The sequence below is a fragment of the Burkholderia sp. KBS0801 genome (genome assembly GCF_005937855.2).
Taxonomy (GTDB): domain Bacteria; phylum Pseudomonadota; class Gammaproteobacteria; order Burkholderiales; family Burkholderiaceae; genus Burkholderia; species Burkholderia ambifaria.
Window position 1 is genome coordinate 345,865 of the sequence record NZ_CP042179.1, and the last position, 57,671, is coordinate 403,535.

Consider the following 57,671-nt stretch of genomic DNA (forward strand, 5'->3'; position numbering starts at 1 on the left):
ATGCAGTTGCAGGGCCGTCGATGCGGCCACTTCCGCGGAATTCGCGGATTCGCCCGATGCGGTGCGCGCGCTGATCGCGTAGTACCAGACGCCCGCGGCCGGGTGGTCGGTATACGTCAACGGATCGACGATGCCGGTCGCGATGGTCGTATACGGACCGCCCGCGGTGGCGGCACGCTTCACGTCGTAGCTGGCCGCGTTCGCGATGCCCCACCACGACAGCACGACGTGCCCGGCGGCCGGCCACGCGGTCAGCCCGCTCGGTGCGGTTGCGGGCGCAACGGGATCGCGCGTGCAGGTCAGCGTGCCGTAGCCGAGCTGGTCGTAGCCGCCGCTCGTTTCGCCGTAGTTGCCGCCGCCGCCTTCGGGCTGGATCGCGCGCGCGAACTTCCCGGACCACGGTGCGGCGAGCCCCCTGCGGTTCACGTAATGGTTGTAGACGAGCGCCCAGCACGGACGAATCGCGCCCTGGCTGCCGGTCGAGAATTGCGCTTGCGTGACGTCGACGTTGGCGTAGCGCGCATACGGCACCGTCGGAAACGTGCCGTCCGGCTGCACGAGATTCGCTTTTGCAACGTATTCGGCGCCCGCGAGGAAGCGGTTGTTGTCGTGGCCGTACAGGTCGATGCCCTGGTTCCACGCCATTTCGCAGATCGCGCCGGCGAGCGCGATGCCGAGCGTGTTGTGCCCCTGGTCGCGGCCCGATTCCTGCCATTGGCCCAGGTGGCCGGGATGCAGGTAATAGACGGCCTGCGCGATCGCGCCGTTGCCCGCGCCGTCGATGAAATAGTTGACGGCTTCGTCGAACTTCGCGTGGTCGTCGCACAGCACGCCGATCGCCATGATCGACGCGATATTGCACAGATCCCAGTTCGCCCAGTAGTGCGTGATGTCGGTGTTGTTGTGGCGATTCAGGAAGTCGGCGTTGATCGGGTAGAACTTGTCGGCCATCATCGCGCGGAACGCGGCGAAGTCGGCCGCGGCCCAGCCGGAATACGTGCGCATGATTTCGCCGGCGTTCGCGAATTCGTACCCGTAGAGGCCGGCGGCCAGGTCGACGTTCGAATCGCCCGCGAGGTTCTGCAGCGTCGACGACCATTCGTTCATGATCTGCACGGCCTTGTCTGCATACGCTTTGTTGCCCGACACCTTCCAGCGCAGTGCGCACGCATAGGCGGCCGCGATGTCCTTGTACAGCACCGGATAGTTTTGCGCGCCGGTGCCGCCGCGCGTGACGACGGCCTGCGGGCGCGGCGACCACGACAACTGCGCATGGCTGTTTGCAATCAGCGTGTTCCAGCCGTCGCGCCACGGCGATGCGGCCGCCGCGACCTTCTGCGCGATCCGGTCGAAATCGCCTTGCGTGTGCAGCAACCCCGGATGGACGAACGCGGTGCGGGTCGTGACGGCGGCCGTGCCCGTCGCCACGCGTGCGAGCGCACGGTTGCCGCCCGCCGCTGCCGCGGTCGTGACGCCGCGCACGTTCTCGCTTGCGCCGGAGCCGTTGCATGCCGACAGCGCGAGCGCTCCGACGCTGTAAAGGAAGGTGCGCCGGGAAACGCGCGCGTTCGATTCAAGCAGGAGAGGGGTGTCGTGCATGTCGCGTGGGTTCCTTGACGAGTCTCACGGGAGGCAAGCGATGTCGTGCGGCGAAATCAGTCATCGCATGACGACGCGGATTGTAACGGAACGGCGGGTGCCGAGGACCACGAATTTGCGGCGTCGTGCCAAATTTTCAGATAGCAGATTGTCGCGCGGCAGTTGATTAACATGCTAAGAAAGCGGAAAAAAATGGCGATTGATACGTTTGCGAGATATGATCGTCGCCGGCATGCAGGTGGCAGACTTTTCAGGTGTGCAGAGCGATATATTCCCACTATTTCATACGGTCGTCGTACGACGGATGACCGGGCTTATATCGCACTCCGGTCCGCACGCCGCGGCAAGCCCAATACCGGTGAAGCCACGAACGACAAGAATCGGAGATCGACACGATGACGAGCAGCGCCCCAGGTTTGAACGAACGGTCTGCGCTACACGCGACGTGGGGCGCGTCGCGCTCGACGCTGGCTTGCGCGGGTGTGACGGCAATGCGGGCATGCGGTGAACGATCTCGCGCTCGCAGGCGTTTTTTCTAAAGACCGCGCAACGTCGCGCCGATATCATTCAGGCGCTCAAAAACGACGCAATCGAACGACGCGCACCGACTCGTGCGCGACAGGCCCGCACCGCCGGCCAGCCCCGCAACGAAACACGACCGGGTGGGCGGCACCCGGGCAGCACGACGGAGACACTAGCTAAACGATGGGAACGGCAACAGGTTCGGTGCGACGCGCAATCGCGATCGCGGCCGGGGGAACGTTGTGCGTGGCGGCCGCGGGCGGCGCGCACGCGCAGGCATCGAACGCGGCGGTAATGCCGCCGGCCGATGCGGCGGCGCTGCTGCCGAAGATCGACGTGACGGGCGAGGCCGGCCGCGCGTCGCTCGGGCTCGTCGGGTTGCGTACCGCCACCGCGACGAGGACCGACACGCCGGTCGCCGAAATCCCGCAGACGACCAACGTCGTGACCGCGCAGCAGATCGAGATGACCGGCGCGACCGACCTGAACCAGGCGCTGCGCTACGTGCCGGGCTTCGCGACGTTCGGCTCCGATACGCGAACCGACTGGTATGCGGCGCTGCGCGGCTTCACGCCGACGCTGTATGTCGACGGCGTGGCGGCGCCGAACACGGCGGTCATCGCGAACTGGCGCGTCGATCCTTACACGATCGACTCGATCGCCGTGCTGCGCGGGCCGACGTCGGTACTGTACGGCGCGGGCGAGCCGGGCGCGATTGTCGACGCACATACGAAGCTGGCCGACGGCGAGCGCGTGCGCGAAGCCGGCGTGCAGATCGGCAACGATGCGCGCAAGCAGACGATGCTCGACATCGGCGACAAACTGGATCCGGGCGGCCGATATGCGTACCGCTTCGTCGGCATCGCGCGCGACGGCAATGCGGAGACCGGCCCGAACGCCGACCGGCGCGTCGCGGTGGCGCCGTCGTTCCGCTGGCGGCCGACCGCCGACACGTCGCTGACGGTGTCCGCTTCGTTCCTGCAGGATCACGGCGACATTTCGTCGAACTTCCTCCCGGCGTCGGGCACGGTCTTGCCGAATCGGAACGGGCGCCTGTCGCAGGACATCTACATGGGCGACCCGACGTTCAACGACTACCGGAAGAAACAATGGTCGCTCGGCTATGCGCTCGAGCATCGCGTGAACCCGATCTGGACGCTGCAACAGGACGTGCGCTGGTCGCGCCTGTCGCTCGACGACGCGACGGTGTTCGGCAACGGCTTCATGCCCGGCAGCACGACGAACATGATGCGGTTCGCCGGCCTGTTCCAGTTGAACTACAGCCGGCTCGACATCGACAATCGCGCGCAGGCGCGCTTCGCCACCGGCCCGCTCGAGCACACGCTGCTGCTCGGCCTGCAGTTCGACCGGCAGACGACGACCAACAGCGTATGGCTCGCGCTCGCGCCGTCGCTCAACCTGTACCACCCCGTCTATCGTCCGGTGACGGCCGCGATCTTTTCCGGCCGCACGTCGCTCGGGCACGTCGATCAGTACACGGCGATGAATTCGCTCGGCGCGTATGCGCAGGACCAGATCCGCTGGAACCGCTGGACGCTGACGCTCGGCGGCCGTGAAGATCGCGTGAACGCACGCTTCGACGACCGGGCGGCCGGCATCGGCACGCAGCAGGACGTCAGTGCGTTTTCGGGCCGCGTCGGGCTCACCTATCAGGGCGATGCGGGATGGTCGCCTTACGTGAGCTATTCGACGTCGTTCGATCCGGTGATCGGCGTGCGGATGTATGGCGGCGGCCTGCCGAAACCGACGCGCGGCAAGCAGACCGAAGCCGGGCTGCGCTGGCAGCCGGCTGGCCGGAACCTGATGCTCACCGCGGCCGTTTATCGGATCGACCAGACCAACGTCGTGACGCCGACGCCGACGAATCTCGACCCCACCGGCACGTCGTCCGTGCAGACCGGCAAGGTGCGTTCGCGCGGGATCGAACTGAGCGCGGTCGGGAACGTGACGCGCGAGCTGTCGATCGTCGCGTCGTACGTCTATCAGGACGTCAAGAACGTGCAGGCGAACGATGCATCGCTGAACAACTGGCCGGTGTCCGTGCCGCTGCCGCGGCAGATGGCGTCGCTGTGGACGGACTGGACCTGGCACACCGGCGCGCTGTCGGGCCTCGGAGTCGGCGCCGGCGTGCGCTACCAGAGTGCGTCGGCCGGCGCGCCTGACAATTCGCTGACGGTGCCGAGCGCCACGCTGTACGATCTCGCGATGCACTACGAGGTGCGTCACTGGCGGTTCGCGCTGAATGTCGCGAATGTGTTCGACCGCCGCTACGTGAGCGGCTGCCAGTCTTACGCGGTGTGCGTGTTCGGCAACGAGCGCACGGTGCTGGCCAGCGCGAAATACAACTGGTAGCCGTACCCGTCATGCCGGGCGCGACTATGCGTCGCGCTGCGGTTCCCGCGCGGCATCACGCCCGGCCGCATCGCGCTGACGCCGCCATTCGGTCGGCGTGATGCCGAACCGTTCGCGAAACGCGGTGGCGAAATTCGCCGGCGTCGAAAAGCCGATCTCCTTCGCGATGCTCGCAATGCTGAGCGACGTCGTATCGAGCAGGTCCTGCGCGATGCGCAGGCGCTCGTGCCGCAGATATTCGAACACCGTCTGGCCCAGGTTGTCGCGAAACGCGCGCGACAACCGCTTCTCGTGCGTGCCGACCGCGCGCGCGAGCTGCTCGACCGTCGGCGGATCGTTCAGCGTGCGCGACAGATGTCGAATGGCCGCGCGCACGATGATGTCGTCGTCCTTGCCCGTCGCGAACGGATCGTGCACGGCCGGCGCATCCATCGGCAATGGCCGTTTCGTCCGTGCGAGCTGCACGCGGATTCGCGCGACGACTTCGGCCGGTTCGAACGGCTTCACCACATAATCGACGCCGCCGATTTCGAGCCCTTCGACGCGCTCGTGCAAGTCGCCGGCCACCGTCAGGAAAATGACAGGGATCGCGCTCGTCAGCGGATCGGCCGCCAGCCGCCGGCACGCGGTGAAACCGTCCATGCGCGGCATCCGGACATCCATCAGGACCAGGTCGGGCGTGAGTGCCTGCGCGCGCTCGCACGCCTGCACGCCGTCGAATGCAATGCTGATCCGGCATCCGGTGCTGCGCAGGATATCGATCAGCAAACGGAGCTGGTCGGGCTGATCGTCGACGATCAGGATATGGGCATTATTCAATGCGGCGGTCGATGGCGACATCGTGTACCTGTTCAGGAAAGGCTGCGGGCAGCGTTCCTGCGCGCGGTCGATTCCGGTTCGGGAAAATCGTCGGAAGCCGCGACATGGCTTCGCGAACACGCACGGTACGCTCGCATCGAAAAACGGACTTCGCCGGACTGCACGGCAGGCAGTAGGTCGGCGCATTACTCGGCGTTGGTTCTTTTGATCGCTGAGCCGATAAAGGGGCGGAAGATTGCCGCTGCCGGAATCGATGCGAGCGGAATTGTAGGGCGATATCTCGATTCTCGCTAGAGTGCCTATCTCTATTATCGGGATGCGCGTCGGGACTAACATTGAATCCCTTGTCGATATTTTGCAGTTTTTTGCGAGATTGCTTTTAATGGCACGGCGCTCCAGCAAAGTATCCATCCTTTCGGGAAAACATTTTTATTAAGCGCAGCAATACGAAATCGTTTGCGAGTTTGGTGTTTTTAACATAAGCCATTGAAAACATTGAATTTTGCAATCTATAAAGAATGCCGCCTTCTCTAATGCCGGGGCCTGTCTCATAATTCGTCCGAACTTTGGATGACGGATGGATTAGACGGTTTGGGCCTCCGGCATACCGTGGCAGGCATTGACGTGAACGAAAAGCCGTTCGCGTGCAGAAGATGAAATAAAAGAAACGGGGTTGGTCGCGCCACGCGCGGCATTCAACTCGGAATGTCAATGACAGCAGGTTGACTCGCGAGAGTCGGCAGGGGCGAGCTCGTCCATGACGGTCATTTTGTATTCCTGATGTTTTTCATCGAATGAACGGAACGGGCCGTCGACCGAGCGACGCGCCCGGGCAGCGTATCGCGCATTGAGTTCGAAGTTGAAGTCGAAGCTGTGAATAAAAGTAAGTAGTCCAAATCCAAACGAAAGAAACGAAACGGAGCAAAAAATGCAGAGGAACCAGATTTCGGCGCTCGTCGCCGCCATGTTCGCAAGCGCAGGTGTGCTGGTCGCGGGGGCCGCACACGCGGACAACTTCGTCGATCGCGGCAACCCGGACAACGCGCTGAACGGGCAGTGCATCGACGGTACGAACCCGTTGTGCGTCGCGACGAAGAGTGGGACGTTCGTCGCGACGAGCAGCACGAACTTCACGTCTGGAACGAATGCGAAGGCCGGCTCCAGCGGTATCGCGATCGGCGACCAGTCGAACGCGGGTAGCCAGGGCGGCTCCGGCAGCGGCGGCGGCATTGCGATCGGCGTCGGCGCGCAGGCACTGGCGAACTCGGCCACGGCGATCGGCACGGTGGCCGTCGCGCAGGGCAATACGGCACTCGCGGTCGGCCGCCAGTCCGCCGCGATCGGCGATTACTCGATGGCGCTCGGCAACGTCGCCGATGCGCATGGGACCAGTTCGATCGCACTCGGTCACTCGGCGCTGGCGAGCGGCGATCGCTCGATTGCAATCGGCGGCGCGAATCCGACCACGAGCGACGGCGTGTCGAACGGTGCATCCTACGATGCGGCGACGCAGACCCGTGCGGGCGGCACGCAATCCGTCGCGATCGGCGCCGGCGCGCAGACGAACGACAACAACCAGGTCGCGATCGGCTCGGGCAGCGTCGGTGCGAACAACGGCGGCACGCCGGTATTCGGCGGCACGGCTGCACCGGTCGGCGGGGCCGTCTCGTTCGGTTCGCTCGGCCACGAACGCCAGATCAAGAACGTCGCGGCGGGCGCGGCCGACACGGACGCCGTAAACGTCCAGCAGCTGAAGAACGTGAACAGCACGCTCAGCACCGGCATCGCCAATGTCGACGCCCGCGTGACCGCCGTCGGCAACACGCTGTCGACGTCGATCGCGAACGTCGACCAGCGCGTGACCAACGTCGGCAACAGCCTCAGCACGAGCATCGTGACGGCGACGCAGAACGTCGTCAAATACACCGACGATTCGCACGCCGCGATCGCGCTCGACGGCAGCAACGGCACGACGATCGGCGGTGTCGCGGCCGGGGTCGCCGATACGGACGCGGTCAACGTCGGCCAGCTGAAGGGCAGCGTTGCACCGCTGCAGACCTCGCTGTCGACGGCCGCCGCGAACATCACGAACCTGCAGAACAACGTGACGGGCCTCAACGCATCGCTGAGCACGGCCGCGTCGAACATCGGCGGCCTGCAGGCAGCCGATGCGCGCAACGTGAAATACGACGGCGCGAGCGGCTTCGACTCGGTCACGTTCGCCGGCCCGAACGGCACGACGCTGCACAACGTCGCGGACGGCGTGAGCGCGAACGACGCGGTGAACGTCGGTCAGCTCGGCAAGGCGACCGATACGCTGAACCAGTCGATCGCCAACGTCGGCAACAGCGTGACGAAGCTCGGCGACCAGGTGACGACGAACACCGGCAACATCGCCGCGCTGCAGCAGGATGCGCTGCAATGGAACCCGAGCCTCGGCACGTACGATGCGAGCCACGGCGGAAACAGCCCGCAACGCATTGGCAACCTCGCGGCCGGCCAGAACGGCACCGACGCGGTCAACGTGGACCAGCTGAACGCGGCGATTCACGACGGCACGAGCCAGCTCGACGCGCTCGCCGTGAAGTATGACGATCCGAGCAAGCGTCAGGTTTCGCTCGGCACGGGCAACGGCGGGGTTCCGGTGCGCGTGACCAACGTCGCCGAAGGCAACGTGTCGACCGGCAGCACGGACGCCGTGAACGGCGCGCAGCTACGCCGCGCGATCGACGGCACGGCAGCCGCGCTCGGCGGTGGCGCGACGGCGAACACGGATGGCTCGATCACGGCGCCCGCGTACAAGATCGGCGGCGATTCGTTCAACAACGTTGGCGACGCGCTGACGAACCTCGATGGCCGTGTCGGCAGCAACACGACGACGCTCGGGAATCACGAGACGCGAATCGGCAACGCCGAAACGAACATCGCCGTCAATACGAACGCGATTGCCGGCCTGCAGAAGGATGCGCTGCAGTTCGACCCGACGCTCGGCGCATACAACGCCGCCCGCGGCGGCGCGCCGACCAAGCTGACCAGCATCGCCGACGGCAATGTCGCGGCCGGCAGCACGGATGCGGTGAACGGCGGCCAGTTGTACGGCGTGAAGTCCGATCTCGAGCAGCAGATCACGCAGGTGTCGAACCAGACGGGCGAGGCCGTGAAGAACGTCGTCAAGTACGACGTCGACGGCAACGGCAACCGGCTGAACTCGGTATCGCTGATCGGCGGAAACCCGAATGCGGCGGTCGTGCTGAAGAACGTCGCGGCCGGCACCGACGATACGGACGCGGTGAACGTGAAGCAGCTGAAGTCGGTGCAGTCGAACCTCGACCAGCTCGGCGCGCTCGCGGTGCAGTACGACGACAGCTCGAAGGGCTCGATCACGCTTGGCGGGGCCGGTGGCACGCGCATCACCAACGTGAAGGCCGGCACGCTCAGCGCGACCAGTACCGACGCGGTGAACGGCTCGCAGCTCTACGCGACGAACCAGCAGGTGTCGAAGAACACGACCGATATCGCGAACCTGCAGGACAACGTGACCAACATCGCGAACGGCAAGGCCGGGCTCGTTCAGCAGCAGGACCCGAAAGGCGCGATCACGGTCGGCAAGGACTCGGGCGGCACGAGCGTGAACTTCACCGGCACGGCGGGCGACCGCGTGCTGACCGGTGTCGCGGCCGGCGTGAACGCCAACGACGCGGTCAACATGGCGCAGTTCAACGACGCGCTGAAGACGGCGGCGGTCAACGACCAGATCCGTGCGGCGGCAACCGATGCGAACACGACGTGGATCGCGCGTGCCGATGCCGGTTCGATCGGCTCGACGGCGACGGCAACCGGCAAGAACGCGGTGGCGATCGGCCAGGGCTCCGTTGCGGATCGGGACAATTCGTTCTCGGTCGGCGCGAAGGGCAACGAACGGCAGGTCACCAACGTGGCGGCCGGCACGGCGTCGACCGACGCGGTGAACGTGCAGCAGCTGAACGACAACCTCAATGCCGCGTCGACGCAGGCGAAGGGCTACACCGACCAGCGGATCGGGCAGGTGTACAACTCGTTCAACGACCTGAAGAAGGACATGTACGGCGGCGTGGCGTCGGCGATGGCGGTGGCCGGTTTGCCGCAGCCGACGGGGGCGGGGCGCTCGATGGTGTCGGCGGCGACGTCGAACTATCACGGGCAGCAAGGCTTCGCGGCCGGGTATTCGTACGTGACGGAAAGCAATCGCTGGGTCGTCAAGGCGTCGGTGACGGGCAATGCGCGTTCCGACTTCGGCGCGGTGGTCGGTGCAGGCTATCAGTTCTGATACGACGCGAAGGACGTTGAACGTCGGTAGTTTGGCATGCTGACGATGCCAGACGTTGCAGGCAACGTCGACGACTGAAGGGCCCCGGGTGAGCGATCGCGACCCCGGGGCCTCGTCATTTGCCGGGATCGAATGCGCGCCGGTCGAAGGCCACCGCCGGCTGCATGCCGCCGGCGCCCCACGCCTGCGCCGGCCGCGCGACGTGAAGCGTGTCGAGCAGTTGCCCCATCCCGGCGAACACGCGGTACGCGCTCGCCACTTCCGCGTACTGGCCGCTGATGTAGTCGATGCGCGCGCTGTAATACTCGTTCTCCGCGTTGAGCAGGTCGAGCAGCGAACGTTGACCGATGCCGAACTGCAACAGGTACGCTTCGCGCGTCGACGCGCTGGAATCGACGTACTGCTTGAGCACGACCAACCGGTCGCGTGCGGTGACGTACGCGTTGTAGGCGTGCGATTCGCCTTCCGCGATCTCCAGGCGCGTGCGGTTGCGGTCTTCCTCGGCCTCCCGGATCTGCGCATGCGCTTCGCCGATATGCGCCTTGTCGGCGCCGCCCTGAAACAGGTTGTAGCGCAACCGCAGCATCACGCGGCGGTCGTTCGTCGGACCGAGCACGCCGTCGCGGTCATGGCTCGCGCTCAGCTCCAGATCGATGCGCGGCCAGAGTGCGGCCTTCGCCGCGTCATAGTGCGCATTGGCCTGCACGACGTCCGCCTCGGCGGCCGCGAGGGACGGGTGGTTCGCCAGCGCCGTATCCAGTGCGAACCGTTCCGTCGGCGGCAGCGCGGCTTCCGGCGCGACCGGCTTGACGAGCACGTTCGGCGGCGCGCCCACCAGCCGCGCGTAGGCCACTTCGGCGTCTTTCAGGTTGCTTTGCTCGGAGCGCAGGTTGTCCTGCGCGAGCGCCAGCCGACTTTCCGCCTGGTAAAGATCGGCGCGCCGGCCGACGCCGCGATCGCTGCGCAGCTTGATCTGATCGTGGATCCGACGATGCGACTCGAGGTTGTCGGTGGCGGCGGCGACCGTTTCCTGGCGACGCAGGACTTCCAGATACGCGCCCACCACGCGCAGCGCCACGTCCTCCGAGGTTGACGCGACGCGATTCGCGGACGAGTCGATGCGCGCCCGTTGCCGCGCCACTTCGCTCCTGACCGCGAAACCGTCGAACAGCATTTGCGACAACGTCACGCTGGCCGTCCGGTGCGTGAACGTCGTGCGGTTCAGGCCGAGCAGACGCGTTTCGACATCGTCGCGCTGCTCCTTGCCGATCGCCGCGTCGACGTCCACGCGGGGCAAGTAGCCGGCTCGCGCCTGCTTCAGGCCTTGATCGGCCGCTTCCCTGTTGTATGTCGTGGCAAGGACTTCGGGGTTGGTCCGGATCGCCTGCTCGACTGCTTCCTGCAGGCTTTGCGCGGTGGCGGGCGCGGCGGTGCCCGCGAGCGCTGACGCGAATGCGAGCACGGCAAGCAGAGGGCAGTTCCTGTTCATCGACTGTTTCCTGTCGCCCGACGGTTGTTTGCAGCCAGCCTTGGGCACGATCAAACGTTGCGCGATGCCGGCGATCATGCGGCCGGCCATCGCGACAGATGCATCCAACACACTGCCGTGAGCGACGATCCGGAGGAGAGTTCGCCAGTCGGACGTCGGTCACGGGGTATTCCGAGCGCCTCAAACCTCTTGAATGTGCGGCAGCGGGGGCGGCACGTAAGTGACCACGGTGCCGCTGCCCTGATCGTGCGAGAGCTGGAAGCTGCCGCCCGCCAGATTGCCTTGAAGCGCGACCTGTGCGGTGTGGGCGCCGTCGCTCACCGTGAGCGTGCCGCCCGTTCCCGTGTCGTTGGCCGTGAAGCTCAGCGTCGTGTGATCGCCGAACAGCACGTCGGTCAGATCGAGCGCGTCGCCGGCGGCGAAGCCGCTGACCGTGCCGGTGAAACCGGCCGAGTGGTCCAGCTTGAGCGTGCCCGCGGCGCCATCGGCGAACGTCGTGTTTTCCGCGGACGCGCCGCCGAACTCGAGCGTTGCGCCGCCGCTGATCGTCGCGCTGCCGGCGCCCGTCACGTCGCCGTGGATCGTCAGGTTGCCGTTGTTGGCCCACAGGTTGCCCGTGTTGTTCACCGCGCTTTCGATCACGAGGCCGCCGCTGCCCGTTGCCTCCAGCGTGCCGGCGTTGGCGACCGCGTGCGTGCCCGTGTCGATCACGAGCGCGTTGACGCCGTCGGCGACGATCGTTCCTTCGTTGACGAGCGTCAGCTGGCCGGCGCCGAGCTGGCCGGCACCCGTGATCGTGTTGTCGACGTTCACGAGCGTGGCATCCGGCGTGCTGCCGAACACGACGTTGTGGGCGTCGTCGGACAGCGTCACGTGGCCGCCGCCTTCCAGCGTCGCGCTCTTCGGGAGGATTTCGAAACGGGTGATGTCACCGGTCGAGCCGAGTGCGATCGTGCCCGTGTTCTCCACGATCCCGCCGATCGGCAGCATCGCGCCGTCGCTCACCGTCATGGTGCCGGCGTTCTGCACGACCGGTTCCTGGTCGAACACGAAGTTATCGCCGGTGAGGTCGGCCGAATGCACGCCCGTTACCGTGATGGTGGCGCCGTCGCCCAGCATGATTACCGCATTGCCGTTCGCGTCGTCTGCCAGATGCGCCTGGACGTCGCTGAAGCTTGCGATGCCCGTGAAGCCCACGAGATCGATCTTGTCGGCGGCGAGGTCGAACGTGTGCAGCGTGTCGTTGCCGATCGGCTGCGAGAACACGAACAGGTCGTTGCCGGCCGATCCGGTCAGTTGATCGTCGCCCGACCAGGCGAAGATCGGCGCGTTGGCCGCGTACGCTTCGACGTTGTCCGCGATCGTGGCGGCGGCGTGGGTGCCGTCCGCGGCCGTCCATGTTTCGGTCACCGTGAGCACGGTGGCGCCGGTGAAGGAAGCGGCCGGCGTGATGGTGAGCGCACCGAGGTCGTTCGTCGGCACGAGCCATGAACCGTTACCGAGGTCGGTGCCGGCGTTCAGCGTCCAGCCGGACGGGATGCCGGCGATCGTCACCGCGAGGTCGGGCGCGTGGCCGGACGGATCGGCGAGCGCCAGGTTGATCTCGGAGCCGGCGACGCCGGCGGGTGCAACATGGGTGGACGACTGTGAGTTGCCCGCCGTGTCCCACTCGGTCACGGTGACGGAGTCCTTGTTGAGATTGAGGCTCTGTTGCGAGTAGGTCCAGGTTCCGGCGGTTTGCTGCGTCGCGGTGTAATCGGCGTTGGTCGTGTTGTCGTGGATCAGGACTTTCCAGACATCGGACGTGTCGGTGTTGGCCGTCAGCGTGTGGCCAGAGAATTGCCAAGACAGCGTCGACGGGGCGGCGGTGTCGAGCGTGAAGCTGAAGCTCGTGGCATTCGAGATGTTGCCAGCGACGTCGATCTGACGGACTTGAAGGTTGTTTACGCCTTCGGTCGCGCTGAAGCTCGTGTTCCAATGCGCGCCGTTGTCGATGCTGTATTGCACGGTTGCGCCGGTTTCGATGCCGGAGAGGTTCAGCGTGCCGATGTTGGTGATGTGGTCGGTGGTGCTGCTGCCGGAGTCGGTCGTGAGCGCGACGCCGGGTGCCGCGGCCGACGTATCGAGCGTGAAGCTCAGCGATGTGGCTGACGATGTGTTGCCGGCCACGTCGATCTGGCGGACTTGGACGTTGTTTAACCCTTCGACGGCGCTGAAGCTCGTGTTCCAGTGCGCACCGTTGTCGACGCTGTACTGAACGGTGGCGCCGGTTTCGATGCCGGAGAGGTTCAGCGTGCCGACGTTGGTGATGTGGTCCGTGGCGCTACTACCCGAGTCGGTGGTTAGCGCAACGCCGGGCGCAGCTGCCGACGTATCGAGCGTGAAGCTGAGTGATGTGGCTGAGGACGTGTTGCCCGCGATGTCGATCTCTCGAACCTGCACGTTATTCACGCCTTGGACGGCACTGAAGCTCGTGTTCCAATGCGCACCGTTGTCGATGCTGTATTGAACGGTGGCGCCGGTTTCGGTGCCAGTTACGTTCAACGTACCGACGTTGGTGATGTGGTCGGTGGCGCTGCTGCCGGAGTCGGTGGTCAACGCGACACCGGGCGCGGCGGCCGACGTATCGAGCGTGAAGCTGAACGACGTGGCCGACGACGTGTTGCCCGCGACGTCGATCTGCCGAACCTGCACATTGTTCACGCCTTCGAGGGCACCGAAACTCGTACTCCAATGCGCACCATTATCGACGCTGTATTGAACGGTGGCGCCGGTTTCGATGCCGGAGAGGTTCAGCGTGCCGACGTTGGTGATGTGGTCGGTGGCGCTGCTACCGGAATCGGTGGTCAGCGCGACACCGGGTGCGGCGGCCGAGGTATCGAGCGTGAAGCTGAATGACGTGGCCGACGACGTATTGCCCGCGATGTCGATCTCTCGAACCTGCACGTTGTTCACGCCTTGGACGGCACTGAAGCTTGTGTTCCAGTGCGCGCCGTTGTCGATGCTGTACTGAACGGTGGCGCCGGCCTCGATGCCTGAGAGATTCAACGTGCCGACGTTGGTGATGTGGTCCGTGGCGCTACTACCCGAGTCGGTGGTCAGCGCAACGCCGGGCGCAGCGGCCGAGGTATCGAGCGTGAAGCTGAGCGACGTGGCCGACGACGTATTGCCCGCGACATCGATCTGTCGAACTTGAACGTTGTTCAGTCCTTCGATGGCGCTGAAGCTCGTGTTCCAATGCGCACCGTTGTCGATGCTGTACTGAACGGTGGCGCCGGCCTCGGTGCCAGTGACGTTCAGCGTACCGACGTTGGTGATGTGGTCCGTGGCGCTACTACCGGAGTCGCTCGTGAGCGCGATACCGGGCGCGGCAGCCGACGTATCGAGCGTAAAGCTGAACGAGGTCGCGGCGGACGTATTACCCGCGACATCGATCTGCCGAACCTGCACGTTGTTCAGCCCTTCGACTGCGCTGAAGCTCGTGTTCCAGTGCGCGCCGTTGTCGACGCTGTATTGCACTGTGGCGCTGGTCTCGATGCCTGAAAGGTTCAGCGTGCCGACGTTGGTGATGTGATCGGTCGAGCTACTGCCGGAATCGCTCGTGAGTGCGACACCGGGCGCGGCGGCTGACGTATCGAGCGTGAAGCTGAACGACGTGCCCGCCGACGTATTGCCCGCGACATCGATCTGCCGAACCTGCACATTGTTCAAGCCTTCGAGGGCACCGAAACTCGTACTCCAATGCGCACCGTTGTCGACGCTGTACTGAACGGTAGCGCCGGTTTCGATGCCGGTGACGTTCAACGTACCGACATTGGTGATGTGATCAGTGGCGCCGCTGCCGGAATCGCTCGTGAGCGCGACACCGGGCGCCGCGGCCGACGTATCGAGTGTGAAGCTGAACGAGGTCGGGTCCGACGTGTTGCCCGCGACATCGATCTGTCGAACCTGCACGTTGTTCAGTCCTTCGACGGCACTGAAGCTCGTGTTCCAATGGGCCCCGTTATCGACGCTGTACTGTACGGTGGCACCGGTCTCGATGCCAGAGAGGTTCAGCGTGCTGACGTTGGTGATGTGATCGGCGGCATTGCTACCGGAGTCGGTAGTCAACGCAACGCCGGGCGCAGCGGCCGACGTATCGAGCGTGAAACTGAACGCCGTCGGATCCGATGTATTGCCCGCGACATCGGTTTGCCTGACCTGTACATCGTTCACGCCTTCGACGGCGTTGAAACTGGTGTTCCAGGTATGACCGCCATCGGTCGAGTATTCGACAACTGCGCCAGTCTCCACATCAGACACGTTGAGTGTACCGACGTTCGTGATGTGGTCGGTGGCGTTGGTGCCGGAATCGGCGGTCAGTGCAACGTCCGGTGCAGCGGCCGAGGTATCGAGCGTGAAGCTGAACGCCGTCGGGTCCGACGTGTTGCCTGCGACATCGGTTTGTCGAACCTGTACGTCATTCGCGCCTTCGACGGCATTGAAACTATTGTTCCAGGTGTGGCCACCATCGATCGAGTATTCGACAACTGCGCCGGTCTCCACACCAGACACGTTGAGTGTACCGACGTTGGTGATGTGATCGGTGGCGTTGCTGCCGGAATCGGTGGTCAACGCAACACCCGGTGCAGCGGCCGAGGTGTCGAGCGTGAAGCTGAACGAGGTCGGGGCGGACGTATTGCCCGCGACATCGGTCTGCCGGACCTGTACGTCATTCACGCCTTCGACGGCGTTGAAACTGGTGTTCCAGGTGTGGCCGCCGTCGATCGAGTATTCGACAACTGCGCCAGTTTCCACACCAGACACGTTGAGTGTACCGACGTTCGTGATGTGATCGGTGGCGTTGCTGCCGGAGTCGGTGCTCAGCGCGACACCTGGCGCGGCGGCCGACGTATCGAGCGTGAAGCTGAACGATGTCGGGTCTGACGTGTTGCCCGCGACATCGGTTTGCCGGACCTGTACGTCATTCACGCCTTCGACGGCGTTGAAACTGGTGTTCCAGGTATGGCCGCCATCGATCGAGTATTCGACGGTGGCGCCCGTTTCGACACCGGTGAGATTCAACGTACCGGCATTGGTAATGTGATCGGTAGCGCTGCTACCGGAATCGCTCGTGAGCGCGACGCCAGGCGCGGCGGCCGAGGTATCGAGCGTGAAGCTGAATGAAGTCGAATCAGATGTATTGCCTGCGACATCGGTCTGCCGGACCTGCACATCGTTCACGCCTTCGACCGCGTTGAAACTGGTGCTCCAGGTGTGACCACCATCGGTCGAGTATTCGACGGTGGCGCCCGTTTCAACACCGGTGAGATTCAGCGTTCCGACATTCGTGATGTGGTCGGTCGAGTTGCCGCCGGAGTCGGAGGTCAGTGCAACACCCGGTGCAGTGGACGAGGTATCGAGCGTGAAGCTGAGCGAGGTCGGGTCCGACGTGTTGCCAGCGATATCGGTTTGCCGAACCTGTACGTTGTTCACACCTTCGACGGCGTTGAAACTGGTGTTCCAGATATGACCGCCATCGGTCGAGTATTCGACGGTGGCGCCAGTTTCAACGCCCGTAAGATTCAACGTACCGACGTTGGTGATGTGATCGGTCGAGCTAGTGCCGGAATCGGCGGTCAATGCAACGCCGGGCGCGGCGGCCGAGGTATCAAGTGTGAAGCTGAACGCCGTCGGATCCGACGTGTTGCCTGCGACATCGGTTTGCCTGACCTGTACATCGTTCACGCCTTCGACGGCGTTGAAACTGGTGCTCCAGGTATGACCGCCATCGATCGAGTATTCGGCAACTGCGGCAGTCTCCACACCAGACAGGCTAAGTGTGCCGACGTTCGTGACGTGGTCGGTAGCGTTGCTGCCGGAGTCGGCGGTCAGTGCAACACTTGGTGCAGCGGCCGAGGTATCCAGCGTAAAGCTGAATGAAGTCGGGTCGGACGTGTTGCCCGCGACATCGGTCTGCCGCACCTGTACGTCATTCACGCCTTCGATGGCGTTGAAGTTGGTGTTCCAGGTGTGACCACCATCGGTCGAGTATTCGACGGTGGCACCCGTTTCAACACCGGTGAGATTCAGCGTTCCGACATTCGTGATGTGGTCGGTCGAGTTACCGCCGGAGTCGACGGTCAGTGCAACACCCGGTGCAGTGGCCGAGGTATCGAGCGTGAAGCTGAACGAGATCGGGGCCGACGTGTTGCCCGCGACATCGGTTTGCCGAACCTGCACGTCGTTCACGCCTTCAACGGCATTGAAACCATTGTTCCAGGTATGGCCGCCATCGATCGAGTATTCGACAGTCGCGCTCGTTTCGACACCGGTGAGATTCAACGTGCCGACGTTGGTGATGTGGTCCGAGGCGCTACTACCGGAATCATTCGCGAGCACGACACCGGGCGCAGCAGCCGAGGTATCGAGCGTGAAGCTGAACGAGGTCGGGGCCGACGTGTTGCCCGCGACATCGGTTTGCCGAACCTGCACGTCGTTCACGCCTTCAACGGCATTGAAACCATTGTTCCAGGTATGGCCGCCATCGATCGAGTATTCGACAGTCGCGCTCGTTTCGACACCGGTGAGATTCAACGTGCCGACGTTGGTGATGTGGTCCGAGGCGCTACTACCGGAATCATTCGCGAGCACGACACCGGGCGCAGCAGCCGAGGTATCGAGCGTGAAGCTGAACGAGGTCGGGGCAGACGTGTTGCCCGCGACATCGGTCTGCCGCACCTGTACGTCATTCACGCCTTCGATGGCGTTGAAGTTGGTGTTCCAGGTGTGACCACCATCGGTCGAGTATTCGACGGTGGCACCCGTTTCAACACCGGTGAGATTCAGCGTTCCGACGTTGGTGATGTGATCGGTCGAGCTAGTGCCGGAATCGGCGGTCAATGCGACACCGGGCGCAGCAGCCGAGGTATCGAGCGTGAAGCTGAACGCCGTCGGATTCGACGTATTGCCTGCGATATCGGTCTGCCTGATCTGTACGTCGTTCACGCCTTCGACGGCGTTGAAGCTGGTGTTCCAGGTATGACCGCCATCGGTTGAATATTCGACGGCGGCGCCCGTTTCAACACCGGTGAGATTCAATGTACCGACGTTGGTGATGTGATCGGTCGAGCTATTGCCGGAATCGGCGGTCAATGCGACGCCGGGCGCGGCGGCTGAGGTATCAAGTGTGAAGCTGAACGCCGTCGGATCCGACGTATTGCCTGCGATATCGGTCTGCCTGATCTGTACGTCATTCACGCCTTCGACGGCGTTGAAGCTGGTGTTCCAGGTATGACCGCCATCGGTTGAATATTCGACGGCGGCGCCCGTTTCAACACCGGTGAGATTCAATGTACCGACGTTGGTGATGTGATCGGTCGAGCTAGTGCCGGAATCGGCGGTCAATGCGACGCCGGGCGCGGCGGCTGAGGTATCAAGTGTGAAGCTGAACGCCGTCGGATCCGACGTATTGCCTGCGATATCGGTCTGCCGAACCTGTACGTCATTCACGCCTTCGACGGCGTTGAAGCTGGTGTTCCAGGTGTGGCCACCATCCGTCGAGTATTCGATCGTGGCGCCGGTTTCGACACCGGTGAGATTCAACGTGCCGACGTTGGTGACGTGGTCGGTGGCGCCGCTGCCGGAATCGGTGGTCAGGGCGACACCCGGCGCAGCGGCCGAGGTGTCGAGCGTGAAACTGAACGAAGTGGCCGACGAGGTATTGCCCGCGACATCGATCTGCCGAACCTGCACATTGTTCACGCCCTCGAGGGCACCGAAACTCGTACTCCAATGCGCCCCGTTGTCGACGCTGTACTGAACGGTTGCGCCGGTTTCGATGCCAGTGACGTTCAGTGTACCGACATTGGAGATGTGGTCCGTGGCGCTGCCACCGGAATCACTCGTGAGCGCGACACCGGGCGCAGCAGCCGAGGTGTCGAGCGTGAAGCTGAGCGATGTGGGAGCCGACGTATTGCCCGCGACATCGGTTTGCCTAACCTGCACGTCGTTCACGCCTTCGACGGCGTTGAAGCTGGTGTCCCAGGTGTGGCCACCATCCGTCGAGTATTCGATCGTGGCGCCGGTTTCGACACCGGTGAGATTCAGCGTGCCGACGTTGGTGATGTGGTCTGCGGCATTGCTGCCGGAGTCGGTAGTCAACGCAACGCCAGGCGCGCCAGCCGACGTATCGAGCGTGAAGCTGAACGACGTGGCCGAAGACGTATTGCCCGCGACATCGATCTGTCGGACTTGAACGTTGTTCAGTCCTTCGACGGCGCTGAAGCTCGTATTCCAATGCGCGCCGTTGTCGATGCTGTACTGAACGGTGGCGCCGGTTTCGATGCCCGAGAGATTCAACGTACCGACATTGGTGATGTGATCAGTGGCGCTGCCGCCGGAATCGGTCGTGAGCGCGACACCCGGCGCAGCGGCCGAGGTGTCGAGCGTGAAACTGAACGAAGTGGCCGCCGACGTATTGCCCGCGACATCGATCTGCCGGACCTGCACATTGTTCACGCCTTCGAGGGCACCGAAACTCGTACTCCAATGCGCCCCGTTGTCGACGCTGTACTGCACGGTGGCGCCGGTTTCGATGCCTGAGAGGTTCAGCGTGCCGACGTTGGTGATGTGGTCGGTGGCATTGCTGCCGGAGTCGGTAGTCAACGCAACGCCAGGCGCGCCGGCCGACGTATCGAGCGTGAAGCTGAACGACGTGGCCGCCGACGTATTGTCCGCGACATCGATCTGCCGGACCTGCACATTGTTCACGCCTTCGAGGGCACCGAAACTCGTACTCCAATGCGCACCGTTGTCGACGCTGTACTGAACGGTGGCGCCGGTTTCGATGCCAGAGAGGTTCAGCGTGCCGACGTTGGTGATGTGGTCGGCGGCATTGCTGCCGGAGTCGGTAGTCAACGCAACACCAGGCGCCCCAGCCGCCGTATCGAGCGTGAAGCTGAACGACGTGGCCGAAGACGTATTGCCCGCGACATCGATCTGTCGGACTTGAACGTTGTTCAGTCCTTCGACGGCGCTGAAGCTCGTATTCCAATGCGCACCGTTGTCGATGCTGTACTGAACGGTGGCACCGGTTTCGATGCCCGAGAGATTCAACGTACCGACATTGGTGATGTGATCAGTGGCGCTGCTGCCGGAATCGGTCATGAGCGCGACACCGGGCGCAGCGACTGACGTATCGAGCGTGAAACTGAACGACGTGGCCGCCGACGCATTACCCGCGATATCGACTTGCCGAACCTGCACGTTGTTCAGCCCCTCGACGGCGCTGAAGCTCGTGTTCCAATGCCCACCGTTATCGACGCTGTATTGCACGGTTGCGCCGGTCTCGATGCCCGTGACGTTCAGTGTACCGACATTGGTGACGTGGTCGGTGGAGCTGCCACCGGAATCACTCGTAAGCGCAACACTCGGCGCAGCAGCCGACGTATCCAGCGTGAAGCTGAACGAGGTCGGAGCCGACGTATTACCCGCAATATCGATCTGCCGAACCTGCACATTGTTCAGCCCTTCGACGGCACTAAAGCTCGTACTCCAATGCCCCCCGTTATCAACGCTGTACTGAACGGTGGCCCCCGTCTCGATCCCCGAGAGATTCAACGTACCGACATTGGTGACGTGATCGGCGGCATTACTACCGGAATCCGTAGTCAACGCAACACCGGGCGCCCCAGCCGACGTATCGAGCGTGAAACTGAACGACGTGGCCGCCGACGCATTCCCCGCGACATCGACCTGCCGCACCTGCACATTATTTACGCCTTCGACGGCACTGAAGCTCGTACTCCAATGCTCCCCGTTATCAACGCTGTACTGCACGGCAGCGCCCGTTTCGACCGCGGTAACATTCAGCGTCCCGACATTCGTGACGTGATCCGTCGAGCTACTGCCCGAATCAACCGCCAACGCCACCCCGGGCGCCGTCCCGCCAGCCGTATCCAGCGTGAACGTGCACGAAGACACAGCCGACGCATTGCCGGTCACGTCGATCTGCCGCACCAGCACGGTATTCGTTCCTTCGACGGCGCAGAAGCTCGTATTCCAGTGCGCGCCGTTGTCGGTGCTGTACTGAACGGTCGCGCCGTGCGCCACCGCGCCGACCGACAGCGTACCGTCCGATGTGAGGTGGTCGGTCGCCGACATCCCCGTGTCATGCGCCAGCGCGACGACAGGGGCGGGCGGCGCAATGTCGACATAGGCGGTCGCCCAACTCAGCGTACCGTTGCCCAGCCGGATCGCATACGTGAAGCTGTCCTGCGCGTAGCCGAGCGTATTGAAGCTGTTCGACAACCACGACGCGTCGAGATGGCTCGCGTCATACCCGACCTTGCCGTCCGACGTGATCCAGATGTGCGCGCCGTGCGCGCTGAAATCCGTGCTCACCGATTCGGCCCGGACCGTATCCTGCGTCAGCAACGCCGTCTGCTCGAGCGAGACGGTCGTTTCGGTGCCGGAGTCGAGCGAATAGAGCGTCTTGGCCGCGCCGCCGAGATCGTTCGCCATCACGTTCAGGTAGACGGTGGTGAGCGAGTTGTCTGTCAGCCCCGTCTGAGCCGACGTAAATACGTCGTCCGTTGCCTGCGGCGTATTGCTGATGGAAACCGCGGTCCCGCTTGAAGTCGTCGCCATGTCGTGCTCCCCGTCCTGTCATGTTTTGATGCGGGCGCTGCGCCGCCCGATGCGGCGCATGCCCGATGAACTGCAAACCGGTTCTCGTGTCAGCGCTCGCGCAACGCCATTTCCTTGGTCTTGATGACGGGCTTGAGCAGGTAATGCAATACGGTACGGCGCCCGGTGCGGATGTCGACGGTGGCGATCATGCCCGGCACGATCGCGACCGGCTGGCTCCGACCGCTCGGCTTGCTTTGCCGGGTGCGCACCAGTACGCGGTAATAGCTGTCCGGTTTCTCGCCGGGACGGTCCGGCACGATCGTGTCGGCGCTGATGTCTTCGACCACCGCGGGAAAGCCGCCATAGATCGAGAAGTCGTACGCGGACAGCTTGACCGTCGCGTCCTGCCCCGGATGCAGAAACGCGATGTCCGCCGGCCGCACACGTGCCTCGATCAACAGCGTGTCGTCGAGCGGCACGATTTCCAGCAGGTCCATCCCCGGCTGGATCACGCCGCCCACGGTGTTGATCTTGATCTGCTTGATCATCCCTTTCAGCGGGGCGCGCACGAGCGTGCGCGTGACGCGATCCTCGAGCGCGACGTTGGCGGCACTCAGCGCCGATTGATCGGCGCGCGCGAGATTCAGTTCCTTCATCGCGTCGGCACGGAAATGCGCGGTCGTTTCATCGATTTTCTGGCGTGCCTCGCGATAGGCGGCTTCCAGCCGCGGCATCGCGAGCCGCGTCGCATCGAGGTCGCCCTTCATGTCGGTCGCCTGCCGCTCGAGCCGCAGCACCTCGACGTCCGATACCGCGCCTTTTTCGACGAGCGGGCTCGTCAACGCCAATTCCTTCGCGACGAGCGCGTAGCTGTGTTGCAACTGCCCCTCGCGCGAGCGCTTTTCCGCGAGCTCCTGCCGGTGCTGTTCGGCCTGTTGCCTGAGCACGTCGAGATTGGCCTGCAATTCGCGCTGACGCGACTCGAACAGCGAGCGTTCCTCGTCCAGCAGGCCCGGGTTCGCGCGTGCCAGGGCGGCCGGCACGACGAACGCGGCGCCGTTCGCTTCGGCGCTCAGCCGCGCGATGCGGGCGAGGAGTGCGGCATCCTTCGCCTGTCCTTCCTTGTATGACGACGTGAACCGCGTATCGTCGATGCGCATCAGCGGCTGGCCTTTCTGGACGACCTGGCCGACGCGCACCATGATCTCCGAGACGATCCCGCCCTCCAGGTTCTGCACCACCTGCACGCGGCTGGACGGAATCACCTTGCCTTCCCCGACGGTGACTTCGTCGACTTCGGCGAACGCGGCCCACAGGAGCGCGATGACGATGAACGCGAGCGTCGCCCACAGGATCCAGTGAGTGAAGTAGCGCGGCCCCTCCATCGCGGCCGCGCAGCGTTCGCGCATGAACGCGGTATCGTCGGCGCGCGGCTTCAGCGCGGCGCCGATGCGCGCGCGCAGCGCGTTGAGCGCGGCGATGCGGTGCGTCGTCGGCGCGCCGGCGCCGTCGGGTTCAGCCAGCAGCGACATGGAGCTTTCTCCCTGCAAGAGCCGCGAGGACCTGGTCCTTCGGGCCGTCAGCGACGACGCGTCCTTGATCCATCACGATCAGGCGGTCGACGAGCGTGAGCAGCGACGGACGGTGCGTGACCAGCAGCAGCGTGCGGCCGGCGAGCTGGGCCGACAGGCGTGCCTTGAACAGCTCTTCGGAGCGGTTGTCCATCGCGCTGCTGGGCTCGTCGAGCAACAGCACCGGCGGCGACAGCAGCATCGCGCGGGCGATGGCGATGACCTGGCGCTGCCCGCCGGACAACGCTTCGCCGCGTTCGCCCACCGCGAGGTCGAAGCCGTTCGGCACCCGGTTGACGAAGTCCGCGACGCCGGACACCTGCGCGGCGCGCAACACGGCGTCGTCGTCCGCGCCCGGCGCGCCCAGCACGATGTTGTCGCGCACGGTGCCGTTGAACAGCATCACGTCCTGCGGCACGTGACCGATCCCGCGCCGCAGCGCGGCAGGATCGTATTGACGCAGTTCGACGCCGTCGATCAGGACGTTGCCGGACGAAGGCGGGTAGAGACCGAGGACGAGTTTCTCGATCGTGGTCTTGCCCGAGCCGACGCGCCCGATGATGCCGACGCGCTCGCCCGCGGCGATGCGGAACGACACGCCTTCGAGCGAGACGCCGCTCTGGCCGGGATACGCGAAGCCGACGTTGCGGAATTCGATCTCGCCGGCGAGTGCGGGGCGATGGACGAAGCGCTGCTCGGCCGGACGCTCGCCGGGCAGGTTCATCACGCCGTCGATCGACGCCAGCGCGCTGCGCGACTGGTGGTAGCGAGTCAGTAGCGACGCGACCTGGCCCATCGGCGCGAGCGCGCGGCCGGTGAAGATCGTGCAGGCGATCAGACCGCCGGTCGTGAGCCGGTCGTCGCCGATCATGTACACGCCACACAGGACCACCGCGAGATAGGCCGCCTGCTGCGCGAACATCGCGAAATTGACCGCACAACCCGACAGCAGGCGCGACCTGAGCCCGAGCCGTGCGATCTCGCCGAGCATCTGCTCCCAGCGCGCCTGCATCGGTCCTTCCGCGCCGTTGACCTTGATCGTCTCGAGGCCGACCAGCGTTTCGATCAGCAGGGCCTGGCGCTGGCTTGCGTGACGCTGGCTGGCTTGCACGGCCCGCGCGAGCGGCCCCTGCACGGCCACGCCCGCGCCGATCACGAGCGGCAACGCCAGCAGCGGCAGCCAGCCGAGCCCGCCGCCGACCCAGAACATCGCCACGACGAACACGATCGAAAACGGCAGGTCGATCAGCGCCGCCGCGGTCGCCGACGTGAGGAATTCGCGCACGGCTTCGAATTCCTGGATCTGCGAAGCGAATCCGCCGACGGACGGCGGCCGCGCCGCCATCCGGATGCCGAGTACTTTCTCGTAGAGATTTGCCGACAGGATCACGTCGATCTTCTTGCCGGCCACGTCGATGAAATAGCCGCGCAACGTGCGCATCACGACGTCGAACACGATCACGAGCGCGATGCCGGCCGCCAGCGCCCACAGCGTCTCGAGCGCCCGGTTCGGCACGACGCGGTCGTAGACGTTCATCGTGAACAGCGGCATCGCCAGCGCGAAAAGATTGACCAGCGTCGACGCGAGCATCACTTCCGCATAGATCGGCCACGATTGCGCGACCACGCCCCAGAACCAGTGGCGCGGGCGCGGCACGACGCTTTCCGTGTCGCGTGCATCGAACCGGTGGGCCGGGCGCGCGAACAGCACGTGGCCGGCGTGGCGTTGCGCGAGTTCGGCCGCGTCGACGGCTTCCTCGCCGATGCCTGTTTCAGGAAGGATCACCTGCATGGTGCCGCACGCGTTGCGGCGAACCAGCACGCAGGCCTGGCCGTCGTTGAGCAGCAGCACCGCGGGCAGGACCGCATCCGGGATGTCGGGCAACGCGCGCCGGGCCAGTTTGGCCGACAGGCCGGCGCGTGCCGCGGCCCGCACGAACAGGGCCGGGGTGAGGCGCCGGCCGGCGAGCGGCAGGCCGGCCACGAGCGTGTCGACGCCCACCGGCCGGTCGAACAGCCGCGTCAGCACGAGCAGGCAGCCGAGCAACGGATCGTCTTCGATACCCGATCCGTGCGGCAGATTCCAGCCGTGCGCGGCGCACGGCTCTCCGGCCGCGGCAGCGGCTTGCGTAGCGGCGGCCTGCATTACAGCACGCCGCCAGCCTGGTGACGGTCAGACCGGTGCGGCAGCCCGCCGCGCGCGCATATCGCCCCCGTCAAGCGCTCCGTCTTGTTCATGCCTCACCCCGATTGTTTATGTGCTGTTGGTCGCTTGTGCGACTGCTTGTGACTGCTTGTGTTTGCGTCGGAGCAACAGCAAGGAGCGGGCCAGATGCGGTGACTGCCGCGCCTGGTGCGGCTGCGGCAGGCATGTGCCGGCCGACGGTGGTATTCGAATGCGGGTTTGGTTTCAGGTCTGATACGTTGCGGCTGCGCGGGCGCCGTGCGATTCCGTGCCTATCCAGCGGCAATGGCGCACTGGAGAAGGCGCGCACGCTACTGCTGATGCGGAATCGCGGTCAGCACGGGGCCGGATCCGGTATCGAAAATGTTGCAGGCGTGAAACGTTGCGGTTATGGGGGCGTATCGGCGGTGTACACATCGGGGCTATGACTCGTCAGTCGGTTCAGCGCCCTGCCGCGGTCATTCCACGATCTTGAACACCCGGTTCTTCTCGATCACGCCGGCTTTCGGCAGTTTGCCGTCGTCTTCGGCCTCGGGACGCAGATGCCGTTCGTCGAGCGCCGGTCCCGTATAGCGGCTGCGGGGCCGGATCACCTTGCCCACGCGCAGCTGTTCGATGCAGTGGGCCAGCAGCCCGACGCTGCGCGCGGTCGAGAACAGTCCGAAAGCCGCGTCGCGCGGCAACCGGAGCTGCACCGACAGCATCGCGAGCGCGACATCGATGGTCGGCCGCTGGCCGGTGAGCGTCGTCACCTTGTCGATGAAGTGCGCGAGTTCCGCCGGCGGATCGAGCCGCGCAAGCAACGCGGCCGCGCGCGGGTCGCCGTCGGGGTACAGATGATGACCGAAGCCGGGAATCGGGATCGCGGACTTCAAGTGATGATCGACCACGTGCGCGGCGCCGAGCCGTTGCACGTCGTCGAACACCGCGCGCACGCGTCCTGACGCATCGCCGTGCAGCGGGCCCGACAACGTCGCGAGCCCGGTCAGCAGGCAGCCCGCGAGCGACGCGCCGGTCGACGCGGTGATGCGCGCGGCGAACGCCGAACTCGTGATCTCGTGATCGGCGACGAGCACCATTGCGCGGCGCAGCAAGTCCGCGCCGCGAGTGTCCAGGCCCCAGCCCGCCGCGAGCCGCTGATGGGTCCACGGCAGGCCCGCATCGTCGTGCGCGCCGAACGCGCGCGCGACGATCGCGACGAGTTGGCCGGCTTCGATGTGCAGCGCGCTGTCGAGGCGGCCGAGCGTCGAGTGGCCGTGCGCGGCCAACGTGGCAAGCAGCGTGAACGCGCACTGGCGATCCCGCTCGCCGGCCGGCGATGCAACCGCGGGCGCGTCGAACGTCACGGGCGTGGTGGCTTGCCAGAGCAGCGCGGCCGTGTCCTCGAGCGTGGCGGTGTCCGACAGTTGAATGCTGTCGCGGCCGCGATACCACGCTCGGCCCTTGGAGAAGGTGGTGATGCCGCTGGGGATGCACGGCTCGGCGCCGAAGATCGTGCCGGCCGCCAGCGCCGCGCGCTTGCGGCCGACCTGTTTCTTGCGGCACAGCGCGATCACGTCCTCGGCGCGATACAGGCTCTTGCGCGGATCGTCGGGGTCCTGCATCACGGCGATGCTGCCGCGGCTCGCATACGCGTAGACGGTCTGCGCCCGCACGCCGAGCCGTCGCGCGGCTTCCGTCAGGGTGATCCAGTTGTGCATGGGGAGTGGTGATGAGGACGCGGCCGGTGCCCGGCCGCTTGCGCCGACTATAGACCGGGTTCAGCTCGATGTCATCCCGGCCGGGCGCCGCTCGAGTACCTCGACGAGGATCTCGCCCGGCGCGCGCACGAAACAGCCGCGCACGCCGGCGCGGATCCGTGTCACCGGCTGCACGATCTCGGCGCCGTGCTCGACGAGGTGTGCGTACGCGGCATCGAGATCCTCGACCAGCACGCCGAAGTGATCGATGCCTTGCGCGCGTGCGCCGTCGGGTATGGCGGCCGGTCGCGCGTCGGGTAGCGCCGTGATGAACAGGTTGATGGCGCCGATCCGCAGGTCGACGCGGCCGGGGCGCCGCACGATCTCGGCGTTCAGGCAGCGCGCGAACCACGCCGCGGTGGCCTCGGCGTCAGCCGAGCAGAGTTGCAGGTGATCCCATTTGAATTCGATCATGATCTTGGGGGGATGGGGTTGAGCCGCCGCGGCGGCCGGTCAAGGGATGCGAACGCGTTCAGAGCTCGATGCGCGACAGCTTGCCGAGCAGCACGGAGTACGACAGCGTGCCGACGAGGCAGATCGCACCCATCAGGTTCAGCGCCCAGAAGAAGTTGCCGGTGTGCTGGGTCACATAGCCGATCATCAGCGGCGTGGTGACGGCCGCGATATTGGCCGCGAGGCTCGTGATGCTGCTGGTGAGCCCGACATAGCGTCTCGGCGCGATCTCGGATACGGCGGCCCAGGACATCGAGCCGATCCCCTGCGCGAAGAACGCGACGGTCAGGATCGCGATCACCAGCGCGTTCGAGTGCACGAAATTGACCAGCACGATCGACGCGCCGAGGAAGGTGCCGATCACGAGCGGCGCCTTGCGCGACGACGACATCGACACGCCGCGCCGGATGCAAAGATCGGACAGGTAGCCGGCGATCAGGATTCCCAACGTTGCGCCAATGAACGGCATCGCCTGAAAGAAGCCCACTTTGATCATCGACATGTGCCGTTCCTCGACCAGATAGGTCATGAACCAGGTCGTGAAGAACACCAGCAGCGTGTTGTTGCAGAACTTGCCGAGACAGATCGCGAGAATCTGCCGGTAGCCGAGCAGGCGCAGCGCCATGCGCCAGTCGAAGCGCTCGCGCGCGGTCACGACGGGGCGCCCTTCGGTGATGTACTGCAACTCGGCCGCGTTGACGCTGCGATGCCGCGACGGATCGCGATAGAGCCGGTACCAGACGAGGCTGAACAGAATGCCGAAGCCACCCGTCGCGAAGAACACCGCGCGCCAGCCGAACGCCGACGAGATCCACAGCAGCAGCCCGGCGAAGAGCGGCGTGCCGATGTACTGCCCCATCACGTACACGCTCGTCGCGAAGCCGCGCTCCTGGACCGGGAACCACATCGTCACCGCGCGCGCGTTCGACGGAAAGGCCGGCGCCTCCAGCGCGCCCATCGCGAGCCGCGAGCCGAGCAGCATGTGATAGCCGTGCGCGAGCCCTTGCGTCAGCGTCGCCAGCGACCAGCCGACCAGCGACAGCGCATAGGCGACGCGCGAGCCGAGCATGTCGGCGAGCACGCCCGCGGGCACCAGCGCGATCGAGTATGCGAGGCCGAACACGGCGAACAGCTCGCCCATCTGCACGCGGGTGAGGGCGAGATCCTTCGATAGCGCCGGTGCGACGATGCCGAGCGCCGAGCGGTCGACGTAGTTGAGGATGGTCGCCACCAGCAGCATCGACAGCACGCCGTAGCGCACGCGCGACCTTCTGGCGATGTCCGCGTGCGAGCCGAACTCGCGCATGACCGGAACCTGTTCTTCTGCGGTTTTCAATGTTGTCTCCTGTCTCCTGATGGGTGGGCCGGCGCGTTGTCGTCATGCGCGCCGGCGATCGTCGGGTCAGCCGCGCCCGACGTAGGGCATCGCGCTTGCCATGATCGTCATGTTCAGAATGTTGGCTTCGAGCGGAAGGCTCGCCATCTGCACGATGGCGTCCGCGACGTACGCCACGTCGACGCGCGGCTCCGGTGCGACGCGGCTGTCGGCCTGCAGCACGCCGCTGTTCATGCGCTCGGTCAGCGACGTGGCGGCGTTGCCGATGTCGATCTGGCCGCATGCGATGTTGAACGGCCGGCCGTCGAGCGCGAGCGAGCGGGTGATGCCGAGGACGGCATGCTTGGTGGCCGTGTACGCGATCGTGTTCGGGCGCGGCGCGTGCGCCGAGATCGAACCGTTGTTGATGATGCGGCCGCCTTGCGGAGTCTGGCGCTTCATCTGGCGCCACGCGGCGCGTGCGCACAGGAACACGCCGGTCAGGTTGGTCGCGACCACGTCGTTCCAGAATTCGAGTGAGTAGTCGTCGAGCGGCACGGCGCCGGCATTGCGGCCGGCGTTGTTGAACAGCACGTCGAGATGCCCGAACTCGCGGTCGATCCGCGTGAAGCTTTCGTCCACCGACGCCTCGTCGGCGACGTCGGTCGGAATTGCCGCGGCCAACCCGCCGGCCTGCTCGATGATCTCCTTCGTCGCGAGCAGCGGTTCGATGCGCCTGCCGAGCAGTGCCACGCCGAATCCGGCTCGCGCCAACGCGACGGCCGCTGCGTGGCCGATTCCCGTGCCGGCGCCCGTCACTGCCGCGATTTTTTTCCGTGCCTGCATTGTTACGACCTCGTCTTCCGTCCGTTGAACATGCAAAAAGCATTGCGCGGCGGCGATTCCCCAGCAATCTTGATTCTTTCAATCAATATCAAGCGCCCCGTCGCGACGGGGCGGCGTCAGGGTTTTCCTGAGTTCGCGGGCACGTCGTGCGCAGGCCTGCGATTGGGGGACGCGCATGACGCGCCGCAACCGGAACCCGCCGGGGAAGCCGGCTGCGCGATGCCACGCGGACACGTTGATTGAATCAATCAATATTGACCCGCGCCGAGCGCGCTTCGTAGGCTGTGCTCCGTTTTCCGACCCAAGGACGAGACCATGCCTGACAACAATCGCCCCCGCCTGCTGGTAGCGCGACGGGTTCCCGCGGCCGTGGCCGCACGCGCCGAAGCCGAATTCCACGCGTACGTGACGGACACCGACATGGATGCGCCCTCCGTCGTCGAGTTCTGCAATCGCTACGCGACGCCGGCGGTGCTGATCGGCAAGAAATCGGGGCTGCAGGCCGAGCACATCGCGGCATTGCCGACGAGCGTGGAGATCATCGCGAACGCCAGCGCCGGCTACGACCACCTGGATGTGGCCGCCGCGCGCGAGCGCGGGATCGTGGTCAGCAATGCGCCCGATGCGCTGACCGATTGCACGGCCGATTTCACGATGCTGCTGATTCTCGCCGCGTGCCGGCGTGCATCGGAGTACGAGCGCATCGTGCGCGCTGGGTGGGGCAAGTCGTTCGGCATGACCGACATGCTCGGCACGCGCGTGAACGGCAAGACGCTCGGGATCGTCGGCTTCGGCCGGATCGGCCGCGCGGTCGCGCAGCGCGCACGCGGCTTCGGGATGAAGATCGTCTATACCGACAGGCGGCCGGCGCCGCCCGAGGTCGAGGCGGGCGCCCGCTATTGCGCGGATCTCGACACGCTGCTGCCGCAGTGCGACATCCTCACGCTGCACGTGCCGGGCGGCGGCACGCCGTTGATGACGCGCCGCGCGTTCGGCCTGATGCGCGACGGTGCGGTGTTCGTCAATGCGGCGCGCGGGAGTCTCGTCGACGAGGATGCGCTTTACGACGCGTTGAAGTCGCAGCGGTTGTTCGGCGCGGGGCTGGACGTTTATCGGAACGAGCCCGATATCGATCCGCGTTTCGCCGCGCTCGACAATGTGTTTCTGTCGCCGCACATGGCCAGCGCGACGATCGAGACGCGCGACCAGATGGGTTTGACCGCGCTCGATAACGTCGCCGCGGTGCTCGACGGAAGGGCGGCGCCGAATGCGGTTTGACGGGGAACGTGAGGGGGTGGGGTGCCGCTCGCGGGGCGCATCCCTGCCGCTGGCATGACGCAGTGTCGGGGCTTCCGAGGACCGGCGGCACCCGGCTGTTAGCACGGCGTTACACGTCAGAATCATTTTCCGTCGATGTCCTGGCCCCCCGGGCCGATGTCCGGCCCATGCCGGTAGCGACCGCGCGAGCCGCAGCGCGCGACGCGCGTCCGTGCGACGCCGCACCAACGGATCGCATCGTCCATCGCGACGCTTCCCACCGGCTTCGTTCCATTGCGCCATCCGGTACGCCGTATCGACGCTGTAACGTTTTTGGCGCGATTTTTCCCGTGCGCGGTGCTTGGCAAGGCCGCCCGCTGTCCCGGCAGCGCGGCGGCGAGACTGGCACGTTGCTAGCTTCACCGGTTGTGGTGGGAACGAGGGTCGCCGCGCATTCGTGATCGTCCGACGAATCGATGCGCATGCGCCGCCGGTGACGCGTCCGAACCGCGGCACGTTCGCTCGCCGCCAGCCGATGGCGCCACACGGCCCACACCGGCCGCACGCACACGATGTGCGGAACGCGCCGGCAGCAATGCGCTGGACATCGGCAGTCATCACACCTCCGCCGGGAGAGCATAATGTTGGCCAACTCAATTCGCACCCTACGAGCCTTTCTCATCGTCTTCACCGTTTGCGTGATGACGTTCGCGCCCGGACGGGCAAACGCCCTGTCGAACCAGTTGCTGTTGCTGCTGCCGGACAACTTCACGCTGCCCGACCCGCGTGTGTCCGCGTGGCTCGATTCCGCGTCGGAGGAAGGGCTGCAGATCTCGCTCATCAGCGACACGCAATTCAAGCAGGGCGGCACGTCGCTGCAGCAGTACCAGGGGCTCATCCTGCCGGACCAGGTGCATACGGTCGCCGACGATACCCTCGTGACCGCCATCCAGAACTATGCGCTCAACGGTGGCCGCGTGATGCTCGTCTATGATTTCGGCGTACTGAACGCGACGGGCTTCTATCCGCCCGGGCAATCGCGCTTCAGCTCGATGGCCGGCGTCAACTACGTGCTCTACGACACGCTCGGCGGCAGCATGATCGGCCTCGGCCCGGTGACAGGGATGGGCAGCACGCTGCGCGCGCTGCAGATTCCACCCGGAAAGTCCATGGCATGGTCCGGCTCGACGACCGCCGCAACGGCGTTGGCCGCCACCGCATCGACTGCTTCGACCGGCTCGACGACGGATCAGCAGCTCTTCCTGCAGCCCAGCCCGTCGAACGCGGGCGGGCTCGCCGGTTACAACCATCAGGCGTACTTCACGTACCAGATGAATAACGGGCGCATGACCGGCGTGCCGCTGAATCTCGGGCGCGTGTGGAAGGGTGGCAAGGTCAAATCCGGATCGTATTCGCCAACCTCGACGAAGCTGTCGGCGGTGAACGGCGCGACGTCGCTCGTGACTGCGTCGCCCGCCACGACGACGGACGTGCTCGAAGGAATTTCCGGCTACGTATACGGCTTCCTGACCTATCCGAGCTACGTCACGCAAGGTACGTATACCGGTACGACGCTGCTGACCTCGCCGAACTTCGGTCTCGTCGCCGGCTATCAGCCGTATGGAAACGGTGGCGTGATGTTCGTCAACCTGCCGCTCGCCTATCTCGACGGACAAACCGACAGCATGCCGATCCACGGCTTCCTGCGTTACTTCACGACGAACATCGTGCCGATGCCGCACCTGTCGCTGCAGCCGCGCGCCCAGGCCGGGATGGTGCTGAACTGGCACTTCTGTGCGGAGGACCAGATCCAGCCGGCGCAGTACCTGAAGAATTACGGTATCTGGAACAGCGGCCCGTATTCCATTGTGGTGACGGCCGGCCCGGACGACGTGACGATCGGCGACGGTCTCGGGATCAACCTGAAGAACAATACGCAGGCGAAGCAACTGATGTCGTTCCTGCTCAAGCGCGGGCACAAGATCGGCAGCCACGGCGGCTGGGCGCACGACTACTGGGGGGCGAACGCCAGCGAAACGAACGCGAGCACGTTCACGCAATATCTGGTGCTGAACCACAATGCGGTCCAGTCGGTCACCGGAAAGCCGGACGTCGAATGGGCAGCGCCGGAAGGCAACACGCCGACGTGGGTAGTGAACTGGCTCGAAGCGAACGGCTATTCCGGCTACTACTTCACCGGCCATACCGGCAATGCGCAAACGCGCGCGTATCGCAACGGGTCGCTGCTGAACCCGGGCGTCTGGGCGTTTCCGGTGATGCCGTTCGGCAAGTACGCGACGTTCGAAGAGTTCCAGGAATTCGCGGTGCCGACGGCAGACGTGCAGAACTGGTATCAGTCGCTGATGGATTTCGTCGTCGCGAACCGCACGAGCCGGCTGATCTACATGCACCCGCTCGGCGCGTCGTGGTATCCGAACGTCGTCACGACGTTTCTCAGCCATGCAGCGTCGCTCGCGGCGACCGGCCAGTTCAAGTGGTTCACGATGGATCAGCTCACGCAGTTCGACCGGCGCCGTCTGCTGGTGAACTGGACGGCGACCGATACAGGCACCGGCTGGACATTCAGCGCGACGCATCCGACGAGCCTGCAGGACATGACCTGGCTGTTGCCGAAGAGCACCTATCAGATGCCGAGCGTGCAAAGCGGCAGCGCGACGGTCGTGATCACCGATCCGAACGACTGGCTGGTCATCGCGGGCACGGGCAAGTCGCTGTCGTTCACGAGCGCGAAGACGCATTGATGCACGTCGGCTTGCTTGCCAACCGGGAAACACCATGAAACGAGCTTCGTTCATGCGTGCGCTGCGCACGCTCGTCTCGGCGAGCGTCGCGCTCACGTTCGGCGTGTCGTTCGCGCAGCACGCGCCGCGGGCGCCGCACGCGTTCGCGCGGCCGCCGCTCCACCTGCACGGGCCCGCGAAACGGAATCCGGTCGGCCTGTCGCCGCAGCGGATCCGCAGTTTCTACGGGTTCGATCAATTGCCGGCGCGCGGCTACGGCGGCGACGATCAGGTCATCGCGATCGTCGATGCGTACGACAACCCGAACGTCGAAGCGGACCTGCGATTGTTCAGCAGCACGTTCGGCCTGTCGCCGTGCGCGTCCCCGCGCTGCTTCACGAAGGTCTACGCGACTCCCGACAAGCGTCCGCCGCCGCCCGACGCGCTGTGGGCGCTCGAGAGCTCGCTCGACGTGCAGTGGGCGCACGCGATCGCACCGAATGCGCGGATCGTGCTGGTCGAAGCCGCATCGAGTTCGCTCGACGACCTGATGAGCGCGATCGCGCTCGCGACGACGCCGGCTCCCGTCGGCCCCGGCGCGAAGGTCGTGTCGATCAGCTGGGGCACCCCCGAATTCCTGGCCGAAACGCAATTCGATGGACAGTTCGCCAGCGCGAACGGCGTGTCGTTCGTCGCCGGGTCCGGTGATGGCGGCAATGGGATCGACTACCCGGCCGCGTCGCCGTATGTGCTGAGCGTCGGCGGTACGTCGATCGCGACCGATGCGAGCGGCGCCTATGCCGGCGAAACGGCGTGGGCGGGCAGCGGCGGCGGACAGAGCGCCATCGAGCCGGAGCCGACGTATCAGTCGAACCTCGGGATACCGTCGGATAGCCTCGGGCTGCGCGGCGTGCCCGACGTCGCCTATCACGCCGACCCGGCGTCCGGCTTCTCGGTCTACGATTCGTACGGCTATGCGGGGCAGAGCGGCTGGTTCGTCGTCGGCGGCACGAGCGCGGGCGCACCGCAATGGTCCGCGTTGATCGCGATCGCGAACAGCGTGCGCATCGCGCGCGGCAAGACGGCGTTGAACGCGGTGGGCGCGATCCACACCGTGCTGTACGGGCTCGCGTCGAGCGCCTCCGCGACGAACTTCCGCGACATTGTCAGCGGCTCGAACGGCGTGTGCGGCACGCTTTGCACAGCGACCACCGGATACGACTACGTCACCGGCCTCGGGCGCCCGATGGCCGCCGATCTGGTCCAGGCGCTGATCGCCGCACCTTGATGCGGACAGGCGCGACGAACGATCGCGCGAATAAGCGGCTTCTCGGCTTGGAGCAGTCATGGGGTATGTGCCCTGTCCAGGTACGAAATCTTGAAGCCCGCATTCCGGCAGCCGGCCGACCAGCCGGCGAGCCTGCCGCATTGTCAATTCAAGCCGTTGCGTTACACGTCACGGCTTGCGCCTGGCATCCGCCGTTGAATGACCTAGAACCGGTCCAATTCACGCGTCGTCATCGCAATTCGTTCCGTTGCAGTCGTCGCAATCTCCGGCCGTGGACACCCCGCGACCCTATCGCTTGCTCGGCGCGAAAGCGGATATTCCTATAAAACTACGACGCCGCTTCCGGTTTTCGGTTTGATTTATATAAAGACGATAGGGCATACTGCGGAAATCGATCGCTATCGATTGTCGTCAATGTCGCGAATATAATACCGACGGTGTAGTCGACGGCCTTTCGCGACGACACAAAGGGCTGTTGAGCCACTTCCCACATTTCAAGGAATCCTTTCATATCCATGGCTACCTACCTCGAACTCAAAGCACAGGCAGAAGCGCTGGCACAGAAAGCGGAAGCAGCGCGACTCGCCGAACTGGAAAGCCTTATCGCGACGATGCGTGAGCAGATTGCCGAATATGGCATCACGCCCGACCAGCTTTTCGGGCGACGTCGTGCCGCTTCGGCGGGCGCCACCCGCGCACCGGTCGCACCGAAGTATCGCGATCCGAAAACGGGCGCGACGTGGAGCGGGCGCGGCAAGCCGCCGCATTGGATTGCAGGCGCAAAGAACCGTGACCGGTTTTTGATCGAGCAGTGAAGGGAGTCGACGGTTGAGTCCGATGCCGTCAACGCTCCCCGATGGAAAATACCGGGCGACGTGCCGCGAGCGGACGATCTTTGCGGCCAGGGCGATGGGACACGGCGACGTATTTCCGGACGCCGAGTTGATCGTCGAGAATGGATGGGCCACCTTCACCCGGAATGCCGCTGAAGTGTGGAATTGCAGTGCGCGCTATGCCGCTGCGCACTTCGACATTCAGTCCGCCGAGGAAGCGCCGTAGATGAGCGAGCTTGTTCAGATTGCGCCGGGTATTGTGTTCTCCTCCGATGTGCTTGGCATCGCGTGGGCGCGCAAGTATCAGCCGGGTAGTGGGAATGCGGCGCGCAATGGAAACATGCCGTCCGCGGACCGCCCGGGCCCACCGGCACAGGAAAGCGAACACGACGCTCGCGCGAGCGCGTCGGGCCAATTGTCGTTGTTGTAGAGAGAGCGGCAGGATGACTGGCATCCTGCGACTGTCGGCTGTCGGCCTTCACATTGCCGCCAACATCACTGTTCCAGCACGGCCTGTGGCGTATTGCGGAAGCTGATAGCCATACGGTTGTAGGTGTTCATCAGGCTGACTGCAATCGTGAGGTCGACGATCTCGCGTTCATCGAATACGGCGCGCGCCGCCTCGTAGGCGTCGTCCGGTACGCCGGTCGCCGCGACCAGCGTGACCGACTCGGCCCATGCCAGCGCGGCACGCTCGCGTTCGTCAAATAGATTGCCGGCTTCCCGCCACGCCTGCACCAGCGCCAGCTTTTCAACCTTCACACCTTTCTTCAGCAGGTCGCGCGTATGCATGTCGAGGCAGTACGCGCAGTTATTGATCTGCGACACGCGAAGGTAGACGAGGTCGACGAGAACCGGCGACAGCCCGCTCTGCATGACATAACCATACACGCCACCGAGGGCCTTCACGCCCGCGGGCGCAATCTGGTTGTAATCGAGACGCTTGCTCATGACGTAACTCCTTGATGAAGGGGATTTACTTGACCGGGGTGGTGAGGACCGTGTCGTTGCTGTCCGCGACGAATACCGCGAGCAACCTGGCGGGCCGCGATTCGCTCGCATTGCGGCTCACGCGATGAACGGCGCCGGGCTCCTCGAAGAAGCTTTCTCCGGCGTGATAGACGCGCTTCGGGCCGTCGTTCACCTGAGACTCGATGTCGCCCGACACGACGTACGCATAGATGAAAGCCGAGCCTGCATGCCGGTGAGCCGGCGACGCCGCGCCCGGTGCGTAGTCGACGACGACGGCGGTCAGCGACTTGCCGGGAATGTTGGGAATCGCATGCTGGAAGTTCGGCGTGACGGTTTCACCGGCGCCGTGTGCCGCGGCCGGGACCGCGATGCACAAGGCGATGCTGGCGCAGGCGGCAGCTGCAATGGATTGAAGGTTCATGGTCGTCTGGCTCGTTGATGTTCGCCCATTGTCGTGTTGGAAGCGGACACCGGAAAGCACCAGGAATGAACATTTTCGTTGTACCAAGACGCGATGGCGGCGCCGCGCTTGCCGGCCTGTCAGGAGCTCGCGCGAACGAGCTCCAGCAGGCGGGAACAGTCGGTGGCGAGCGTGCGCTCGGTCAGGTTCGTCACGCCGAGCAGCAAGCCCTGTTGCCGCGGCGTGCCCGTGTACCATGGCGAAAGGGGGACCGGAGCCAGCCCGAACGCGCGTGCCCGCAACGCGATATCGACATCCGACACCTGCGCGGGCAGCGTCGTCACGACGGCCATGCCGGCAGTGGCCCGGATCTGGATCGCGTTCGAGTCCAGTTCATTCAGACAACGAAGCAGGGTCTCCCGATGCGATGCGTAGAGACGTTTCATACGACGTAAATGGCGCAGATAGTGCCCGTCGTGCATGAACTCGGTGACGGCATGCTGGATGCACGCCGCCGGCGCGGGCGCGAGGCACGCCGCGATATCGGCGAAGCGGCGCGTCATGTGCGGCGGCACCACGAGAAAGCCGAGACGCAGCGCCGGGCTGATCGTCTTGCTGAAACTGCCGACGTGCAGAACCCGTCCCTCCTGATCGATCGACGCAAGCGCGGGCGCTGCCCGACCGGTCAGCTGCAGCTCGCTCAGGTAGTCGTCTTCGATGATCCGCGCATCGTTCTGTCGGGCCCAGGCGAGCAGTGCAATCCGCCGAGGGAGCGACATCGTCATCCCGAGCGGCGCCTGCTGGCCGGGCGTGACCACGGCAAGCGCCGCTTCCTTCGCCTGCCGGATGCCTGCATCCACATCGAGGCCGTCGGCGTCCACCGGCACGGCCGTCACGGTCATGCCAGCCAGCCCGAGCGCGGTACGCGTGAGCGGAAAGCCGGGGTCTTCGATCCACGCTTGCCGGCCTTCCATTCCGAGCCCGCGAATCGCGAGGCTCAGTGCGCCTGAGAAACCGGCCGTGACGAACACCTGCGACGGACTGCAACGAAGACCGCGGGCGACACCCAGATAGGCGGCGATTTCCCTGCGCAAGTCCGGTTCGCCGCGCGGATCGGGGTAGCCGACCGGCGCTGCGGAGGCCCGGCGCGCCGCACGCGCGAGGATGCGCGACCACAGCTTGAACGGAAACGCGTCCTGTGACGGCACGCCCATTTGAAACGCGCGAGGCGCCGCGCCGAACGCGTCGAACAGATCCGGCAGGGGCGGCGCTTCCGGCGACCAGGCGGCCGCGATCGGCACGGCGGGACGCTCCGCGACCCGCGTGCCGGCCGCCCCGAGACCGATCGCGAATTGCTCGTCGATCAGACGCTCGTAAGCGGCGCGTACGGTGCCCCGCGATACGCCGAGCTGGGCGGCCAGATCCGACCAGGAAGGCAGCCGCGCGCCCGAAGCAAGCTTGCCGGACTCGATCGCGTCGCGGATCGCGCTGTAGATCTGCGCGGACAGCGACGTGCGTCTGGAGTGATCCAGGCCAATGGAGAGCGTCGTCATGTGTCGATGGTGCATGCGAATGTGTCGATCTTGGGACTGTTTCATGCCCCGAGAGAAGCGTAGCTTTTCTCCGTGGACGCAGCCATTCGGTCCCCGCCCGAATCCTACGCGATGGGGCACGCGAGCCACACGAAATCGGGCGAACAGATGAAGGAAGATACCGTGCAGACGAATGAATCGATCAACGCCGTGATCCCGGACAGCCAGCTGGCGCGCGAGGTCACGCAACTCGTTCGCGATACCGAGGGCGATTTGCTGTTCAACCACTCGACTCGCGTCTACCTGTGGGGTGCGCTGCTCGGCGCCCGAAACAACATCGCCTTCGATCGCGAGTTGCTCTACGTTGCGTCCATGTTTCATGACATCGGGTTGACGTCGCTCTATCACGAAAGCCAGCTTCGCTTCGAAGTGGACGGCGCCAATGCGGCGCGCGATTTCCTGCGAAGCCATCGCATCGGCGAGGCAGACATCGAGAAGGTGTGGACCGCTGTGGCTCTCCACACGACGCCTGGCATTCCGGAGCACATGCATGGAGAAATCGCGCTGGTACAGGCGGGCGCGGGGATGGACGTGGCAGGGCGCGGCTTCGAGCAGTTCACCGACGAACAACGCGCCGCGGTGGTCGACGCCTATCCGCGCGGCGCCGACTTTGCCAACAAGATGATCGATGCGTTCTACGACGGCATGAAGCATCGCCCGGGCACGACGTTCGGCACCTTCAACGATGACTTCCTCGCGCACAAGGATCCGGGATTCGTCCGAGTCGATCTGTGCAGCGTCATGTTGAATTCGAGCTGGGGCTGAGGTGGCTTCGCTTTGCGTACGGACTCATCGGTGCGACCGAGCGCCCGCTGAGATCTGGCCCGGATAATGGTCGGAAGAAAGTGTGTCGGGCCCGACGCGCACGGGCGCCGGCGCAAAAATGCGGGCAAAAAAACGGCCCACCATCCCCTTGAAATTTTCCGCAGAATACCTATCTTAAGTTTCGCTCAGGCAGACGCGCGGGCCGCTTCACTCCGCGCGCTGCGTGTTTCGATTTGTTTGCCAGCAGTGCGGCAGGCGAACTGGAGCGCGTAGGCCCGTTCGCCTCCATGCTGCATCGAGGAGGATGTGATCATGAGCGATCTCTACTTCGGAACTGACCTCTTCAGCGAGTTCGACCGCCTGCAGCAGCAGATGGCGCAACTCTTCGGCGGTTTCCCGTCCAGCATCCGCGCAAGCCGTTTCGGCACGTTTCCGCAGGTCAATATCGGCGCGACAGACGATTCGATCGAGATCGTCGCGTTCGCGCCTGGCGTCGAGGCCGGCGCGTTCGACGTCTCGATCGACAAGGGGCTGCTGACCATCAGCGGCGAGCGCAAATCGTCCCAGCCCGACACGGACAGCGAGCGGCGCACCTATGCGCAGGAGCGCTTTAGCGGGATGTTCCGCCGCGTCATCGAGCTGCCCGAAACAGCTGATCCCGACAAGGTTCAGGCGCGCTACGAAAACGGCTGCCTGTCGATCAGCATCGGCAAGCGCGAATCGTCCAAGCCGCGCGCCATCACCGTCCAGTAATACGAGGAGCCGATCATGAAAGACACTACCCAGCTGGCGGAACGGGATTCGTCTGCCGTCGCCCGCCGCGGCACCGAACAGCCCGCGCGCCGCGTGACACTCGTGCCGGCCGTCGACGTCTACGAGGACAGCCAGGGCGTCACGCTGTGGGCCGATTTGCCCGGCGTCACGAGGGACAAGCTCGACGTCAAGGTTCACGACAGCAGCCTGCTGATCGAGGCTGAGGCAATGGTGCCGACGCCGCAAAACCTGCGGGTGCAGCATGCCGAGGTCCGTGAGCCGCATTTCGCTCGCACGTTCACGCTGTCGGCGGACTTCGACACGTCCAGGATCGAGGCGAGCCTCCAGGATGGCGTGCTGAAGCTGACGATCCCGCGCCGCGACGAAGCGCGTCCACGACGCATCGAAATCAAGACGAGCTGATGCGTCGGCTGCCGCGGTGCAGCACGGGGTGCCTCGCTCGGTACCCGCTGCGCTGCCCGCGGCTCAAACCAGATTGAAGCTGAATCGGAGCACGCCATGAACACCGATCCGAAAAAGTGGAACCCCTTCAAGTTTCTTCGCGGCGCTGCCCGCAAGTCCGATGCGGAAGGCCCGGAAAACGCGTCGGCCAGCGAGCAATGGCGCGCGTCGTGGCCCGACATTTCACGCCTGTTCTCGCGCGAATCATGGGGTGCGATGGAGGACTTCTTTCATGACCCGTTTGCCGGCCGTGGCGCGCTCGAGCGCTGGTTCGGCGACTTCAGTTCATCGCGTTTCCAGCCGCGCATCGACGTCGTGGATGAAGGGCCGGTGCTGCGCGTGACCGCCGAACTGCCCGGCATGGAGCGCGACGATCTGAAGGTGAGCGTCGAGGATGGGGCAATCGTGCTGCGCGGCGAGAAAAAGCAGGACGTGCACAGCGAGGAAAACGGCTGCTACCGGCTGGAGCGCGCGCACGGAAGCTTCATGCGTACGATCCCGATGCCGGAAAACGCCGACCCCGAGCACACGTTGGCAAAGTTCGACAACGGCGTCCTTACGTTGACCGTGCCGAAATCGGAGCCGGCCAAATTCACGAGCCGCACGATCGATATCGGCTGATGTAACGCACCGCGCGTCGGAACCGACGCGCCCGGTTCACTCGTCCGCCATCAGATGACGAATCACGAGTGCCGGATCGGCGATATCCAGAATCAGTCGGCGCAGGATGCGCCGGCGCATGTGTTCCTCGTCGAGTATCCAGGGCGCGCCCTTCTCGCTGAGATAACGGGTGATCGCGTCCTGGTGATCGGCATTTGCGGGCAGATCCAGGCGGACCGCCAGCAGTCCAGCCACGACGTCGTCGATATCGACGTCCAGCGGTTTCGAATCGATGTTCAGCTTCAGTTTCATCAGAATTGGCTCCGAGAAACCCCGCCATTTCCCCCAAGGGGACTTCCTTCGGGGCGGATGGCGGGAAGGAAAGGCGTGCTGTTGACAGGCAGCTTCTTGCACGGGTTAGGATCACCGGCATGATCCTTGTCTACCGCTACCGCGTGAAGTCGCTCAACGGACTGCTCAACAAGCAGAGCCGTGCGGTGAACTACGTCTGGAACTTCTGCAACGACACGCAGAAGCACGCGCTCAAGTGGAGCAAGAAGTGGCCGACGGGATTCGATCTGAACGTGCTGACGACGGGGAGCAGCAAGGCGCTCGGCATCCACTCCGGCACGATCAACGCGACGTGCGAGCAATATGCGAAGTCGCGCAGTCAGCACCGTCGGCCCTACCTGCGCTATCGCGGCAGGAAATCGCTGGGCTGGGTGCCGCTGAAGGGGCGTGACCTGAAGCGCGAGGGTGACGCGTTCCGTTTCGCCGGCAACACCTTCCGCGTGTTCAACAGCCGGGCGCTTCCCGAAGGCAAGATCAAGGATGGGACCAACTTTGCGCAGGATGCGCGTGGCAACTGGTTTCTCAACATCGTGATCGAGATGCCCGATGTTCAGGTCCGCCCGATCCGTTCCGGTGTCGGCATCGATCTCGGCCTGAAAGACTTCGCCACACTTTCGACCGGCGAGAAGCTGCCCAATGACCAGTTCGGTCGACGCGCGACGGAAAAGCTGGCGAAAGCGCAACGGGCGCGAAAGCACAAGCGGCATATCGCGAAGCTGCACGCCAAGGTCGCGAATGCCCGTGCCGATTTCCAGCATAAGCTCGCGCTCGATCTGGTGCGGCGTTTCGATTACCTCGCGGTCGGCAACGTGTCGGCCGCGAAGCTCGCCAGAACCAGGATGGCGAAGAGCGTCTACGACGCATCCTGGTCGTCCTTCCGAAACAAGCTCCGTTACAAAGCGATCGCGCACGGGGCCACGTTCGAGGAAGTGGACGAAAGCGGTTCTACCCAGTCCTGTTCGGCGTGCGGGTCGAAAGACAGCACGACGCGGCCGAAAGGTATCGCGGGACTGCGAATGAGAGAGTGGGCCTGCGATGGCTGTGGTGTCGTGCATGATCGTGATATCAACGCTGCGCTGAACATTCTCCGATGCGGACGTGCATCGCCAGGTGTGGGAATCCTCCGCCTTTAGGCGGGTGAGGACGTCAAGGCCGCTCCACAACAAAAAGCGGCGCCGCATGACGGGAACGACTTGCGGCGCCGAACGCATTGCGCCGGCCGCGACTGTTAGCCGGCGCGTGCAAGACCCGCAGGTCAGTACTCGAGCTCCGGCGCGGGTGCCTGCGCAGGCTTTTCGTCCTTCGGCGCATCGGCAACCGTTGCATCGGTCGTCAGAATCAGCCCGGCAATCGATGCGGCGTTCTGCAGTGCCGTACGCGTGACCTTGGTCGGATCGACGACGCCGGCCTCGACCAGATCGCCATACTCGCCGGTGGCCGCGTTGTAGCCGAAGTTGCCCTTGCCTTCGAGCACCTTCGCGATGACGACGGAAGGCTCGTCCCCGGCATTCGACGCGATCACGCGCAGCGGTGCCTCGAGCGCGCGCAGCACGATCTGGATGCCGGCGTCCTGATCGCTGTTGGCGCCTTTCAGGCTCGTCGCCGTCGAACGCGCGCGCAGGAGCGCTACGCCACCACCCGGCACGATGCCTTCCTCGACCGCCGCGCGCGTGGCGTGCAGCGCATCGTCGACGCGGTCCTTTTTCTCCTTCATCTCGACTTCGGTGGCAGCGCCTACCTTGATGACGGCCACACCGCCGGCGAGCTTCGCCACGCGTTCCTGCAGCTTCTCGCGATCGTAGTCGCTCGTGGTTTCCTCGATCTGCGTACGGATCGACTTCACGCGCGCCTCGATGCGCTCCTGGTCGCCCGCGCCGTCGATGATGATCGTGTCTTCCTTGCGGACCTCGACGCGTTTCGCGCTGCCGAGATCCTCGAGCGACGCCTTCTGCAGTTGCTTGCCGGTTTCTTCCGAGATGACGGTCGCGCCGGTGAGGATCGCGATGTCCTCCAGCATGGCCTTGCGCCGGTCGCCGAAACCGGGCGCCTTGACGGCCGCGACCTTCAGGATGCCCCGCATCGCGTTGACCACGAGCGTGGCCAGCGCTTCGCCGTCGATATCTTCCGCGACGATCAGCAGCGGCTTGCCTGCCTTCGAGGTGGCCTCGAGAACCGGCAGCAGATCCCGGATATTCGAGATCTTTTTGTCGTGCAACAGGATCAGCGCGTCGTCCAGATACGCGGCCTGCTTCTCCGGATCGTTGATGAAGTAGGGGCTGACGTAGCCGCGGTCGAACTGCATCCCTTCGACCACATCCAGCTCGTTCTCGAGCGACTTGCCGTCCTCGACCGTGATGACGCCTTCCTTACCGACCTTCTCCATCGCGTCGGCGATGATCTTGCCGATCGCCTCGTCGGCGTTTGCCGAGATCGAACCCACCTGCGCGATCTCGCGGTTCGTGGAAATCGGCTTCGACAGTTTGCGCAGCTCGTCGAGCACGGCGGCCACGGCCTTGTCGATGCCGCGCTTGAGGTCCATCGGATTCATGCCGGCGGCGACGTGCTTCATGCCTTCCTGCACGATCGCCTGCGCGAGCACGGTGGCCGTGGTCGTGCCGTCGCCGGCCACATCGGCCGTCTTCGAGGCGACCTGCTTGACGATCTGCGCGCCCATGTTGTCGAAGCGATCCTTCAGCTCGATTTCCTTCGCGACCGACACGCCGTCCTTCGTGATGGTGGGGGCGCCGAAGCTGCGCTCGATCACCACGTTGCGGCCTTTCGGCCCGAGCGTCACCTTCACGGCATCGGCGAGCACGTTCACGCCCTTGACGATGCTGGCGCGGGCGCTGTCATGGAATTTGACGTCTTTTGCACTCATGTTGTTGCTCCGGATGGTAGTCGTTGACTCAACGCGGCGCGAACGGCCCGTCGGGCGTTCGCGACCGGCTCAGGATGTCAGGCGGCCTTGCGGGACGCGCCGGTATCGGACTCGAGGACGCCCATCACGTCTTCCTCGCGCATGACGAGGAGTTCGTCGCCATCGACCTTGACGGTCTGGCCTGCGTATTTGCCGAAGAGAACCTGGTCACCGACTTTCACCTGGAGCGCGCGCAGCGTTCCATCCTGCAGCAGCCGGCCGCTGCCGACCGCGACGACTTCACCCTGCTCGGGCTTTTCCGCGGCCGAGTCGGGAATCACGATGCCCGAGGCCGTCGTCCGCTGCGTCTCGATTCGCTTGACGATAACCCGGTCGTAGAGGGGACGAATCTGCATTCTCATCTCCTGAGCGATTGAAGGTTCACGAAAAAGGAATCCGGTTGCCGGGCGTCCTCACACCTAAGAGTCGCCGCCGGGCAGCCGCACCACTGTCTGGCGGATAGCGAAATAGAGGCGCCCGTCGCGCCCTTCAAGAGGCGTCAAAACGCCTCTTTGTAACCAATTGTTTCAGCGTGGCAGCAGGATGCGATGGACCGTACCGAGGCGGTAAACCGTGCGGCCGCGCCCATTCGCGCGACGCGGCACAGGCGGCACAGGACACGGTGGCTCGCGTCCGCCATCGGCGTCGAGCGTGTCGTCCGGCTCGTCGAGCGTGCGCCACACGCCTCCCTTGACGGGCCGGAACAGCCAGCGCACGTAGCCTCGGCGTGCGGCAAGCTGCATCAGCTCGTCGCGATCGGTTTCGTCAACGAGAAGCTGCGAGGGGTCGGCCGCGTTCTCGCCATAGTCGCCGAACGCCTGACGGCACGCGAGCGCCTCGGCAGCGCTCGCGCCGATCACGTTGCAGCCGCGCCGCTCGACGCGCTCCACGTCCCATGCGCCGGATTGCCACGCGGCATCGAGCAGCATGGCTTCCACGTGCTCGAAGCTATGCCAGGGTGCATCGATCTGGAAAGCCGAGCCCGGAACCGGCCGCGGCGGAATCTCGACGCCGGGCAGCACGAGCGGTGTCGCGCGCCGGAATCCATGCCAGTGGAGTATCGCGAAGAGCGGGGTATTGACCTGTGCGGCCGCCGTGACCGTGACGGCAAAGAGCGGCATGCGCACGCTGTCCATCTGTTCCCGAAGCATATCGAAAAGGACCATGAAGCCTCCCGGATGACATGTTGCAGGGCCTCTTGAAATTTCCGTTGCTTGCGCTATTTTATGCATCGCTCAGGCAGTCGCGATAAGCGCTGCGTGTTTCGATTTGTTTGTCGGCGGAGCTTTTCCACGGACGGGCGAACTGGAGCGCGTGGTCCGGTTCGTTCTTCGTGAGAGGCCTCCGGTTTCAAGGAGCCAGTCATGAGCGATCTTTTCTTCAGCACGAATCTGCTGGGCGAATTCGACCGCCTGCACCGGCAGATGACCAGCGTCCTTGCTGGCTTTCCCGCATGCCTGCGCGCGATGCGCAACGAAGTCTTTTCTCCACATCGGCCGCACCGACGACAGCGTCGAGATCACCGCGATCGCTGGCGGCGCTCGACCGGCAGCGACCGATGGATCGCTTGAGCAGGGGTGCTGACGATCAGCGACGTGTGCAAACCGCCAACGCGCGCGACCCGGCACCATCGGCGCAGGCTGTCTCGACGACAACGGCTCGCCGGCGCGCTTCCTCGCGCGAGTACGCCGCGGCGCATGGCGGTGGCGCCGTTCCATACGGCCTGCACGACGCGTCGCTTTTCTGCACCGTGCCCCTGCATTGGGACGATGTCTTATGGGAGACCAAAATGCTCAGCCCGCACGAATTTGCGACCTTGATGCTGGTTCGCCAGGCGCCGGACCAGATCGATATGAATCGCGCCGAGCTCGACGCACTGTTGGAGCGCCAACTGGTGATGCTCGAACATTGCGCCGCAGGCGCACGCCGCGCATACCTGACCGAGAAGGGCAAAACGTTCCTCGATGCGCTGCACCCGAGCGATACACCACGCCGCAGCCGGCAGACCGCTGACAACGGCGGATGATGAAGCAGGGAGGCGGCTACTGGACGCGCTGAGTGATTGACTGCGCGATCTCAACGACAAGCTTTTCATCGTGCGTCGGGCTTGCGGCAGCCGACATCGTGTGGCCCGCGCCCAGGCGATGCAATGCAGGAGGTGTCGTATGCAAACGGACAACGTCATCGAGTATCACGGCTGCGAGGTCCGGCCGGTGGTAACCGCCACCGGCGGTGGCCGCTACGCAGCATCGGCCATCGTCACCGACCGCGCCGGCGAAACACGCACGCTCGGCGTCGATGGGGACTTCGCCGATGCGCAGGAGGCGCGCAATGAAGCACTGGAACTCGCCGTCGCATGGATCCAGCAGCGCTCGGTCGTGTCGGACCGGTATGTCAGACGTACCTAGCGTGCCGGTTGGAAACGGGGCTCGCGAGACATTCCATGCATGAACGTGCGCACGAACCACGATATCGAGCCGATGCAGTCGCGCATATAAGCCGAATGTGCTCACCGGGTACGAATCGCCGATGAAACGACCGGAAAGGAGGGGTTTATAGGCGAATACGACTGGATGTTGACGAGCATACTTGAGATCCCAATGACTAAACCGGGCTCGTCCATGGTGACCCTGAATATGCAAGCGATTGCGTGCGGCAAGACGATTCACGTTGTGCTGATGGCTGATGCCGGGAGTGCCAACGTTTTCGTGATGGACAACGAGAACGGCTCCCGTCAATCGCAGAGCATGAAGGTTCGCCAATACCTCGACGCGGGCATGACCGACGCGAGTGTCGCCCGCCATGTGATCAGTGTTGTCGTGGCGGCGATCGAACGTCGTGGTCACCGATGGGCACACTGAACTTCTGCTTGCTCGTTGAGGTTGATCACGGCTCACGGCAACCGGCCACGGAGGGGTGGCAAATGCTCATCAATTCGACGCGGTTCCGAATCGATCCGACGCCGCGCAGGGCTGACGGAGAATTCATCGCGCACGTGAGGATCATCACGATTCTGGAGGACGGCGACGAGAGAGAAGTGCACGTCAGCGGCGACCTGGCCGGCTTCGATGTGCGTGATGACGCAGTTGCGTATGCGACGAAGTGGGCGGAGGAATGGCTGGCCGCTCAATTTGGCTGAACTTGAGGAACGGTAACGCCGCTTCTGCGGCCATCGCGGCGCGCTACATTCACGGCCGCTTCATCTCCTCGCTTTCCATCACTGCCTGTCGCTCTTCGCTTGCGGAAACGGATTCCATCGCTTCGTCGACCGAAGCCAATGCATACTCGCAGGCCAATTTCGTTTCTTCGATGTCGGCCTCCGGCTCTTCGTCGTCGTTCGGAGGCGGATCGAGCATGTCCCGAAGCATCGTCGCCAGCTCCCGCGTGTCCCATGGTTCGCCTTTTTGACTTTTCCGCTTGATGTAATGACGAATTTCCGCGTCTTGTTCGAGTGTGAGCGGCAGGTGCCGAAACGTGCTGTTCGGGTTGGCGTCAATCATGATGTTGCTCCCGGGTCATGCAGGGTGAATGCCGCGACTATCGAGGGCCCGCACGCGTGCGGCAAACTTCTATTTGTGGAAGCTCGCATCCTGGATTCGCTGGAGGCGAGCAAAAAGCTCATCCATCTGCAGTTCGAGCACCTTGTTGCGCTCGAATCGCAAGCGGAGCTTGTTGAGCTTGACTCGCCAGTACGCGGGATCATTGACGGACGATCGGTTGACGAACGCATGTTGCGTCTTCTCAAGCAATCCGATCGATCGCCTGATATTGGCCAGCTCGTGCTCCACATCGCAGTACCAGCTCATGATTGCCACCTTCCATTCGGGATTTGAAATTATTGTTCGCTGAGCTGCGAAAACTCGTCACGAACTGATGGCGCTCGTGGCGACGAACCGTGAGGATGAGCCCGTTCTTTCCGGATCGCCAACACGTGGCGGGGTGACGCGAAAGGGGCAACGACACGTGCGAGAGAGGGGCGGGGGCGGGGTGAGCAGTCAAGCCGCTTACGTGCACTCGGGCAAATTCATCATACGCGCATCCAACCTCGCGCGCGGGTCTTATTTTTTGTCGATGTGAAGCTGCGTTCGGCGAGAAATTGGGCTCGACGGGTATCGAGACGAGGCGTGACGTGCTTGAGTGGAATCGGAGTGCGTGACTGTCGGCGCGTTCGTGTCGATCATTGCGATCGTGGCGGCCACATGGTGCTGCGCGCGCTCGCTGTTGGGGGCAAGCGTGTCATACCGCATGGCGCAGTTCGATTCAGCCCGACGCGCGGTTCCGATTCGACGCATGTGTATCCGAAAGCGTGCGCTGGATATCCGGACCCGGCTCCGGACCAGCAGCAACGCTCCCGTCGGCTTCCGTTTCGACCATCTTTTACGCGTCTTTCAGCCAGGGCATTTCCACGGGTGACACGACCAGTTGCCGGAATTCGCGTTTCAGATCGAAGATGAATCCGACCAGGATCATGGAGTCCGCGTAAGGAATCGGAAAGACATGCGGATTTTCCGGAGTACGGAGGGGGCGCTCGGGTGTGTCCGCTGTCGCCGCGGCGTTCTCGCGAACGCTTTCCAGTTCGTCGGCCATGGCCGGGCCACTGACTTTCAGCACACGGCTACGCAGGTCGCTAAAGGGCTCGATGCGCGCGGCGTCTTCGTGGTATTCGGGCACTTCGTAAATGAACCAGGACATTTTCGTCTCCCATGAGAAGGGGCGCTATTCTAACGCTGCGCGAGGAGCCACCGAAAATCGGTCGTCAGTGTTCTCGTCCGGAGCGGGCGTCGCAACCATGGTTTCGCGTTTTTCCGCCCATTTCAGCATCGCGTCCAAAGCAGGACACAAAGCCTGCCCCCAATCCGTTAGACGGTACTCGACTTTCGGCGGCACTTGCGGATACAGCTTTCGCGACACGATTCCATCGGATTCCAGTTGCCGGAGTTGTTGGGCCAGCATCTTCTGGGAAATCCCGGGGATCAATTTTTCGAGGTGGCGAACCTCATTGCATTCCTGGCTTCCCCGCGCGCAGCAACGATCACCGGAACGGAGTATGTGATTGATGGGGGCACGATTCCTACTGCATAGGCATTCGGAAATATGAAGCGGCAAGGTGGAATCGCGTCGCGCGGCCTCTTGCGCGCGTGCGCCAGCGCAAACGGGCGCGCCGACGGAAGGTGTGCCGCCTGCCCTGATCTGCGAGCCTATCCAGCCTGTTGGCTCGCCATGCCTTCCATCCATTGCTCGAACGCGGACACCGCGGCATCGTCGGCCCGATCGGCGTTCGTCACCAGCGTGTAGTCGTCGGCGCGCCATACAGGCGATGCGATGGGGCACACGAGGCGTCCTTCGGCGAGATCGCGCCCGATCAGCGGCAGCGACGCCAGCGCCACGCCCAGCCCCTCGATGGCCGCACCCAGTTGAAGATTCACATGATCGAATTCGACATGACGCGCTGCGCGCAGATCGGCAGCGCCCGCTTCCCGCAACCAGTGCGACCAGGCGGAGCGCGTCGTGGCCGAATGCAGCAGCGTGTGATGGCGCAGGTCGGCCACGCTCTGTATCGGACGCTGGCGCAGCAACGCGGGGTTGCAGGCCGGCACGCGCAGGTCGGGCATCAACGGTCGCGATACGACGCCCGCACCCTGTTCCGGACCGGAGCGTACACCGATATCGAAAGCGTCGGCGACATAGCGCAGCTTGCGCGATGTCGTCGACACCCTGACGTCGATGTCGGGATACCGCGAATGGAAATCGGCAAGCCGTGGCAGCAGCCAGCAAAACGCGAAGCTCATCGGCACATTCACCCTCACGACGCCCGATATCCGGTGCGTGAGGGTATTGTGGCGCAGCCGCACCACCGCGGTACCGAGGTGTTCGAACGCGTGGCTGACGTCGTTCAGCAATACGGCCCCTTCGTCGGTCAGCACGACGCCGCGCGGACGACGATCGAACAACGGCAGGCCGAACCAGTCCTCCAGCAGCCGGATCTGTTTTCCGACGGCCCAATGGGTGACATGCAGTTCCGCCGCCGCGCCCGCGAAGCTGCCGTGTCGCGCGACCGCATCGAAAGCGCGCAGCGCATTGAGCGGCGGCAACTCGTCCCGATTCTTCGCAGCACCTCGGCTTTCGCTCATGACGTACGTGACTTTTTCTCTCCGTTGACGCGATTTTAGCTCAATTGAAATGGCTGATACCTCGGCCATAAAATTGACGCGTCGAGCCTGAAGAACACACCACGAGCGGCTCCTATCAGCCACTCGTACAGAGAGAATGTCGATGCGCTTGCCGGTTTTTTCTCCTCCCGTCACGCGGGACGCTGTGCCATCACGACCGCGCGTGCTATGGCTATCCTGCATTGCACACGCAATCCACGACGGCTATACGGACATGATCTATGCGCTGCTGCCCGTCTGGCAGTCCGAGTTCGGACTCGACTTCGCGGCCCTGGCTATCCTGCGCGGCCTCTATGCCGGCACGATGGCGGCGCTGCAGTTGCCGGCAGGACGTCTCGCGCAACGCCTCGGCAGTCGCGCCGTCCTCGCGATCGGCACGCTGCTCGCCGCACTGGGCTATGCAATCGCCGGCATGTCGGGTGGCCTGCTCGGTTTGTGCGTGGCGCTGGCGATATCGGGCGGTGGATCCAGCACGCAACATCCGATCGCATCGGGCGCCATCTCCCGCACCTATGGGCGTGACGCGAGAGGCCCGCTGAGCCTCTACAACTTTTCCGGCGATCTGGGGAAATCCGCGCTACCTGCAGCCATTTCGCTGCTCGTGACCATGATGCCGTGGCGGCACGCGCTATGGGTCGTCGCCGGATTGGGCTGCGTCGCTGCAGCCGGCATCGCGGTCTGGTTTCCCGCCGTGCCACGTGGCGCGGGAAGGACGGCGGCAAAAGAGCAAGCGTCCGCTCAACGCGGGGGCACCGAGGGGCGCGGATTCTCCGCGCTGTTTTCCATTGGCGTGCTCGATACGGCCGTACGCATGGGACTGCTTACCTTTCTACCTTTCCTGCTCAACGCAAAAGGCATCTCGCCTCAACTGCTGGGAACGGCCCTTGCGCTTGTTTTCATTGGCGGGGCGGCCGGCAAATTCTTTTGTGGCTGGCTTGGCGCGCGTATGGGTGTGGTGAGTACGGTGCTACTCACGGAAGGCGGTACAGCCGCGTGCATTATCGGCGTGATGTATCTGCCGTTGGCGCTTACCATGGTGCTGCTGCCGATTCTGGGCATGATGCTCAACGGCACGTCGTCCGTGCTGTACGGAACCGTTCCGGAGATGTCCCCGCCCGAGCGCACGGAGCGCGCATTCGCGATTTTCTACACGGGAACGATCGCATCGGGCGCGATATCGCCTGTCCTTTATGGTTTCCTCGGCGACAGGATCGGCGTGCAGGCCGCCACGTATGCCACCGCGTTCACCGCTCTGGCAATTTTTCCGCTCGCGCTCGCACTGCGCCCGCATCTCGGAGATCACTCGACAGGATGAACACCATGACGAAGTCTGACTACCCGACCGTCGCCGTTGTCGGTCCGGGCGCAATCGGAACGACCGTCGCCGCGGCCCTTCATGACGCTGGCCGCACGCCGGTGATCTGCGGCCGCTCGGCGCACGAGCGGTTGACGCTGCGCTTCGATGGCGGCGAGATCGTCGTGCCCGGACCCGTGCGGACCGATCCGCAAGCGGTCAAGGAAAGGTTCGATCTCGTGTTCGTTGCGGTCAAGTCCACGCAAGTGGCGAGCGCGGCACCCTGGATCCCGGCGCTATGCGATGCGAATACGGTTGTCTGCGTGCTGCAAAATGGCGTCGAGCAAACAGGCGCCTTCGCGCCATATGTGGCCGGCGCGGCGATCGTGCCGTCGGTCGTGTGGTTTCCGGCGCAACGCGAATCGGATGCGTCGGTGTGGCTGCGCGGCAAACCGCGGCTCACTGTGCCCGATACGCCGGCGAGCAACGTGGTGGTCTCGGCATTGCGCGGCACGCGATGCCCGGTCGAGGTGGCGGACGATTTCGTCTCGCTCGCGTGGCGAAAGCTTTTGCAGAACGCGGTGGCGGGACTCATGGTGCTGACGGGCCGCCGCGCCGGCATGTTCTCGCGAAGCGACATCACCGAGCTGTCGCTCGCCTACCTGCGGGAATGTCTCGAAGTCGCCCGTGCGGAGGGCGCGAAGCTGGGCGATGAAGTGCCGCGGGAGATCGTCGACGGATTCCATCGCTTTCCACCCGATTTGGGGACGTCCATTCTTGCCGACCGGCAGGGTAACCGCCCCCTCGAATGGGACTGCCGGAATGGCGTGGTGCAGCGATGCGGACGAGCTCACGGAATTCCGACGCCGATCAGCGATCTGGTCGTGCCGCTTCTCGCGGCCGCCAGCGATGGTCCCGGCTAGTAGCAAGGCGCCCGGTGGCCAAGTTCGATGTCCGCGACTATGGACGAGTTGTTGATTGAGGCGGTGACGGATAGTCTCCAGATATGGTCGTCTATTTCATAGTAGCCGCGAGCACATTTCCAATAGCTGAAATAGCGATCCTGAGTTAGTGCGCTTCGTGGATCATCGAGGCCATCTGGATGCGGCACTCGGACAGAATGGAGAGCATCTTGTAGGATCGCAGCGACGTTTGGAAAGTCGACAGTGCGATGGTCTTCAAGTATCTCGACCAGAAGATCGCTACCGTGATATATGGGCCGAACCGGCAATCGAATTAGTGTTGCCATTGCTCGTTTTTTCTGTTGATTCGGGAATCACTTCCGGTGTGCACTCGTTGTCAAGACCATGCGAAACTTGACGTCGCCCGATTTCATCCGTCGGTATGCGTCGTTGGCCTGTTCCAGCGGCATGACCTCGATCTTCGGACGAACCCCGGCGAGCACGCTAAAGGAAAGCGTCGACTCATTTTCGTACGGCGTGCCGGTGATGGAGCCGAGCATGCTGCGCTCGCCGACGACCATTTGGCCGGTCGAAACAGGCAACGGATCCTTGCCGGCGCCCAGTAATACCAACCGTCCTTGCGGTGCGAGGCCAGCCATCAGCGCCGACACGGTGCCCGGATGAGCGATCGTGGTCAAAATGGCCTGCGCGCCGCCCATGCTGCCGAGCTTGGCCACTGCATCTTCCTGCTCGGTGTCGATGTAGATGTGTGCGCCGAGCGCGAGCGCGTCATCGGCGATGTCGTTGCCTCGTCCGACAGCGACGACTCGGAACCCCATGCGGCGTGCGTACTGCAGCGCCATATGTCCCAAGCCGCCGATACCCAGGACGACGACCGTGTCGCCAGCTTCGGCACCGCACTTCTTCAGCGCGTTGAACGTGGCGATGCCGGCGCAGAGAATCGGCGCCGCTTCCTCGGCATCGAGTTCGTCCGGAATAGATACGAGCCCGGTAGCGCGTGCCAGCATCATTTCGGCATACCCACCGTCGCATGTTGCGCCGACGAAAGGTTGATTCTGGCAGAGCTGAAAGTGTCCCTTTCGGCACTGGACACATTCGTTGCAATGTCCGCCCAGGCGACCAACCCCCACGCGCTGACCCACCTTCCAGATGGAGGGAACATGCGCACCGAGCGCCACGATGCGTCCGACCACCTCGTGACCGGGCACACGCGGCGGTTGTACTTCCGTACTGGCTCCTTCGACGTCGCCGACGTCGGCGCCGCAGATGCCGCAGGCCTCTACTTCGATCAACACTTCGCCGGTGCCCGGTGTGGGTGTCGGACGTTCCACTAGTTCAAGGAAGCCGGGGCGCGTTATTTGCATCGCACGATAGACGGTTTTCATGATCGTTGCTCCTGGTGTGGTCGAAAGGTATGAAGGCATGAGCGCACCGGCAAGGCGAGACGCCGGGTGTGCGGCGTCCACCATGCTCGATCGAAGTCGGACATTCGGGCCTGGTTCGAAGCTGGCCCGCGAGCTGCGTGCTCCGTGCGGCTCAAATTCTCAGAGCTGCGCGAATCCGCCATCGACGACGATTTCGGCGCCCATCATGTAGCGCGAATCATCGCTGGCAAGGAATAGCACGGCCTGGGCAATTTCCAGCGGCTCTCCCATGCGGCCGGCCGGAATACGTAAGGACATCTGACGTTTCGTCTCAGCCAGCTGCGCGGGCGTTGCACCTTCCAGCTCAAAGATTGGCGTATCGACCGCGCCGGGGCTGACGGCATTGACCCGTATCTTGCGATCCAGCAATTCGCAGGACCACGAGCGCGCGAACGAGCGAACCGCCGCCTTCGTGGCAGCAAGCGCCGAGAAACCGCCCATGCCAACGTTGTTGAGCCATGCAGAATTGAGAATCACCGACGCCCCATCGCGCAGCACGGGTGTCACGGCTTGCATGGAGAAGAAAAGCCCCTTGACGTTGACTGCCAGCAGTTCGTCAAAGCGGGCCTCATCCGTGGTCAGCAGCGGCGTGGAGAACGCCACACCGGCATTGCCGAAGAAGACATCGAGCCCGTCGTCGCCAAAGGCGTCCGCGACCTGTCGAGCCATCCGCTTCATGTCCTCGCTGTTGCGCACGTCGGCCTGGATGGTCGTGATCGCACCGCCCAGCTTGGCGCGCGCGCGCTTCAGCCGTGCCTCGTCGCGACCGGTGATCGCAACCTGCGCGCCCTCGCGCACGAACAACTCGGCGGTAGCCAGACCGATGCCGCTGGTTGCGCCGGTAATCAAGGCGGTTTTACCCTTTAATCTCATGGTCAATTCGTTGATATGAGGTGGTTGTCAGGAGAACGTCCTAATCATTCGATTGGATCACCAGTTTTTCGCTTTCCATTTCGAGCGTGGTGCTGACATCCGAGCCGCGGACGAGCGTCAAATCGACGGGGCACCGGTCGGCATTGCCAGGAGTTTCTGCCGCTGCTCGTCGTCGAGCGGCCCCTCGAGCGAGATCGTCCGAGCGAACAGGTCGGCGGGCGTCTGATCGGGGCGCTTGCTATGCGTCACACGGGTAGATGCACGCACGAGCGGAATGCCTTTTCGGCGCGCGTACATGCGCATGGTCATGACCGTACATGCGGCGAGCGCGGCACAGACGAACTCGTAAGGCGATAGTCCGCTTGCCATCCCGCCAACGGACTCCGGTTCGTCGGCCAGGAACTGATGCTTTCCGCTGCGCATGGCCAACTGAAACAGCCCCTTGCCTGTTTCCTCGGCCAATACGCCGTCTCCCTCGGAAATATCGGGTATATCGGCGGCTGCCGCGGGCAGGTAGCGTACGGCCCAAGCCGCGACCACCGACGCGACGTAGTCCGAATCCGGCCGACGAGTCAGCAGATGGTCGGCGTCGTCGAGCGACACGAAGCTCTTCGGATGGTGCGCGGCGACAAAGATTCGCGTTGCATGCTGAATGTCCACAATGCGATCACCGGGCGCATGCATCACAAGCAAGGGCTTGTGCATGCGTGCAATGCGATCCTCCAGCTTTTGTTGGCGCGCATCGTCGAGAAACGACTTCCGGAACGTGAACGGGCGTCCCGCAAGCAGAACCTCGGCTTCACCGTCAGCTTCGATTTGCGCGAGCGAATCGCTCCCGAACAGCCCGAGAACGTGTTCGACGCTCGAAGGGGCGCCGATCGTTGCGACAGCCTGCACCGAGGGCATATCGGCCGCGGCGGCCAAAGCGGCCGCTCCGCCGAGGCTATGACCGATCAGCAGGGAAGGCGCGCGGCCTGAGGCGGTCATGGCGCGGCCGGCCGCTACGAGATCATCGACATCTGCCGCGAAAGTGGAGTTTGCGAACTCGCCTTCGCTACCGCCCAAACCAGCGAAATCGAAACGAAGCACGCCGATTCCGCTCAACGCAAGGGCTCGGGCAATGCGTGCCGCAGCGACGCTGTCCTTACCGCACGTGAAGCAGTGAGCGAAAATCGCCCAACCGCGGGGCGTGGTCTGTGGGCTTTCGAGCCGGCCGGACAGAAGGGTTCCGTGCGCGCCGTGAAAATCGAAACGTTGCTCCGCCATGATCATCTCCTCAGTGAGACGCGGTCGTCAAAGAAGTGTTTGCTGTCGCGATGCGTGAAACGAGCGCCTGCACACCTAACCCGGCTGCCTCCACCGCGCCGGCCAGATAGCCGGGAAAGTGGGGTGACCATTCGCTGGCGATACCGGTCAGGCGCCCGCTCCATGGACCTGAAGAAACCGTCGCGACAGGGGCGGCGGCATGCGCGTTCGCAGCAACGAGGTCTGCGGACGTGGCCGTATAGGGTTCCTGTGCCCAGTCCTTGATGAATTCCGCGCGGGGCGTGGCTGCCGCCGGGCCGAACAGGCGCACAAACTGCGCACGGCTATGCATGCACAGCACTTCGTCGGATACGTTCTGGCGAACCTGGGCGGGCACGCCGAAGAAGCCGAACAGTGCCGCGCTGCCGCCAGGCATCGAGGCGTCGTGAATTTCTCCCAACGGCCCGCGCGCGCTGCGGGCTTCGCCGGAGAGTCCCTGATCGCGCCAGAACGGGGTATCGTAGATCGCGATGTACTTTGCGTGGGGAGCCATCCAGGTCGCCGTAGCGCGCCATTGCCGGGCCAGCATGGGGGGAAGCTCCGGCTCGAACGCGATGGTGTTCTCGGCGAGGCGGGGCGGCAGCGCGAGCAATACCTGTGTGACGCGCCACGTCGTGACGCCGCCGGAAGCATCTTCACTATCCAGCTCGACATCCCCGTCCACGATGCGCATGCGGTTCACCGACTGGCCGGTGAAAACCCGCTGGGGATCCAGCGCCCGGCGTAGGCGATCCACTAGCGAGCTCATGCCGCCGATCACGCGCATCGAGGCCGGCGAGTTGACGTAGCCGCGCATGCGCATCGGTGGCTCATCAGGTGAGCGCTCCACCATCATGTCGCCCGTTTCGAACTGTTCGAACTGTTCCAGGCCCAACGCGTCGACGAGGAGTCGCAGCTCATGCTGATACTCGGGCCAAAACCAT

44 protein-coding genes and 2 pseudogenes (2 of these 46 only partly in view) are annotated in these 57,671 nt (G+C 64.3%); 19 read left to right on the forward strand and 27 right to left on the reverse strand.

Annotated features, from left to right (window positions below):
• A protein-coding gene (locus FFI87_RS31010; RefSeq protein WP_138850364.1) for a LamG-like jellyroll fold domain-containing protein crosses the window boundary here: on the reverse strand, positions 1 to 1,599 show its 5' portion. It extends 621 nt beyond the left edge of the window; 1,599 of the gene's 2,220 nt are visible here — the first part of the coding sequence; its start codon is at positions 1,597 to 1,599; its stop codon lies off the left edge, out of view.
• A 705-nt stretch (positions 1,600 to 2,304) separates the two neighbouring features.
• On the opposite strand from FFI87_RS31010, the gene FFI87_RS31015 reads away from it, so the two are divergent.
• Positions 2,305 to 4,494: a TonB-dependent siderophore receptor gene (locus FFI87_RS31015; RefSeq protein ID WP_138850365.1), complete on the forward strand. Its 2,190-nt coding sequence runs from the start codon at positions 2,305 to 2,307 to the stop codon at positions 4,492 to 4,494.
• 24 nt (positions 4,495 to 4,518) lie between these two features.
• Here FFI87_RS31015 and FFI87_RS31020 read toward each other — a convergent pair whose 3' ends face one another.
• Positions 4,519 to 5,334 (reverse strand): response regulator, encoded by an 816-nt coding sequence (locus FFI87_RS31020; protein ID WP_138850856.1) that lies wholly within the window; start codon positions 5,332 to 5,334, stop codon positions 4,519 to 4,521.
• A gap of 907 nt (positions 5,335 to 6,241) precedes the next feature.
• On the opposite strand from FFI87_RS31020, the gene FFI87_RS31025 reads away from it, so the two are divergent.
• On the forward strand, positions 6,242 to 9,619 hold the full coding sequence (locus FFI87_RS31025; RefSeq protein WP_138850366.1) for a YadA-like family protein: 3,378 nt from the start codon (positions 6,242 to 6,244) through the stop codon (positions 9,617 to 9,619).
• Positions 9,620 to 9,734: 115 nt separating this feature from the next.
• On the opposite strand, the gene FFI87_RS31030 is transcribed toward FFI87_RS31025, so the two are convergent.
• The 8 genes from FFI87_RS31030 to FFI87_RS31065 form a co-directional block, all read right to left on the reverse strand.
• On the reverse strand, positions 9,735 to 11,108 hold the full coding sequence (locus FFI87_RS31030) for a TolC family outer membrane protein (RefSeq protein ID WP_138850367.1): 1,374 nt from the start codon (positions 11,106 to 11,108) through the stop codon (positions 9,735 to 9,737).
• Positions 11,109 to 11,288: 180 nt separating this feature from the next.
• The gene (locus FFI87_RS31035; RefSeq protein WP_138850368.1) at positions 11,289 to 21,737 is read right to left on the reverse strand and encodes an Ig-like domain-containing protein; all 10,449 of its coding nucleotides are present in this window, start codon (positions 21,735 to 21,737) and stop codon (positions 11,289 to 11,291) included.
• 89 nt (positions 21,738 to 21,826) lie between these two features.
• Positions 21,827 to 23,251: an HlyD family type I secretion periplasmic adaptor subunit gene (locus tag FFI87_RS31040; protein WP_105831555.1), complete on the reverse strand. Its 1,425-nt coding sequence runs from the start codon at positions 23,249 to 23,251 to the stop codon at positions 21,827 to 21,829.
• The gene (locus FFI87_RS31045; RefSeq protein ID WP_138850369.1) at positions 23,235 to 25,436 is read right to left on the reverse strand and encodes a type I secretion system permease/ATPase; all 2,202 of its coding nucleotides are present in this window, start codon (positions 25,434 to 25,436) and stop codon (positions 23,235 to 23,237) included. The genes FFI87_RS31040 and FFI87_RS31045 overlap by 17 nt, the downstream gene beginning before the upstream one ends.
• 497 nt (positions 25,437 to 25,933) lie before the next feature.
• Positions 25,934 to 27,175: a citrate synthase family protein gene (locus tag FFI87_RS31050; protein WP_138850370.1), complete on the reverse strand. Its 1,242-nt coding sequence runs from the start codon at positions 27,173 to 27,175 to the stop codon at positions 25,934 to 25,936.
• Between the two features lie 60 nt (positions 27,176 to 27,235).
• On the reverse strand, positions 27,236 to 27,628 hold the full coding sequence (locus FFI87_RS31055) for a VOC family protein (protein ID WP_138850371.1): 393 nt from the start codon (positions 27,626 to 27,628) through the stop codon (positions 27,236 to 27,238).
• Positions 27,629 to 27,686: 58 nt separating this feature from the next.
• Positions 27,687 to 28,973 carry an MFS transporter gene (locus FFI87_RS31060; protein ID WP_138850857.1) on the reverse strand — a complete coding sequence of 429 codons (1,287 nt, stop codon included), beginning with the start codon at positions 28,971 to 28,973 and terminating at the stop codon, positions 27,687 to 27,689.
• A gap of 96 nt (positions 28,974 to 29,069) precedes the next feature.
• Entirely contained in the window at positions 29,070 to 29,828 is a 759-nt protein-coding gene (locus FFI87_RS31065) for an SDR family oxidoreductase (protein WP_138850858.1), read from the reverse strand.
• A 315-nt stretch (positions 29,829 to 30,143) separates the two neighbouring features.
• Here FFI87_RS31065 and FFI87_RS31070 point away from each other — a divergent pair, with 315 nt between their 5' ends.
• The 4 genes from FFI87_RS31070 to FFI87_RS31085 all read left to right on the forward strand — a co-directional run bounded on the left by FFI87_RS31070 (position 30,144) and on the right by FFI87_RS31085 (position 35,929).
• Positions 30,144 to 31,106 (forward strand): 2-hydroxyacid dehydrogenase, encoded by a 963-nt coding sequence (locus FFI87_RS31070; protein WP_138850372.1) that lies wholly within the window; start codon positions 30,144 to 30,146, stop codon positions 31,104 to 31,106.
• 620 nt (positions 31,107 to 31,726) lie between these two features.
• Complete coding sequence (locus FFI87_RS31075) at positions 31,727 to 33,847, forward strand: polysaccharide deacetylase family protein (protein ID WP_138850373.1); 2,121 nt, start codon at positions 31,727 to 31,729, stop codon at positions 33,845 to 33,847.
• A gap of 34 nt (positions 33,848 to 33,881) precedes the next feature.
• Complete coding sequence (locus tag FFI87_RS31080; protein WP_138850374.1) at positions 33,882 to 35,114, forward strand: S53 family peptidase; 1,233 nt, start codon at positions 33,882 to 33,884, stop codon at positions 35,112 to 35,114.
• Positions 35,115 to 35,629: 515 nt separating this feature from the next.
• Positions 35,630 to 35,929, forward strand: coding sequence for an H-NS family nucleoid-associated regulatory protein (locus FFI87_RS31085; protein ID WP_012372420.1), 300 nt, complete (start codon positions 35,630 to 35,632; stop codon positions 35,927 to 35,929).
• 28 nt (positions 35,930 to 35,957) lie between these two features.
• On the opposite strand, the gene FFI87_RS35405 is transcribed toward FFI87_RS31085, so the two are convergent.
• From FFI87_RS35405 to FFI87_RS31110, 4 genes are all read right to left on the reverse strand, one after another.
• Positions 35,958 to 36,401 (reverse strand): hypothetical protein, encoded by a 444-nt coding sequence (locus FFI87_RS35405; RefSeq protein ID WP_186381776.1) that lies wholly within the window; start codon positions 36,399 to 36,401, stop codon positions 35,958 to 35,960.
• 41 nt (positions 36,402 to 36,442) lie between these two features.
• The gene (locus tag FFI87_RS31100) at positions 36,443 to 36,898 is read right to left on the reverse strand and encodes a carboxymuconolactone decarboxylase family protein (RefSeq protein WP_011661255.1); all 456 of its coding nucleotides are present in this window, start codon (positions 36,896 to 36,898) and stop codon (positions 36,443 to 36,445) included.
• 25 nt (positions 36,899 to 36,923) lie between these two features.
• Complete coding sequence (locus FFI87_RS31105; protein ID WP_138850376.1) at positions 36,924 to 37,340, reverse strand: cupin domain-containing protein; 417 nt, start codon at positions 37,338 to 37,340, stop codon at positions 36,924 to 36,926.
• Between the two features lie 119 nt (positions 37,341 to 37,459).
• Positions 37,460 to 38,872: a PLP-dependent aminotransferase family protein gene (locus FFI87_RS31110; RefSeq protein ID WP_138850859.1), complete on the reverse strand. Its 1,413-nt coding sequence runs from the start codon at positions 38,870 to 38,872 to the stop codon at positions 37,460 to 37,462.
• Positions 38,873 to 39,019: 147 nt separating this feature from the next.
• Here FFI87_RS31110 and FFI87_RS31115 point away from each other — a divergent pair, with 147 nt between their 5' ends.
• From FFI87_RS31115 to FFI87_RS31130, 4 genes are all read left to right on the forward strand, one after another.
• Positions 39,020 to 39,676, forward strand: a complete 657-nt coding sequence (locus tag FFI87_RS31115) for an HD domain-containing protein (RefSeq protein WP_138850377.1) — start codon at positions 39,020 to 39,022, stop codon at positions 39,674 to 39,676.
• A 312-nt stretch (positions 39,677 to 39,988) separates the two neighbouring features.
• On the forward strand, positions 39,989 to 40,429 hold the full coding sequence (locus FFI87_RS31120) for an Hsp20/alpha crystallin family protein (RefSeq protein WP_006751146.1): 441 nt from the start codon (positions 39,989 to 39,991) through the stop codon (positions 40,427 to 40,429).
• A 15-nt stretch (positions 40,430 to 40,444) separates the two neighbouring features.
• Positions 40,445 to 40,852 carry an Hsp20/alpha crystallin family protein gene (locus FFI87_RS31125; protein WP_138850378.1) on the forward strand — a complete coding sequence of 136 codons (408 nt, stop codon included), beginning with the start codon at positions 40,445 to 40,447 and terminating at the stop codon, positions 40,850 to 40,852.
• 96 nt (positions 40,853 to 40,948) lie between these two features.
• On the forward strand, positions 40,949 to 41,512 hold the full coding sequence (locus FFI87_RS31130; RefSeq protein WP_138850379.1) for an Hsp20/alpha crystallin family protein: 564 nt from the start codon (positions 40,949 to 40,951) through the stop codon (positions 41,510 to 41,512).
• 36 nt (positions 41,513 to 41,548) lie between these two features.
• Here FFI87_RS31130 and FFI87_RS31135 read toward each other — a convergent pair whose 3' ends face one another.
• A complete protein-coding gene (locus FFI87_RS31135; protein WP_012372428.1) occupies positions 41,549 to 41,803 on the reverse strand; it encodes a hypothetical protein in 255 nt (84 codons plus the stop codon).
• A gap of 119 nt (positions 41,804 to 41,922) precedes the next feature.
• On the opposite strand from FFI87_RS31135, the gene FFI87_RS31140 reads away from it, so the two are divergent.
• Positions 41,923 to 42,975 carry an RNA-guided endonuclease InsQ/TnpB family protein gene (locus FFI87_RS31140; RefSeq protein ID WP_138850380.1) on the forward strand — a complete coding sequence of 351 codons (1,053 nt, stop codon included), beginning with the start codon at positions 41,923 to 41,925 and terminating at the stop codon, positions 42,973 to 42,975.
• A 122-nt stretch (positions 42,976 to 43,097) separates the two neighbouring features.
• On the opposite strand, the gene groL is transcribed toward FFI87_RS31140, so the two are convergent.
• The 3 genes from groL to FFI87_RS31155 all read right to left on the reverse strand — a co-directional run bounded on the left by groL (position 43,098) and on the right by FFI87_RS31155 (position 45,925).
• The gene (groL, locus tag FFI87_RS31145; protein ID WP_138850381.1) at positions 43,098 to 44,720 is read right to left on the reverse strand and encodes a chaperonin GroEL; all 1,623 of its coding nucleotides are present in this window, start codon (positions 44,718 to 44,720) and stop codon (positions 43,098 to 43,100) included.
• A gap of 77 nt (positions 44,721 to 44,797) precedes the next feature.
• On the reverse strand, positions 44,798 to 45,115 hold the full coding sequence (gene groES / locus FFI87_RS31150) for a co-chaperone GroES (RefSeq protein ID WP_006759515.1): 318 nt from the start codon (positions 45,113 to 45,115) through the stop codon (positions 44,798 to 44,800).
• A 171-nt stretch (positions 45,116 to 45,286) separates the two neighbouring features.
• Positions 45,287 to 45,925: a diguanylate cyclase gene (locus tag FFI87_RS31155; protein WP_138850860.1), complete on the reverse strand. Its 639-nt coding sequence runs from the start codon at positions 45,923 to 45,925 to the stop codon at positions 45,287 to 45,289.
• A 198-nt stretch (positions 45,926 to 46,123) separates the two neighbouring features.
• Between FFI87_RS31155 and FFI87_RS31160 the strand changes: the two genes are divergently transcribed.
• The 5 genes from FFI87_RS31160 (at position 46,124) to FFI87_RS31180 (ending at position 47,898) form a co-directional block, all read left to right on the forward strand.
• On the forward strand, positions 46,124 to 46,330 hold the full coding sequence (locus FFI87_RS31160; protein WP_050772575.1) for a hypothetical protein: 207 nt from the start codon (positions 46,124 to 46,126) through the stop codon (positions 46,328 to 46,330).
• 218 nt (positions 46,331 to 46,548) lie between these two features.
• Entirely contained in the window at positions 46,549 to 46,785 is a 237-nt protein-coding gene (locus tag FFI87_RS31165; protein WP_006751139.1) for a hypothetical protein, read from the forward strand.
• Between the two features lie 139 nt (positions 46,786 to 46,924).
• A complete protein-coding gene (locus FFI87_RS31170) occupies positions 46,925 to 47,167 on the forward strand; it encodes a hypothetical protein (protein ID WP_138850382.1) in 243 nt (80 codons plus the stop codon).
• Between the two features lie 213 nt (positions 47,168 to 47,380).
• On the forward strand, positions 47,381 to 47,620 hold the full coding sequence (locus FFI87_RS31175; RefSeq protein ID WP_011661267.1) for a hypothetical protein: 240 nt from the start codon (positions 47,381 to 47,383) through the stop codon (positions 47,618 to 47,620).
• Between the two features lie 62 nt (positions 47,621 to 47,682).
• Positions 47,683 to 47,898, forward strand: a complete 216-nt coding sequence (locus FFI87_RS31180) for a hypothetical protein (RefSeq protein ID WP_105831556.1) — start codon at positions 47,683 to 47,685, stop codon at positions 47,896 to 47,898.
• Between the two features lie 49 nt (positions 47,899 to 47,947).
• Here FFI87_RS31180 and FFI87_RS31185 read toward each other — a convergent pair whose 3' ends face one another.
• The 4 genes and pseudogenes from FFI87_RS31185 to FFI87_RS31200 form a co-directional block, all read right to left on the reverse strand.
• Complete coding sequence (locus tag FFI87_RS31185) at positions 47,948 to 48,259, reverse strand: hypothetical protein (protein ID WP_138850383.1); 312 nt, start codon at positions 48,257 to 48,259, stop codon at positions 47,948 to 47,950.
• A gap of 69 nt (positions 48,260 to 48,328) precedes the next feature.
• Positions 48,329 to 48,565: a hypothetical protein gene (locus FFI87_RS31190; protein ID WP_138850384.1), complete on the reverse strand. Its 237-nt coding sequence runs from the start codon at positions 48,563 to 48,565 to the stop codon at positions 48,329 to 48,331.
• Positions 48,566 to 49,136: 571 nt separating this feature from the next.
• Positions 49,137 to 49,451: a hypothetical protein gene (locus FFI87_RS31195; protein WP_011661271.1), complete on the reverse strand. Its 315-nt coding sequence runs from the start codon at positions 49,449 to 49,451 to the stop codon at positions 49,137 to 49,139.
• Positions 49,452 to 49,475: 24 nt separating this feature from the next.
• Positions 49,476 to 49,745: pseudogene (locus tag FFI87_RS31200) on the reverse strand (winged helix-turn-helix transcriptional regulator); the annotation flags it as partial.
• Between FFI87_RS31200 and FFI87_RS34645 the strand changes: the two are divergent.
• A pseudogene (locus FFI87_RS34645) lies at positions 49,701 to 49,841 on the forward strand (SDR family oxidoreductase); the annotation flags it as partial. The pseudogenes FFI87_RS31200 and FFI87_RS34645 overlap by 45 nt on opposite strands.
• 116 nt (positions 49,842 to 49,957) lie before the next feature.
• Here the strand turns inward: FFI87_RS34645 and gcvA are convergent.
• Entirely contained in the window at positions 49,958 to 50,890 is a 933-nt protein-coding gene (gene gcvA, locus FFI87_RS31210; protein ID WP_138850862.1) for a transcriptional regulator GcvA, read from the reverse strand.
• A gap of 142 nt (positions 50,891 to 51,032) precedes the next feature.
• On the opposite strand from gcvA, the gene FFI87_RS31215 reads away from it, so the two are divergent.
• Together FFI87_RS31215 and FFI87_RS31220 are read left to right on the forward strand one after the other, a co-directional pair.
• Positions 51,033 to 52,244 (forward strand): MFS transporter, encoded by a 1,212-nt coding sequence (locus FFI87_RS31215; protein ID WP_138850385.1) that lies wholly within the window; start codon positions 51,033 to 51,035, stop codon positions 52,242 to 52,244.
• 5 nt (positions 52,245 to 52,249) lie between these two features.
• On the forward strand, positions 52,250 to 53,146 hold the full coding sequence (locus tag FFI87_RS31220; protein WP_138850386.1) for an oxidoreductase: 897 nt from the start codon (positions 52,250 to 52,252) through the stop codon (positions 53,144 to 53,146).
• 353 nt (positions 53,147 to 53,499) lie between these two features.
• Here the strand turns inward: FFI87_RS31220 and FFI87_RS31230 are convergent, their stop codons facing one another.
• From FFI87_RS31230 to FFI87_RS31245, 4 genes are all read right to left on the reverse strand, one after another.
• Positions 53,500 to 54,531 (reverse strand): alcohol dehydrogenase, encoded by a 1,032-nt coding sequence (locus tag FFI87_RS31230; RefSeq protein ID WP_012372473.1) that lies wholly within the window; start codon positions 54,529 to 54,531, stop codon positions 53,500 to 53,502.
• Positions 54,532 to 54,690: 159 nt separating this feature from the next.
• The gene (locus tag FFI87_RS31235; RefSeq protein WP_105787954.1) at positions 54,691 to 55,443 is read right to left on the reverse strand and encodes an SDR family oxidoreductase; all 753 of its coding nucleotides are present in this window, start codon (positions 55,441 to 55,443) and stop codon (positions 54,691 to 54,693) included.
• A 117-nt stretch (positions 55,444 to 55,560) separates the two neighbouring features.
• Positions 55,561 to 56,709 carry a bifunctional alpha/beta hydrolase/OsmC family protein gene (locus tag FFI87_RS31240; RefSeq protein WP_261378670.1) on the reverse strand — a complete coding sequence of 383 codons (1,149 nt, stop codon included), beginning with the start codon at positions 56,707 to 56,709 and terminating at the stop codon, positions 55,561 to 55,563.
• A 10-nt stretch (positions 56,710 to 56,719) separates the two neighbouring features.
• Positions 56,720 to 57,671: the 3' portion of a flavin monoamine oxidase family protein gene (locus FFI87_RS31245; protein ID WP_186381777.1), read on the reverse strand. Its footprint extends 212 nt past the window's final position; only the last 952 of its 1,164 coding nucleotides appear in the window; its start codon lies off the right edge, out of view; it ends in the stop codon at positions 56,720 to 56,722.

Coding starts and splice junctions, on each gene's coding strand:
- FFI87_RS31215 (WP_138850385.1), top strand. CDS start 51,033: ATGCGCTTGCCGGTTTTTTCTCCTCCCGTCACGCGGGACGCTGTGCCA.
- FFI87_RS31165 (WP_006751139.1), top strand. CDS start 46,549: ATGCTCAGCCCGCACGAATTTGCGACCTTGATGCTGGTTCGCCAGGCG.
- FFI87_RS31020 (WP_138850856.1), bottom strand. CDS start 5,334: ATGTCGCCATCGACCGCCGCATTGAATAATGCCCATATCCTGATCGTC.
- gcvA (WP_138850862.1), bottom strand. CDS start 50,890: ATGAGCGAAAGCCGAGGTGCTGCGAAGAATCGGGACGAGTTGCCGCCG.
- FFI87_RS31075 (WP_138850373.1), top strand. CDS start 31,727: ATGTTGGCCAACTCAATTCGCACCCTACGAGCCTTTCTCATCGTCTTC.
- FFI87_RS31030 (WP_138850367.1), bottom strand. CDS start 11,108: ATGAACAGGAACTGCCCTCTGCTTGCCGTGCTCGCATTCGCGTCAGCG.
- FFI87_RS31195 (WP_011661271.1), bottom strand. CDS start 49,451: ATGTCCTGGTTCATTTACGAAGTGCCCGAATACCACGAAGACGCCGCG.
- FFI87_RS31220 (WP_138850386.1), top strand. CDS start 52,250: ATGACGAAGTCTGACTACCCGACCGTCGCCGTTGTCGGTCCGGGCGCA.
- FFI87_RS31065 (WP_138850858.1), bottom strand. CDS start 29,828: ATGCAGGCACGGAAAAAAATCGCGGCAGTGACGGGCGCCGGCACGGGA.
- FFI87_RS31190 (WP_138850384.1), bottom strand. CDS start 48,565: ATGAGCTGGTACTGCGATGTGGAGCACGAGCTGGCCAATATCAGGCGA.
- FFI87_RS31130 (WP_138850379.1), top strand. CDS start 40,949: ATGAACACCGATCCGAAAAAGTGGAACCCCTTCAAGTTTCTTCGCGGC.
- FFI87_RS31125 (WP_138850378.1), top strand. CDS start 40,445: ATGAAAGACACTACCCAGCTGGCGGAACGGGATTCGTCTGCCGTCGCC.
- groL (WP_138850381.1), bottom strand. CDS start 44,720: ATGAGTGCAAAAGACGTCAAATTCCATGACAGCGCCCGCGCCAGCATC.
- FFI87_RS35405 (WP_186381776.1), bottom strand. CDS start 36,401: ATGCCAGTCATCCTGCCGCTCTCTCTACAACAACGACAATTGGCCCGA.
- FFI87_RS31160 (WP_050772575.1), top strand. CDS start 46,124: ATGAGCGATCTTTTCTTCAGCACGAATCTGCTGGGCGAATTCGACCGC.
- FFI87_RS31015 (WP_138850365.1), top strand. CDS start 2,305: ATGGGAACGGCAACAGGTTCGGTGCGACGCGCAATCGCGATCGCGGCC.
- FFI87_RS31070 (WP_138850372.1), top strand. CDS start 30,144: ATGCCTGACAACAATCGCCCCCGCCTGCTGGTAGCGCGACGGGTTCCC.
- FFI87_RS31115 (WP_138850377.1), top strand. CDS start 39,020: ATGAAGGAAGATACCGTGCAGACGAATGAATCGATCAACGCCGTGATC.
- FFI87_RS31050 (WP_138850370.1), bottom strand. CDS start 27,175: ATGCACAACTGGATCACCCTGACGGAAGCCGCGCGACGGCTCGGCGTG.
- FFI87_RS31035 (WP_138850368.1), bottom strand. CDS start 21,737: ATGGCGACGACTTCAAGCGGGACCGCGGTTTCCATCAGCAATACGCCG.
- FFI87_RS31110 (WP_138850859.1), bottom strand. CDS start 38,872: ATGACGACGCTCTCCATTGGCCTGGATCACTCCAGACGCACGTCGCTG.
- FFI87_RS31105 (WP_138850376.1), bottom strand. CDS start 37,340: ATGAACCTTCAATCCATTGCAGCTGCCGCCTGCGCCAGCATCGCCTTG.
- groES (WP_006759515.1), bottom strand. CDS start 45,115: ATGCAGATTCGTCCCCTCTACGACCGGGTTATCGTCAAGCGAATCGAG.
- FFI87_RS31040 (WP_105831555.1), bottom strand. CDS start 23,251: ATGTCGCTGCTGGCTGAACCCGACGGCGCCGGCGCGCCGACGACGCAC.
- FFI87_RS31120 (WP_006751146.1), top strand. CDS start 39,989: ATGAGCGATCTCTACTTCGGAACTGACCTCTTCAGCGAGTTCGACCGC.
- FFI87_RS31140 (WP_138850380.1), top strand. CDS start 41,923: ATGATCCTTGTCTACCGCTACCGCGTGAAGTCGCTCAACGGACTGCTC.
- FFI87_RS31235 (WP_105787954.1), bottom strand. CDS start 55,443: ATGAGATTAAAGGGTAAAACCGCCTTGATTACCGGCGCAACCAGCGGC.
- FFI87_RS31155 (WP_138850860.1), bottom strand. CDS start 45,925: ATGGTCCTTTTCGATATGCTTCGGGAACAGATGGACAGCGTGCGCATG.
- FFI87_RS31085 (WP_012372420.1), top strand. CDS start 35,630: ATGGCTACCTACCTCGAACTCAAAGCACAGGCAGAAGCGCTGGCACAG.
- FFI87_RS31180 (WP_105831556.1), top strand. CDS start 47,683: ATGCTCATCAATTCGACGCGGTTCCGAATCGATCCGACGCCGCGCAGG.
- FFI87_RS31240 (WP_261378670.1), bottom strand. CDS start 56,709: ATGGCGGAGCAACGTTTCGATTTTCACGGCGCGCACGGAACCCTTCTG.
- FFI87_RS31100 (WP_011661255.1), bottom strand. CDS start 36,898: ATGAGCAAGCGTCTCGATTACAACCAGATTGCGCCCGCGGGCGTGAAG.
- FFI87_RS31230 (WP_012372473.1), bottom strand. CDS start 54,531: ATGAAAACCGTCTATCGTGCGATGCAAATAACGCGCCCCGGCTTCCTT.
- FFI87_RS31175 (WP_011661267.1), top strand. CDS start 47,381: ATGGTGACCCTGAATATGCAAGCGATTGCGTGCGGCAAGACGATTCAC.
- FFI87_RS31025 (WP_138850366.1), top strand. CDS start 6,242: ATGCAGAGGAACCAGATTTCGGCGCTCGTCGCCGCCATGTTCGCAAGC.
- FFI87_RS31045 (WP_138850369.1), bottom strand. CDS start 25,436: ATGCAGGCCGCCGCTACGCAAGCCGCTGCCGCGGCCGGAGAGCCGTGC.
- FFI87_RS31055 (WP_138850371.1), bottom strand. CDS start 27,628: ATGATCGAATTCAAATGGGATCACCTGCAACTCTGCTCGGCTGACGCC.
- FFI87_RS31185 (WP_138850383.1), bottom strand. CDS start 48,259: ATGATTGACGCCAACCCGAACAGCACGTTTCGGCACCTGCCGCTCACA.
- FFI87_RS31135 (WP_012372428.1), bottom strand. CDS start 41,803: ATGAAACTGAAGCTGAACATCGATTCGAAACCGCTGGACGTCGATATC.
- FFI87_RS31170 (WP_138850382.1), top strand. CDS start 46,925: ATGCAAACGGACAACGTCATCGAGTATCACGGCTGCGAGGTCCGGCCG.
- FFI87_RS31060 (WP_138850857.1), bottom strand. CDS start 28,973: ATGCGCGAGTTCGGCTCGCACGCGGACATCGCCAGAAGGTCGCGCGTG.
- FFI87_RS31080 (WP_138850374.1), top strand. CDS start 33,882: ATGAAACGAGCTTCGTTCATGCGTGCGCTGCGCACGCTCGTCTCGGCG.